General features: G+C 69.6%; 49 protein-coding genes, 1 tRNA gene, 1 other RNA gene and 3 pseudogenes (2 of these 54 cut by a window edge). 35 read left to right on the plus strand and 19 right to left on the minus strand.

The window, feature by feature from the left end; genetic code table 11:
• Nucleotides 1-955, plus strand: the 3' portion of a protein-coding gene (locus MOTC310_RS07945; RefSeq protein WP_331301394.1) for an IS1595 family transposase. 53 nt of this gene lie to the left of the window's left edge; 955 of the gene's 1,008 nt are visible here — the last part of the coding sequence; its start codon lies off the left edge, out of view; the stop codon is at nt 953-955.
• On the opposite strand, the gene MOTC310_RS07950 is transcribed toward MOTC310_RS07945, so the two are convergent.
• Nucleotides 952-1,458, minus strand: coding sequence for a hypothetical protein (locus MOTC310_RS07950; RefSeq protein ID WP_331301395.1), 507 nt, complete (start codon nt 1,456-1,458; stop codon nt 952-954). The two genes, MOTC310_RS07945 and MOTC310_RS07950, sit on opposite strands and share 4 nt — an antisense overlap.
• On the opposite strand from MOTC310_RS07950, the gene MOTC310_RS07955 reads away from it, so the two are divergent.
• Nucleotides 1,452-2,048 (plus strand): hypothetical protein, encoded by a 597-nt coding sequence (locus MOTC310_RS07955; protein WP_331301396.1) that lies wholly within the window; start codon nt 1,452-1,454, stop codon nt 2,046-2,048. The genes MOTC310_RS07950 and MOTC310_RS07955 overlap by 7 nt on opposite strands.
• 35 nt (nt 2,049-2,083) lie before the next feature.
• Here MOTC310_RS07955 and MOTC310_RS07960 read toward each other — a convergent pair whose 3' ends face one another.
• On the minus strand, nt 2,084-3,091 hold the full coding sequence (locus tag MOTC310_RS07960) for an IS1595 family transposase (protein WP_331301397.1): 1,008 nt from the start codon (nt 3,089-3,091) through the stop codon (nt 2,084-2,086).
• A gap of 98 nt (nt 3,092-3,189) precedes the next feature.
• Between MOTC310_RS07960 and MOTC310_RS07965 the strand changes: the two genes are divergently transcribed.
• Complete coding sequence (locus MOTC310_RS07965) at nt 3,190-3,426, plus strand: helix-turn-helix domain-containing protein (protein WP_331301398.1); 237 nt, start codon at nt 3,190-3,192, stop codon at nt 3,424-3,426.
• Between the two features lie 49 nt (nt 3,427-3,475).
• Here MOTC310_RS07965 and MOTC310_RS07970 read toward each other — a convergent pair.
• From MOTC310_RS07970 to MOTC310_RS07995, 6 genes and pseudogenes are all read right to left on the minus strand, one after another.
• Nucleotides 3,476-3,548, minus strand: a tRNA-Gly gene (locus MOTC310_RS07970).
• A 33-nt stretch (nt 3,549-3,581) separates the two neighbouring features.
• Nucleotides 3,582-4,052, minus strand: a complete 471-nt coding sequence (locus MOTC310_RS07975) for a hypothetical protein (protein WP_331301399.1) — start codon at nt 4,050-4,052, stop codon at nt 3,582-3,584.
• 307 nt (nt 4,053-4,359) lie between these two features.
• Nucleotides 4,360-5,598: a Fic family protein gene (locus MOTC310_RS07980; protein ID WP_331301400.1), complete on the minus strand. Its 1,239-nt coding sequence runs from the start codon at nt 5,596-5,598 to the stop codon at nt 4,360-4,362.
• A gap of 206 nt (nt 5,599-5,804) precedes the next feature.
• Nucleotides 5,805-5,924 (minus strand): annotated as a pseudogene (locus MOTC310_RS07985) (arsenate reductase); the annotation flags it as partial.
• Between the two features lie 111 nt (nt 5,925-6,035).
• Nucleotides 6,036-7,715, minus strand: a complete 1,680-nt coding sequence (locus tag MOTC310_RS07990) for a hypothetical protein (protein ID WP_331301401.1) — start codon at nt 7,713-7,715, stop codon at nt 6,036-6,038.
• 878 nt (nt 7,716-8,593) lie between these two features.
• The gene (locus MOTC310_RS07995; RefSeq protein WP_331301402.1) at nt 8,594-10,669 is read right to left on the minus strand and encodes an AAA family ATPase; all 2,076 of its coding nucleotides are present in this window, start codon (nt 10,667-10,669) and stop codon (nt 8,594-8,596) included.
• Between the two features lie 204 nt (nt 10,670-10,873).
• Here MOTC310_RS07995 and MOTC310_RS08000 point away from each other — a divergent pair, with 204 nt between their 5' ends.
• From MOTC310_RS08000 to MOTC310_RS08060, 13 genes are all read left to right on the plus strand, one after another.
• Nucleotides 10,874-12,124, plus strand: a complete 1,251-nt coding sequence (locus MOTC310_RS08000) for a hypothetical protein (protein WP_331301403.1) — start codon at nt 10,874-10,876, stop codon at nt 12,122-12,124.
• 462 nt (nt 12,125-12,586) lie between these two features.
• Nucleotides 12,587-13,387, plus strand: coding sequence for a hypothetical protein (locus MOTC310_RS08005; protein WP_331301404.1), 801 nt, complete (start codon nt 12,587-12,589; stop codon nt 13,385-13,387).
• 216 nt (nt 13,388-13,603) lie between these two features.
• The gene (locus MOTC310_RS08010; protein ID WP_331301405.1) at nt 13,604-13,789 is read left to right on the plus strand and encodes a type II toxin-antitoxin system Phd/YefM family antitoxin; all 186 of its coding nucleotides are present in this window, start codon (nt 13,604-13,606) and stop codon (nt 13,787-13,789) included.
• Nucleotides 13,790-14,280: 491 nt separating this feature from the next.
• Nucleotides 14,281-14,556 (plus strand): hypothetical protein, encoded by a 276-nt coding sequence (locus MOTC310_RS08015; RefSeq protein ID WP_331301406.1) that lies wholly within the window; start codon nt 14,281-14,283, stop codon nt 14,554-14,556.
• Nucleotides 14,557-14,711: 155 nt separating this feature from the next.
• Nucleotides 14,712-16,769 (plus strand): AAA family ATPase, encoded by a 2,058-nt coding sequence (locus tag MOTC310_RS08020; RefSeq protein ID WP_331301407.1) that lies wholly within the window; start codon nt 14,712-14,714, stop codon nt 16,767-16,769.
• Nucleotides 16,762-16,992 carry a hypothetical protein gene (locus tag MOTC310_RS08025; protein WP_331301408.1) on the plus strand — a complete coding sequence of 77 codons (231 nt, stop codon included), beginning with the start codon at nt 16,762-16,764 and terminating at the stop codon, nt 16,990-16,992. The genes MOTC310_RS08020 and MOTC310_RS08025 overlap by 8 nt, the downstream gene beginning before the upstream one ends.
• Before the next feature lie 560 nt (nt 16,993-17,552).
• Nucleotides 17,553-18,089, plus strand: coding sequence for a hypothetical protein (locus MOTC310_RS08030; RefSeq protein ID WP_331301409.1), 537 nt, complete (start codon nt 17,553-17,555; stop codon nt 18,087-18,089).
• A gap of 106 nt (nt 18,090-18,195) precedes the next feature.
• A complete protein-coding gene (locus MOTC310_RS08035; RefSeq protein WP_331301410.1) occupies nt 18,196-18,525 on the plus strand; it encodes a hypothetical protein in 330 nt (109 codons plus the stop codon).
• Between the two features lie 131 nt (nt 18,526-18,656).
• Complete coding sequence (locus MOTC310_RS08040) at nt 18,657-18,968, plus strand: hypothetical protein (protein ID WP_331301411.1); 312 nt, start codon at nt 18,657-18,659, stop codon at nt 18,966-18,968.
• A gap of 206 nt (nt 18,969-19,174) precedes the next feature.
• Complete coding sequence (locus tag MOTC310_RS08045; RefSeq protein WP_331301412.1) at nt 19,175-20,122, plus strand: recombinase family protein; 948 nt, start codon at nt 19,175-19,177, stop codon at nt 20,120-20,122.
• Between the two features lie 311 nt (nt 20,123-20,433).
• Nucleotides 20,434-22,497 carry a recombinase family protein gene (locus MOTC310_RS08050; RefSeq protein ID WP_331301413.1) on the plus strand — a complete coding sequence of 688 codons (2,064 nt, stop codon included), beginning with the start codon at nt 20,434-20,436 and terminating at the stop codon, nt 22,495-22,497.
• Nucleotides 22,498-22,806: 309 nt separating this feature from the next.
• Nucleotides 22,807-23,622: a hypothetical protein gene (locus tag MOTC310_RS08055; RefSeq protein ID WP_331301414.1), complete on the plus strand. Its 816-nt coding sequence runs from the start codon at nt 22,807-22,809 to the stop codon at nt 23,620-23,622.
• Nucleotides 23,623-24,815: 1,193 nt separating this feature from the next.
• On the plus strand, nt 24,816-26,084 hold the full coding sequence (locus tag MOTC310_RS08060) for a hypothetical protein (RefSeq protein WP_331301415.1): 1,269 nt from the start codon (nt 24,816-24,818) through the stop codon (nt 26,082-26,084).
• 52 nt (nt 26,085-26,136) lie between these two features.
• Here the strand turns inward: MOTC310_RS08060 and MOTC310_RS08065 are convergent, their stop codons facing one another.
• Together MOTC310_RS08065 and MOTC310_RS08070 are read right to left on the minus strand one after the other, a co-directional pair.
• The gene (locus MOTC310_RS08065; RefSeq protein ID WP_331301416.1) at nt 26,137-27,861 is read right to left on the minus strand and encodes a recombinase family protein; all 1,725 of its coding nucleotides are present in this window, start codon (nt 27,859-27,861) and stop codon (nt 26,137-26,139) included.
• Between the two features lie 196 nt (nt 27,862-28,057).
• A pseudogene (locus MOTC310_RS08070) lies at nt 28,058-28,738 on the minus strand (magnesium chelatase domain-containing protein); the annotation flags it as partial.
• 143 nt (nt 28,739-28,881) lie between these two features.
• Here MOTC310_RS08070 and MOTC310_RS08075 point away from each other — a divergent pair.
• From MOTC310_RS08075 to MOTC310_RS08090, 4 genes and pseudogenes are all read left to right on the plus strand, one after another.
• A complete protein-coding gene (locus MOTC310_RS08075) occupies nt 28,882-29,142 on the plus strand; it encodes a PepSY domain-containing protein (RefSeq protein ID WP_331301417.1) in 261 nt (86 codons plus the stop codon).
• Nucleotides 29,143-29,197: 55 nt separating this feature from the next.
• Nucleotides 29,198-29,296, plus strand: an RNA gene (gene ffs, locus MOTC310_RS08080) — signal recognition particle sRNA small type.
• Nucleotides 29,297-29,333: 37 nt separating this feature from the next.
• Nucleotides 29,334-31,233 (plus strand): annotated as a pseudogene (locus tag MOTC310_RS08085) (DNA polymerase III subunit gamma/tau).
• 69 nt (nt 31,234-31,302) lie between these two features.
• Nucleotides 31,303-31,626 (plus strand): YbaB/EbfC family nucleoid-associated protein, encoded by a 324-nt coding sequence (locus MOTC310_RS08090; RefSeq protein WP_331294793.1) that lies wholly within the window; start codon nt 31,303-31,305, stop codon nt 31,624-31,626.
• Between the two features lie 213 nt (nt 31,627-31,839).
• On the opposite strand, the gene MOTC310_RS08095 is transcribed toward MOTC310_RS08090, so the two are convergent.
• Nucleotides 31,840-33,459: a phosphoenolpyruvate carboxykinase gene (locus tag MOTC310_RS08095; protein WP_331301418.1), complete on the minus strand. Its 1,620-nt coding sequence runs from the start codon at nt 33,457-33,459 to the stop codon at nt 31,840-31,842.
• Nucleotides 33,460-33,875: 416 nt separating this feature from the next.
• On the opposite strand from MOTC310_RS08095, the gene recR reads away from it, so the two are divergent.
• The 4 genes from recR (at nt 33,876) to truA (ending at nt 37,020) form a co-directional block, all read left to right on the plus strand.
• Nucleotides 33,876-34,481, plus strand: coding sequence for a recombination mediator RecR (recR, locus tag MOTC310_RS08100; RefSeq protein ID WP_331294790.1), 606 nt, complete (start codon nt 33,876-33,878; stop codon nt 34,479-34,481).
• 104 nt (nt 34,482-34,585) lie between these two features.
• Nucleotides 34,586-35,101, plus strand: a complete 516-nt coding sequence (gene def / locus MOTC310_RS08105; protein WP_331294789.1) for a peptide deformylase — start codon at nt 34,586-34,588, stop codon at nt 35,099-35,101.
• A gap of 7 nt (nt 35,102-35,108) precedes the next feature.
• On the plus strand, nt 35,109-36,038 hold the full coding sequence (fmt, locus tag MOTC310_RS08110) for a methionyl-tRNA formyltransferase (RefSeq protein ID WP_331301419.1): 930 nt from the start codon (nt 35,109-35,111) through the stop codon (nt 36,036-36,038).
• Between the two features lie 220 nt (nt 36,039-36,258).
• On the plus strand, nt 36,259-37,020 hold the full coding sequence (truA, locus tag MOTC310_RS08115; RefSeq protein WP_331294785.1) for a tRNA pseudouridine(38-40) synthase TruA: 762 nt from the start codon (nt 36,259-36,261) through the stop codon (nt 37,018-37,020).
• Here the strand turns inward: truA and dapE are convergent.
• The 3 genes from dapE to MOTC310_RS08130 form a co-directional block, all read right to left on the minus strand.
• Entirely contained in the window at nt 37,002-38,180 is a 1,179-nt protein-coding gene (dapE, locus tag MOTC310_RS08120) for a succinyl-diaminopimelate desuccinylase (protein ID WP_331301420.1), read from the minus strand. The two genes, truA and dapE, sit on opposite strands and share 19 nt — an antisense overlap.
• An 80-nt stretch (nt 38,181-38,260) precedes the next feature.
• Nucleotides 38,261-40,606, minus strand: coding sequence for an amylo-alpha-1,6-glucosidase (locus MOTC310_RS08125; protein ID WP_331301421.1), 2,346 nt, complete (start codon nt 40,604-40,606; stop codon nt 38,261-38,263).
• 148 nt (nt 40,607-40,754) lie between these two features.
• Nucleotides 40,755-41,885, minus strand: a complete 1,131-nt coding sequence (locus MOTC310_RS08130) for a glycosyltransferase family 4 protein (protein WP_331301422.1) — start codon at nt 41,883-41,885, stop codon at nt 40,755-40,757.
• 385 nt (nt 41,886-42,270) lie between these two features.
• Here MOTC310_RS08130 and rpmI point away from each other — a divergent pair, with 385 nt between their 5' ends.
• The 5 genes from rpmI to MOTC310_RS08155 all read left to right on the plus strand — a co-directional run bounded on the left by rpmI (nt 42,271) and on the right by MOTC310_RS08155 (nt 47,524).
• Nucleotides 42,271-42,474 (plus strand): 50S ribosomal protein L35, encoded by a 204-nt coding sequence (rpmI, locus tag MOTC310_RS08135; RefSeq protein WP_007561407.1) that lies wholly within the window; start codon nt 42,271-42,273, stop codon nt 42,472-42,474.
• Nucleotides 42,475-42,525: 51 nt separating this feature from the next.
• Complete coding sequence (gene rplT, locus MOTC310_RS08140) at nt 42,526-42,903, plus strand: 50S ribosomal protein L20 (protein ID WP_012320099.1); 378 nt, start codon at nt 42,526-42,528, stop codon at nt 42,901-42,903.
• Between the two features lie 156 nt (nt 42,904-43,059).
• Nucleotides 43,060-44,142 carry a phenylalanine--tRNA ligase subunit alpha gene (gene pheS / locus MOTC310_RS08145; protein WP_331294779.1) on the plus strand — a complete coding sequence of 361 codons (1,083 nt, stop codon included), beginning with the start codon at nt 43,060-43,062 and terminating at the stop codon, nt 44,140-44,142.
• Nucleotides 44,143-44,212: 70 nt separating this feature from the next.
• Nucleotides 44,213-46,633 carry a phenylalanine--tRNA ligase subunit beta gene (gene pheT / locus MOTC310_RS08150; protein WP_331301423.1) on the plus strand — a complete coding sequence of 807 codons (2,421 nt, stop codon included), beginning with the start codon at nt 44,213-44,215 and terminating at the stop codon, nt 46,631-46,633.
• Between the two features lie 9 nt (nt 46,634-46,642).
• Nucleotides 46,643-47,524 carry a DUF1186 domain-containing protein gene (locus MOTC310_RS08155; protein WP_331301424.1) on the plus strand — a complete coding sequence of 294 codons (882 nt, stop codon included), beginning with the start codon at nt 46,643-46,645 and terminating at the stop codon, nt 47,522-47,524.
• Here MOTC310_RS08155 and MOTC310_RS08160 read toward each other — a convergent pair.
• The 3 genes from MOTC310_RS08160 to MOTC310_RS08170 form a co-directional block, all read right to left on the minus strand.
• Nucleotides 47,513-48,298, minus strand: coding sequence for a HesA/MoeB/ThiF family protein (locus MOTC310_RS08160; protein WP_331301425.1), 786 nt, complete (start codon nt 48,296-48,298; stop codon nt 47,513-47,515). The two genes, MOTC310_RS08155 and MOTC310_RS08160, sit on opposite strands and share 12 nt — an antisense overlap.
• A gap of 103 nt (nt 48,299-48,401) precedes the next feature.
• Nucleotides 48,402-48,923, minus strand: coding sequence for a translation initiation factor IF-3 (gene infC / locus MOTC310_RS08165; protein WP_331294775.1), 522 nt, complete (start codon nt 48,921-48,923; stop codon nt 48,402-48,404).
• A 209-nt stretch (nt 48,924-49,132) separates the two neighbouring features.
• On the minus strand, nt 49,133-50,419 hold the full coding sequence (locus MOTC310_RS08170; RefSeq protein ID WP_331301426.1) for a glycosyltransferase family 4 protein: 1,287 nt from the start codon (nt 50,417-50,419) through the stop codon (nt 49,133-49,135).
• Between the two features lie 107 nt (nt 50,420-50,526).
• On the opposite strand from MOTC310_RS08170, the gene MOTC310_RS08175 reads away from it, so the two are divergent.
• Nucleotides 50,527-51,294 (plus strand): alpha/beta hydrolase, encoded by a 768-nt coding sequence (locus tag MOTC310_RS08175; protein ID WP_331301427.1) that lies wholly within the window; start codon nt 50,527-50,529, stop codon nt 51,292-51,294.
• Between the two features lie 21 nt (nt 51,295-51,315).
• On the opposite strand, the gene MOTC310_RS08180 is transcribed toward MOTC310_RS08175, so the two are convergent.
• Together MOTC310_RS08180 and MOTC310_RS08185 are read right to left on the minus strand one after the other, a co-directional pair.
• Nucleotides 51,316-51,600, minus strand: a complete 285-nt coding sequence (locus MOTC310_RS08180) for a BQ00720 family protein (RefSeq protein ID WP_020092805.1) — start codon at nt 51,598-51,600, stop codon at nt 51,316-51,318.
• Nucleotides 51,601-51,701: 101 nt separating this feature from the next.
• A complete protein-coding gene (locus tag MOTC310_RS08185) occupies nt 51,702-52,130 on the minus strand; it encodes an Hsp20 family protein (RefSeq protein ID WP_012320108.1) in 429 nt (142 codons plus the stop codon).
• A gap of 408 nt (nt 52,131-52,538) precedes the next feature.
• Here MOTC310_RS08185 and MOTC310_RS08190 point away from each other — a divergent pair, with 408 nt between their 5' ends.
• The 5 genes from MOTC310_RS08190 to tolA all read left to right on the plus strand — a co-directional run.
• A complete protein-coding gene (locus tag MOTC310_RS08190) occupies nt 52,539-53,030 on the plus strand; it encodes a hypothetical protein (RefSeq protein ID WP_331301428.1) in 492 nt (163 codons plus the stop codon).
• Nucleotides 53,031-53,104: 74 nt separating this feature from the next.
• Nucleotides 53,105-53,578, plus strand: a complete 474-nt coding sequence (locus MOTC310_RS08195) for a Tat pathway signal protein (protein WP_331290895.1) — start codon at nt 53,105-53,107, stop codon at nt 53,576-53,578.
• A 133-nt stretch (nt 53,579-53,711) separates the two neighbouring features.
• On the plus strand, nt 53,712-54,401 hold the full coding sequence (locus MOTC310_RS08200; protein WP_331290896.1) for a MotA/TolQ/ExbB proton channel family protein: 690 nt from the start codon (nt 53,712-53,714) through the stop codon (nt 54,399-54,401).
• Nucleotides 54,402-54,456: 55 nt separating this feature from the next.
• Nucleotides 54,457-54,945, plus strand: a complete 489-nt coding sequence (locus MOTC310_RS08205) for an ExbD/TolR family protein (protein WP_331290897.1) — start codon at nt 54,457-54,459, stop codon at nt 54,943-54,945.
• 4 nt (nt 54,946-54,949) lie between these two features.
• Nucleotides 54,950-55,790: the 5' portion of a cell envelope integrity protein TolA gene (gene tolA, locus MOTC310_RS08210; protein WP_331290898.1), read on the plus strand. 155 nt of this gene lie beyond the right edge of the window; 841 of the gene's 996 nt are visible here — the first part of the coding sequence; it begins with the start codon at nt 54,950-54,952; the stop codon falls past the right edge of the window.

The following is a 55,790-nucleotide window of genomic DNA, read 5'->3' on the forward strand; positions in this document are numbered from 1 at the left end:
CGCCGCCGCGCGCCGTCTTTCTGTCGCGCAAGTCGCCCGACTGGATGACGACGAGGCGTATCGCCTGTTCTGCGGCATCCGCTGGTGCGCGACCGAGGGCGAGCCCGTGTGCCCGCACTGCGGGTGCGTCGCCGTCTACAGGCACGCGAAGCGCCGGATCTTCACCTGTAAGTCGTGTGTGCGCCAATTCAGCGTCACGTCGGGGACCATGTTCCACGGGCGCAAGATGCCGATCCGTGATCTCCTTGTCGCCATCGCGATCTTTACGAACGGCGCGAAGGGGCACTCGGCACTACATCTAGCCCGCGACCTAAGCTGCCAATACAAGACGGCATTCGTTCTCGCGCACAAGCTTCGCGAAGCTTTAGGGTCCGAGACGAAGACCCGTGAGGCCATGGGCACCATCGAGATCGACGGTGCCTACTTTGGTGGTTACGTGAAGCCGGCCAACTGGCGTGAGAACCGAGTAGACCGTCGCCTGGCCAAGAACCAGAACGGCAAGCGGCGGGTCGTCATCGTCATGCGCGAGCGGGGCGGCCGGACTCTGCCGTTCGTGGTCCGGCACGAGGTGCAGTCGGTGGAGACACTTGAGAAGCGCATCCGGCCAGGCAGCACGGTGCATGCAGACGAGGCCCGGTCGTGGGACGCGCTGTACTACGCCGGCATCGACGTGAAGCGGATCAACCATCAGGAGGCGTATAGCGACGGTGAGGCGTGCACGAATGGCGCCGAGTCGTTCTTCTCGCGCATCCGTCGCGCCGAGATCGGCATGCACCACCACATCGCCGGACCGTACCTCAACGACTACGCGCACGAGATGGCGTGGCGTGAGGACGCCAGGCGGATCGACAATGGCACCCAGTTCCTGCTGGTGGGCTTGGCAGCCCTTATCCATCCGCCCTCTACACGCTGGAAGGGATATTGGCAGCGCGCCAAGAGGATCGCGCCGAGTTAATTCTCGGCCATGCCAGACGGGGGCATCTGTGTCGGGTCGACAACTTCGCCTCGACCCAGACGTCGTGACCAAAGCAAATTGCCCGATGCGTCGGTCGATGAGCGTACCCGACCTTCCTCGCGATGTGCCCTGAGTGACTTCGATACCCGGCGCGTCACTTCGGAGATGAGCCGGCGGTCGCGCACGTCGTCGCCCCGCAGCGCGAGGATGCCCTGGGCTAGCTCGCGCGACGTCATGGGACCGTCTGCGTCCCGAAGTTCTCGCATTAAGCTGCGGGAGAGCTCGCCCTGGCCGAACAATACCTGCCGCTTCTGGCGGGGCATCGCGTCGTCAAGGTTTCCGGTATGGCCGAGGACGGCCAGCGTCCGGTCCAGCGCACCGAGGTCATTCCGGATCTCGGCCAGCCGGTCGCGAATGCGTTCCGCCTCGCTGAAGAGTTCGGCCCGCTTCCGGATCAAGCCCGAAATCGTGGTGGTCGCCGGCTCAGGCTTCTGGTTTGTCATCCTATCAGGATGCCGGAAGCGGGCCGGATGAGGAACGGACGTTTATATGCGTTTGCTACCTAATACCGCAAAACCGGACACTCTCATCCTCCGACCATACCGTATCCGGACTGATCCGGAAGCGTGCGGAGCTCTTCGGCGAAGCGGAGCGCATCCGGGACCGCCTGGCCGAAATCCGGAACGACATCGGGGCGCTGGACCGGACGCTAACCGTCCTAGGCCATACCGGAAATCTCGACGAGGCGATGCCCCGCCAGAAGCGGCAGGTCCTGTTCGGACAAGGCGAACTCACGCGGAACCTTCTGCGTGAGTTGCGGGACGCCGATGGCCCCCTGACGTCTCGTGAGCTGGCCCAGAGCATCCTGGCGCTGCGCGGCGACGACGTCCGCGACCGCCGGCTCATCTCGGAGGTGACCCGTCGGGTGTCCAAGGCGCTAAGGTCGCACCGTGAGGAAGGAAGAGTCCGGTCTGCCACGGACGCGTCCGGGAACCTGCTCTGGTCGAGACGTCTCGGACGAGGAGAAGTGGTTGCGCCGATGCTGCCGAACCACGGTGAGGGCTTGGCCACGACCGACCCCGACGCCATTTGAACGGAGGCTCGTTTTACGGCTCCAAATCCGCCTACTCAGGCGGCCTCTTTCCGCTTGGCGCGCTGCCAGTAGCCCTTCCATCGCTTCGATGGCGGGTGGATCAGCGCTGCCAGACCGATCAGCAGGAACTGCTGGCCGTTGTCGATCCGCCTGGCATCCTCGCGCCAAGCCATCTCGTGGGCGTAGTCCGCGAGGTACGGGCCGGCGATGTGGTGATGCATGCCGATCTCGGCACGGCGGATGCGCGAGAAGAACGACTCGGCTTGGTTCGTGCACGCGTCGCCGTCACTGTAGGCTTCCTGGTGGTTGATGCGCATCAGGCCGAGGCCGGCATAGGTGAGCGCATCCCAGGACCGCGCCTCGTCGGCATGGACGGTGCTGCCCGGCTTGATCCGATCCTGCAGGGTCGGGATCGAGTCCACCTCGTGCCTGACGACGAAGGGCAGCGTGCGGCCACCGCGCTCGCGCATGATGACGACGACCCGGCGCTTGCCGTTCTGGTTCTTCGTGAAGCGCCGGTCGACCCGATCCACCTTCCAGTTGGCCGGCTTCACGTATCCTCCAAAATACGCACCGTCGATTTCGACCTCTCCCATGGCATGGCGTGTCTCCGTCTCGGCGCCCAGGGCCTCCCGGAGCTTGTGGGCGAGCACGAATGCCGTCTTGTACTGGCAGCATAGGTCACGGGCGAGATGCAGGGCCGAATGGCCCTTGGCACCGTTGGTGAAGATCGCGATGGCCACAAGCAAATCACGGATCGGCATCTTCCTACCGTGGAACATCGTACCGGAGGTGACGCTGAACTGCTTCAGGCATGCCTTGCACGTGAAGATCCTGCGCTTGGCATGCTTGTAGACGGCGATGCACCCGCAGTGCGGACACACAGGGTCGCCTTCGGTTGCGCACCAACGGATGCCACAGAAGAGGCGATAGGCTTCTTCGTCATCCAGCCTGGCGACTTGGGCCACGGACAGGCGACGAGCGGCGGCGGACAGCAGGAAGTGCTGCCCCTCCCCCTTGCCCCCCTTGCCAGTCGCATGCATGATCCCAACGCCCACCGTTGGCGTCAGATGTGGAGTCGGACATCTGGAATGTCAACGCTAGGCGTTGGCGTTGATCCTGAAAGTTGTCCTCAATAGCCATGGTCATATCCCCTGAGCAGTGCCGCGCCGCTAGGGCATGGCTGGATTGGAAGCAGGAAGAGCTCGCCGCGAAGGCCGGCGTCTCGTTGTCCACAGTTCGAGACTTCGAGAAGGGGCGCCGTACGCCAATCGCCAACAATGCCAGAGCTTTAGCTGAAGCCTTGGGCGAGGCCGGGCTCGATCTCACGTTCGACGAGGACGACAAACCGCTCGGGGTGACCCGCCGTCGTTCTTGACAACCCGCTGCCCCTCTGAATCTGTGGGGGCAGCGGGTTCGAGCTCGGGAGCGGGCGACGGGAATCGAACCCGTGAATAGGCGTGGGCAGCGCACTACGTTTTACCACTAAACTACGCCCGCATAATGAATGGCGTCGCCGCGAGGCGGCGCCATTCATGTTTCCTGGGTGCTGTCTTGCCCCAGGATCTTGTCTCTCCCTTGGGGAGTGATTGTCCAAATCCTCTTGGCGTGCGTGGCCCAACCCTTGGTCCGACACACCCACTTCGCCTTCTCCGCAGATGCCTTGCGGAGCCCCTGATCCATCACGGCTTTGTCCAGCGCGTTCGAGGACATGGGCCCTTCGAGCAGGGCGGTGAGAATGACGTCGGTCGCTGAAAGACCCGACTGCCGCGGCTCGGGGTTGGCGTCCATCGACTCGGCCGGGGGACTGTCTGCGACCAGAGCCTGCAAGTGGGAGATCCTGACCAGCAGCGAGGCCTTCCTGGCATCGGCATCGTCGACTAGCCGCACGACTGCCTGGGCGGCATCGACCTGCACCTTCTGAATAGCGGCCCGCAGGCCGGAGGCTATTTCCTCGACCTCGTCGTTCGCCCGTTTCAGCTCGTCGCCCAGGCTTCCGGTCATTTCCGAAATCTCCTTCCGGAAACGGCCGTAGCAGACCCTAAACAGCGTGTCGATCGCGAAAATTCCGGAAAACTCAGATCTTCCGGTTCGCAGGGGGTTTCGGGCCCGGCGCGATCCGGTTTTGGCCAGCGGATTCCTATATGCGTTTGCTACCTAATACCGCACTCGCGCGCGAGTTGCCGCGCCGGATCGGTCAGGTCGCCGGGACGAACGCCGAGGCTGACCGACCGCGTGCGGACCGGCGTCGCGGTTGATCGGCTTGGAACGAACGGGACGCGTCTTCGCGGCTTGCCGGCTACGGGCAACCTCAGCGCGTGAAGCCGAAGGACCCTGCCTCTTCGGCCGGCTCCGCTTCATCGTCCTGCGCGGGAAGTGCGGGAGGATGCCCGAAGGGCCTGTTCACGATGGTGAGCACCTCCGCCGCGGCGAAGATGCGGTTGCGGGCGTAGCCCGTGCGCTCGGAGAGGATGCCCGCTTCGACGAGTTGCTCGACCGCTTGGTTCGCCTGCGCGACGGTGACGTCGAGCAGGCCGGCCAGGCGCTTCACCGTGAGGACCGGGTGGTCGGTGATCAGGTCGAGCGCGCGCGTCGAGGCCGCGCCCTTCCGGAACCTGCGGCGGCCGGTCCAATCCTCGCGCAACGTGGCGAGGGCCGCGCGCGTGACCAGCAACTCGTCCACCGTGGCGACCACCGCATCGGAGACGAAGCCGACGATGGCCTCCCATTCGAGCCGCTGCTGCGCGCCCTTCAGGGCCGCGTAATAGTGGTCCTTGTGCGCGTCGATGTAGGGCGAGAGGTACAGGGGCACTTGCCCCTCCGCTGCCATCATCAGCGGCAGCAGCAGGCGCCCGACGCGACCGTTGCCGTCCCTGAACGGGTGCACCGCCTCGAAGTGCGCGTGCGCCACAGCCATGCGGACCACGAGGTTCTGCGTCATGGACTGCATGCCCTCGTTCCGCAGGTAGTCGATGGTTTCGAGAAGGCAGGGGAGGACCTGGGCGGGGGGCGGGGGATTCCAGGTGGAGTAGGCGATGTGGCCCTTGCCGCCGATCCAGACCACGCTGTCGCGAAGCTCGCCGGGCACGTCCTTGTAGTCCGTGTCCGACCTCATCACCTCCGCGTGCAGGCGCCGGACCAGGTCGAGGTCGAAGACCCCGTAGCCACGCTCCATCGCATCCGGCAGCACCCGGTCCAGGAGTTGCGCGTAGTCGCGGACCTGCCGCACCTCGGACCGCCCGTCCTCGTCGGCGTCCTCGACGGCGAGGAGCTCGTCGAGCGTGCTGTTGGTCCCCTCGATGGAGGACGAGCTCACCGCCTCCTGGCGCTTGAGGATGCGGCTGATCAGGTAGGGGTCTGCCATCTCCCGGGCGATGGCCTGCACCTTCCCGAGGGCGGCGCTGGCCGCGACCAGGCGGTCCAGCGTCCCGTCGAGCGACACGTGGTTCTCGGGCGGGGGAAGCGGCACCACGCCGTAGTGGCTGTCGTGCGGGGCCGGGAGGCGAACCAGGCGCTGCCGTACGGCGTGGGTCAGGCGATCCCGGTTCACAAAAGCCATCCTATGGCGACGCCATGGCCTCCATATTATGGGTTTTTGAAAATAACCACAACAACGGTCGCCTGTCAGCGCCATGATGTGGGTTTTGCCGGTCGGAGCCGCCGGAGGGGCGACCGCGCTTCCGGACGACCCGGCGACCGGCTCGGACGGCAAGGTCACGCCTGCCGGGACGCCGGCTCCAAGGACGGCTTCCGAAGCGTCTTCGGGTACTCGACGACGTGCGGCTCGATGCCGGCGTTGCGGATCATCGCCAGGGCGTGTCGGGAGGTGCCGCACTCCGGGTTGTGGTGGATCACGATGTCGAACGGCTCAGGCAGCGGTCACGCCCCCACCCCGAGCAGGTCGCGTATCCGGCCAGGGAGACGCCCGGGCCGGCCGGTCGCAGCGCAACTTCGGGGTAGCGAGAAACTTTGGTTGACGGGTGTCCGTCAGCCAAGGCCCCGCGTCGCGCCCAGGCCATCGCCGCGGGGGCGGTAGCACCTCCCCCGCTTCGACGGTCCGCAGCGGGCGGCCGCATAGAGGCTCGACGCCCCCACCGGATGCGGCCGACGGGCCCGAACGCCCGATTTGCGTAGTTCCCGGTGCAACTCCTTCCAGCCCGTGACGTGCTCCGCCCGCACGGCGAGGCGCCTGACGCGCTCCGCGTGGCTCGGGCGGCTTGCGGCCCCGGTCCCTTCCTTCCGCGGACCCGCGCGCCTCTCGGGCGCGGGCGGCAGGGCGTGAAGCCTGCCCGGGACGTAGCCTCCGTCATATGCCGGAAGTAGCTGTGTCTCCTCGTCAGCCTCCCGCGCCAGGCCGCGGCGCGCCATCTCGGCGGCCGCCGCGCAGGCATCGGGGAGGTCGTGACAAACGTTGCCGATGGTGGTCGAGTACCCCGCCCACACCTCGATGACCCTGATCCCACACAGCGCCGCACGGCGCATCAGCGCGATCAGGAACCGCTGCCGCGCCCAGCGCGACAGCAGGTGGTTCAGGGCCTTGCCGCCGCTACCGCCGCGCAGGCCCTTGAGCCGCTCCACCACGATCAGCCCACAGCGGCGCTTGCGCGCCAAGCCGATGACGGCATCCGCCGCCTTGGCCATCGCCTCGGCGGTTTCGCCGGCACCGGCGTCGCGGTCGAGGTTGGGCTGGACCAGCAGGTGGTCTACGACCTTGCCCGGCAGGTCATGGCACGGCTTGCCGTCGCGCATGGCGACGTCGAGGACCGTGGCGCCGATGGCGTTCGGGTTGCGGTCGATGCCGAGCGCCCGGTCCAGGACGAAGGCGGTCGGCGCCATCCGCTCGGGATGGTCCGCGACGGCGAGCGGGTCGAACGTGACGTGGACGCTGTCGTCGTCGACCTGCACGGTCACGTTCAGCACGCCCAGGCTGGCGAGCCACGCCACGCGGGCGAGAAGCCGGCCCTGCTTTCCGCGCTGGCGGACGAGCGGGATAAGCCGCGTCTCGCCGGATATGGTCAGGCGCAGTGCCGTGACCACGACCGTCGGCGCGAGGCTGTCGACGACGCTTGCGCCCTTCGGCGCGGCGGAGCGAAGCCAGCGCCCGATGCCTTCGTAAGCCTGGCCCTTCTTCGACTCGCGCTGGCGCTTCTTGGGCAGCGGGTCGACGGGCAGCGCCCTGGCGGCGACCTCGTTGCCCCCGGCATCTGTGAGGACTAGCCGCGCGGTGCGGTTGCCGCGGTACAGGCGGTCGCCGTAGCTAAGGTACGGCAGGAGCCGGTTGCGGGCCATCTCGTCGTGGCCGATCAAGCCCTTGGTCCGCCGCCGCATCTCTTTCTTGGAGCCGAACACGGCGCCGCCGTCCGGCGTCTGCCGGCGGGCGGCAATGCCGCGGCGGACGGCGCAGTTCACCGACCAGGAATCACCCTTGACCGGCGGTACAAGCGCGAGGACGGCATGGCGTACGTCCTTCTCGGGCACGGCGTCGTAGGCGACGACCGGCTGCCCGGTGGACAGCTTGGTGACGGTACGGGTCGCGGCGCGGACGTAGGCGAGGCGGGTCTGGCTGGACTGCTCGCGGCGGTGCGGGTCGAGCCAAGCGACCATCTCCTCCGGCATGCGGTGCCGGACGGATACCGTCTGCTGGATCTTGTCCCGTTTGCCGCCCACGAACGCTCCGTGTGTTCCGCAAACGTTCTAGTTCGGCGTCATGCCCCAGGCAATGGACGGGCGACGCGAAAAACGTGTCTATCAACCAAAGCTTCTCGATACCCCAACTTCGCTCCCAGGCATCGAGATATGGACCAAGGGCGAGGGTGCTGCGTTCCGGCCAGAGGTTCAGCGCCGCAAGGTCCGCGGCCGCCCCGGGTCCCGCCTCGAATTCCGGGACGAGGCGGGCCACGAGCGGGCCGACGGCCTCCCTGTGCAGCCCGAGGAGAGGTTCCAGGGTGGCGATGTGGTCGACGAGCCAGAGAGCCGGGTCTGAGGCGAAGGCCGTCGCGGACTCGACGGATTCGTGATCCCGGACGGTGGAGCGGGCATAGCTTTCAAGCGACGGCGCATAGCTTACCCAATGCGGGTACGGCGCCACGACCGCCCACCGGCGCGCCATCGCGAGCATCCCGGCCAGCCCGAAGGCCTCGACGAGGGCTTCCTCAAGCCAGTGACTGGGTGGCAGCGTGTTCGCCCGCCCTCCCCAGTTGTTGGCGACCACGTGCCCGAGCTCATGGCCGAACTGGTATGCGAGCCTCGCCCAGTAGGGACCGTCGACGCACAGGATCACGGGGGCCGCGTGTCCCGCAAGAACGAGGGACGGGCATTGCGGGTTCGGGCGCTCGGGAATGCCGATGACCGCGATGGCCCGGGGCGCGTCCGGCTCCCGCGCCTCGACGCCGGCGAGGCAGCAGTCCCGCACCGACCTGAGCACGGCCAGCACGTCCTGGGACAGGGCCTCGCCCCAGGCGCCGGAAACCGAGATCCCGACCCTGTCGTACGGATGCGTCACCGGGCCGACGGGCGTGTGCACGGGCGAACTCACCATCGCGGGGTCAGGCGGCGGCGGCGGACGCCGCGGTCGCCATCCTCTTCACGATCAGCGAGAACAGCCGCTGGAAGCGGGCCTTGGTCGCGGCGTCGACCAACTCGGCGGGCCGCGAGGCCATCTCCGTCATGAACAGGCGGGCCGGCCGCCCCTTGTCGAAGTCGAGGCCCTTCTCCCGGAACGCGAGCTCGAAGCGCTTCACGATCCTGGGCACATTGTCGTTCAGCTTCAGCGTGACCTTGGCAAGCTCCTTCGCGTAAGCGCGGCGTGCGAGGTCCTCGTAGACCTTGGGATCGAGCAGGTCCTCGATATCCGCCTCCGGCGGTTCCGGGTCGAACGCCTCGGTCACGGAGAAGGTCGACTTCTGGGGCAGCAGCTTCCCGCGGACGAGTTCCTGCTGCGCGTCGCGGCCGGCCTTGTCGCCGTCGAGCAGGGCGAACACGTTCAGGCGCTGCCCGGTCAGCAGGGCCGCCATGTAGGCCATCTTGCCGGCGCCCCCGACCGGCGTCAGGGCCAGGTCGTTCGGCAGCGTCCCCTTCGTGCCGGCCTGCCTCATCCATCCGTTGACCGCCGACAGGATCCAGAAGTCCGTCACACCCTCCACGAGCAGGTTGTTGGGCCCGACGAACAGCGACTGGGCGAGCGTCCAGCCCAGGGCTGCCTGCAGGGGGAACAGCGTGCGCTCGTCGCCGGTCGGGCTGTCGCTGACGGTCGTCCCCTCGTCCTGGGAGATGTTCACCGTCCGGGCCGAGGCCACGTCGTCGGGCGGAATCATGAAAGGCGAGTGGGTGCTATAGACGACCTGGTTCGCGAAATCGTTCTTGAGGTGCCGCAGCAGGTCGCCCTGCGACATGGCGTGGAGGAACAGCCCTGGCTCGTCGAGCAGCAGGATCGCGCCGTCGGCGTCGCCGCCCTGGGTGTCGGCTGTGAACGTCACGTAGAACGCGAAGAACCACCGCAGGCCGCGGCTGCGCTCGTCGAGGTTCACCTCCACGTCGTACGACGTGTTCGGGTCTGACACGAGCGTGTCGAGGTGGTTGCCGTCGAGGTTGAACCGGACCTTGAGCGACCGGTCCTTCCACCGCTCTCGCAGCTTGTTCGAGATCACGGCGCCCGCCCGGTTCAGGAGCTGCGAGCGCTCCTCGTGTCCGCCGGCCCCGAGCTTGTACAGCCGCTCGGGGTCGAAACCGGCGACCTTCGCCATCTTGAGGAAGTTGAGCTCGCTCTCGTTGTGGTCGTCGCGCAACTTCCCCGGATGGCTGGGGTCGTGATCCTCGTCGTAGAGGAGCTCCTCGATGTCCTGGTGCCCGGACAACTCCGGGAACTCGGCCACGTAGATGAACTTCGGAATGCGCCCTACGATGTACTGCCGCGCCTTGGCAGCGGCGGCCTCGTAGCCCGAGACGGCCGCGCCGGCCGCCTCGGTGGCCGCGAGCAGATCGTCGACGGCGTCGGGGGGCGCCTTGCCAGCCGCGCCAAGGGCCACCCGCACGTCGTCGGAATTCACGAGGAGCCTCGTGCACCAAGCCGCGTCCGGCGTCGGCGACGGGCTGGCGAGCTCCAGCTTCGCGATGGCCGCCTCGAACCCCGTGCGGGCCTCGTCGTCCTCGATGCCCTTCGGCAGCGCCCTCAGCAGAGGCATAAGCTTGCGCATGCGCTTGGCGTGCTCATCCACGTCGAAGGTCGGCCTGAACACGTCAAAGCCGATGAAGTAGCGCCCCTCGTAGCTCCTGGAGACGTCCGCACGGGCGACACGCGCGAACACCGGCGAGAGCGCCGCGAGTTCGCGCCGCTCAGCCTCCTCCAGGACCCAGCTCGTCTGGAGGAACTCGAAGGTCGGATTCCACTCGCCCGCGTGTCGGTCACGCGGGAAATCCTTGATCATCTTCAGCTTCTTGACGCCGCCGGGCGGCTTGAGCGTCGCGAGCGCGAGCAGCAGGTTCGACTTGCCGCTCTCGTTGCGCCCGACCAGCGCCGTGACGCTGCGGTCCCGCCCCTTCTCGTCCTTCGAGAACGCCAGGGTGACCTCTCCGCTATCCCGAATGGAGCGGAAGTCGCGGACGCGAAACGAAAGGAGCTTCAAGACCTGTCCCCCCGAACCAGTACGGCCAGGCTTACCAAGTCGAAACGTACTGCCTTTGTTCCCGATTTCAGGGCGACATGCACGGCGAATTCGGTCTGTCAGGGCGTCGAAGACACGGCGTCACCGAGCCCCGGGGTGTTCAGATCGGCCGCTGTGCCTTGCCAGGCTTGCGCGCACCATGACCCCGAACAGGGGACTGGCCAGATGCACAAGTACGCCGAAACCGAGATCTGGGTGCCCTACAGCGCCCGCATCCGGCTTCCCGGCCGCCGCGGGACCGTCAAGGCTGTCCGCTTCGCCGCCGAGACGTTCGCCATCCGACGCGTCCCTGCGCCCGACGCGCCGGTCGCCCTGGAGGCGAGCTTCGGCCCGGGTGCCGACGGCTCCCTCCGCTGGCGCGACTTCGAGGGATCCTATTGGCGTCCGGTCGTCACCGACGGGCCGACCGCCGCGCAGCCCCGCGGGTCGAGCGGATGGAACGTCAGGCCGGACGAGCGGCGCGCCATCGTCGATTGGGCGGACTACCCTTTCCCGGGCTGGCGCCCGATCAACGGGCGCTCGCCGCACGACCCCGTCATCGGCGTGGTTGTCGACCACGACCGCGAAGCGCGGGTGCGGGTGGCGCATGACATCGCCGCCGGTCTCGTCATGGTCGGAGGCGTCCTGCACAAGCGGGCGCCCCTGCCTGCATGGCGGATCAACGACCTGAAGGATGCAAAGCCCGGCACGCCCAGGCTCAGCCTCGTCCTCCCGGACCTGCTGCCCGCGTCCGGGGCGTTGGTCCCTTCGGATGCCTGGTTCGCACGCCTTGAAACGGTTTGCACCGTAGGCCTCGGCCTCCATCCGGTGGCCGACTTCGACGGGGCCGCCCGCCTCGCGTCCTTCATCCAGGTCGGCTCGCCCGGAAGGCCGAACCTGACAGCCCCGTCGACCGGGGTCGAGGTCAGGGAACCCCTGCGTGGATGCACCGCCACCTCCCTCGGCATGCTGCGCCTTCACCAGGCGGTCTGGGAAAGCTTGCGTCCCCATGACCCCTGGGACCTTGGCGAGGACGTCGCCGTCGCGGCCGACGCCGCCGCGGATGCCGCCATCGCGCTGGAGGCCGGGATCGCACGGGCGTCGGTCAATCCCCACTGGGCCGTGACGGGGCTGGACCCCGACAGGCCCACCGCGGAGGCCAGCCGGCGCTTCCAGGCCCTGGACGACGCTTGCGGACCGCCGCCGGCAATGGGCGACGCGACGCTCGGGCCGCAGATCCGCATCCTCCGGAATGCGCTCCAACGCCTTTGCGGACTCGCGGAAGAAAACCTGGAGCCGGACGATGTCGATACCAGGTTGCTCTATGCCGCCGATGCCTTGGCCATGACGAGCGAGACCGGCTGGAAGCGCCAGTTCGACGCCTACCATCGGACGTTTCCCGATGCCGGCCTGGGGGGAACCGCGCCAACGATGTGAGGCAGGGGCGGCCGGCGGTTTCTCTTGCCAGACGTCGGCATCGGGCACCGGGAAAGGCTGGATGATAGGCCGGGCGAAGCACGAAATGATAAGATCGATGAAGCGCCATCGGATAAGTTCGGTAGCGCGCTCTCGTCGGGGGACACCTCTCGCGGCCCCGGGACCGCGAGGGCGCCGATTTCGGCCTCGACCGTCCGGCTCTGCATAGGCCGGCGATACCGGTCACGGCGGGACCGCTCGTCGTCGGTACATTCGGCGAGATAGACGTCCATCGCCCCGCCGCGCTCGGTCACGCCTTCCGTGAGCGCGGCCGGGCTCTCGTTCCCGCCTGCAAGCGGCATCCGCAGCGTTTCCGCGTCGAGGTCGAGCCGACGCGCCACCCGTCATCCGGTTTCGCGCCACCGCTGCCCGGCCTGAAAGTATGTATTTTACGCCTTCATGTTTCCGTGCTAAAAGGTCCTCATGGCAGGCTTCGACAGTACCGACGGCCGTCTGCGCGGGCTCATGTTCGAGGACGGGAACCGCATCAGGTTCGTTCAGCCCGTCGACGACGCGGGCCGGACCTGGTGGCTTGAACGGTTCTACGACACCCATGGATTGACACCGGAGGACATGGGGGATGCCATCACGCGCAGCGTGGTCACCAAGAAGTCCATCCGGTACGACTTCATCGACGGGGTCGGGAAGGCGTTCTCGCTCCGGGTCGAGGGGCGCTTCGCGGACGCCGGCGAGATCTGGTTCGTCGAGCGGACGCTGAACCTGTCCGGCTCCGTGTTCAACGCCGACGAGATGTTCATCCCGGAAGGCGACGCCGGCGAGGGCCGGGGCCGCAAGTTGATGGCCGATCTCGTCGGGACATGTAAGCTTGTCGGCGTCTCCAGCATCAAGCTGGATGCGCGCCGCATCGGTCGCTACGCGTGGCTCCGGATTGGCTTCAGGCCCGACCTCGGCTCCTGGAAGGACCTGCGGCGGACCCTGCTCGCAGGGATCTACTCCTTCGAAGATAGTTTGGGCGCGGGGGTGGTCGGGGAGCTCGCGAGGCGCATCGCGAACGGACGCGAAGACACGGCGAACTTCCTGGCCGCGCTGGAAAACCCCGTTCCCAGCCCGTCGCTGTTCGACGCCGACGGCAGGCCCCGGAAGGTCCCGCTTGGGAAGGCCCTGTTCCTGGATTTCGGCGGGGATTGGTCGGGCGAGTACATCGTCGGCGACCCCGACACGGACCGCATCACGAAGCTTTACCTGGGAGGCGAAAGTGGCTGAGGCGGGGTCAGGGAAGGCGATGTATCCCAGGCATGGGTGGGGCGCCCTGGCCTCGGACCCGTGGCGCCAGGTCGGTGCCTCCGGTCCGGAGTACCGCGAGATTATGCGCCGGATCTGGCTGAGGCAGGGCGGGTCGCGCGAGATCCTGGACCAGTTGATCCCGCCCGAACCGACGGTCGCACAGGGCCGTCGACGGTGAAGGCCGACGACGACCGCATGCGGCGGTTCACCTCGCGCGACCTCCAGCGTCGCCTTGGCGAGGTGCAGGAAGCCGCGCTCCGGGAAGCGGTCCTCATCACCTTCCACGGTCGCGACCGCCTCGTGGTCATGGCGGCCGACGCCTATGCGGAACTCACGGCGCGCACCGCCCGGGCACCCAGGGACACGACACCGAAGGACTAACGCCGGGCACCGGCCCGAGGCGCGTGACGTACCACGGTCACAGGCAGCCCTCGCGTCGTCCCGTGCCGCTTCCGCTTGGGCATGCCCGGCATGGCTAGCCCCCTCGGCCGACAACCTCCCGGAAAGCGTAACGGGTACGCGTAGCGCTACGGGTTACGCGTACCCCGCCGAGTCGCACGGGCACCCTCCCGGAAGCCTGGCCGGGGCCATCCCCGGGATCCACCGGGAATCCGTCACCAATGGCCCAGGGATTTTACCGAGCTGGTTGATCGGACGCCCGGCGTTGTTATGTTCGCCAAGAGTTCTCGCGGTGACCCCAAGAACTCCCGCCCCGCGCGGCCCCGAAACCTCGCTCGTCAAGCGGCCATGACCTTCGCCCGTCATCTCATACGGCATTCAGGCAACCGCGACTTCACGCGTTCCCTGACCCGCACCACCGAGGCCTGACCGGCGGCTCGAACGAGCCCGGCTGCCTCGGACCGGAGGCCGCCATGATCCCCGACCCCACACACGCGACACCGTCCGACAACCTGCTCGGACTCCTGTTCTCGCGCATTTTCCACCTCAGGACCGAGCTCGGCGAGCACGCCTACGAGCGCAGCCTGCGCGCCCTGCTCGTCGCGCTCGGCGCCTCCGCGCTGACCGAGGCGGAACGGCTCGCCCGCGCCTACGAGGACCGCACCGGCCGCAGGCCGACGGACCTCCACGCCACGCCCTGGACCCGCCGCACGACGGGCGAGCCTCTCGACCAAAGCATCGAGCCCTAGCCGCACGTCCTGCCAGGAGAGCCCCATGCACCTGCGCCTCATACCGCGCCCGGCCGACCGGAAACCGGTCGCCCGCATCCCTACCCCGTCCCGAAATCCCAGCGAGGCCTGACCGGCGCCCGAGTGCGCGCGGCTGCCTCGATACGGAGGCAGCCGTGAAGAACCCCTCGAAGACCACCCGCAAGTCGACCGCCAAGATGAGCGCCGACACCCCGCAGCAGACCCTCAGGTCCATCGCCCCCGCATCCGCGCCGGAGCCCGGGTCGCTCGAAGACTTCCTCGGGCAAGGGACCGACCCCCGCGAGGAAATGGCTACCGCCAGCGTGAGGTTGATCCTCGCCGTCGCGATGGTCCAGGACGCGGTGCCCCGGCGCCACCTCGACCGCATCGCCTCTCATAGCGGCACCGCGATGGTGGTCGCCGTCCCCGGCCCCGAATACGTCGACCCCGTCTCCCAGGCCCTCAACCGCGTGGCGCGTTGGGGCGTCACCTATCGGCGCACCGGCGCGAGCAAGCTCACCGACAAGGCGACCAACTTGTCGGACGAGGCCTCCCAGGTCCTCTCCGCCGGGCAGAACGCCCTCGGAGTCTCCCAAGCCCCGGACCAGTACCTGCCGGCCTCCCTCGTCGCCGTCGCGGACATCCGGGTCGAACTCCGCCCGCCCAGTCCCCGGGCCCTGCGCAGCGCCATCTTCCTCACGACCGGCCGGCGCCCGCACCGCGTGCCGCACGACGTCGCGCGCGGCCTCTCGTTCGACGAGATCGCCGCCTGCATCCGGCGCGGCAGCCGACCCGGGGACTGCGTGCGCCGCCTCGCCGCCGCCTCCCGGTCAAGGCTGCGCGGAGACACCCTGCTCGCTGACGTGCCGCCGCTCTCCGAGACCCACGGCTACGGCGAGGCGGCCGCGTGGGGCCTGCGCCTGGCGGACGCGATCTCGGAGTGGCGTCGGAACGAGAGGGAATGGCAAAGCATCCCTGAGCGATCTTTTGTAATTTCAGGTCCGCCGGGATGCGGAAAGTCTACCTACGCCAGGAGTCTTGCAGCCACGCTCAAGATGCCCATCGTGGCGACCTCGGTGTCCGCATGGTTCTCGTCCGGCGGATACTTGGACCAAGTGATCAAGGCCATCGACGCCACCATCGCCCAGGCCGTTGCCATGAGCCCCTGCGTGCTGTTCATCGACGAGATCGACGCAATTCCTAATAGGAATACTATCTCAGGCAGGAACGCGCACGCCGAATACTGGATCACCTTGGTGTCGCACGTGCTCACCCGCCTGGACTCAGCGGTTTCCGGCGACACTTCATCGCTCATCGTCGTCGGCGCGACGAACTTTGCCGAGCGGCTCGACGATGCCTTGACGCGGCCTGGGCGCCTCAACCGCGTCCTGCACATCCCGCCGCTGGACGCGGCGTCCATCTCCGGCATCCTCAAGCAGCATCTCGGGGACGATGCGCCCGATGCCGACCTGATGCCGCTCGCCATGGTCGGGCTCGGGGCCACCGGCGCCGAGGTCGCCTCCTGGGCCAAGGGTGCCCGCGAGAGGGCCTGGGCGGAGCGCCGGCCGGTGGAACTCGCCGACATCGTCGCGCAGGTCGCCCCGCCGGAGACCCGTTCCCCGGCCATGCTCAAGGCCATCGCAACCCACGAGGCGGCGCACAGCGTTGCGGTGACCCGGCTCGGGGCGGGGACCGTCGAGAGCGTGTCCATCGTCGGGCGCGGACGCTTCTCGGGGCGGACGAACTCGCGGCTGAAGTCGGCGGAGTCCCTCACGGCGGGCGAGATGGACGCTTTTATTGTCTCCATCCTCGCCGGTAGGGCCGCCGACGTCCGCTGGGGCCATGCCACTTCCGGTGCGGCCGGCGCGCCCGGCAGCGACCTCGCCATCGCGACCGGCCTTGTCGCGAGCAAGCACGGCAGCTTCGGGCTCGGCGAGACACTGACGTACAGGGGCGCGCCTTCGGACGTGTCGGCGCTGATCGACCGTGACCCCGCCTTCAAGGACGTGGTCGAGGCCGACCTCCAGAACCTGTTCGAGGTCGCGTCCGTCTTCGTTGCCGAGAATGCTTCACGCATCGAGGCCGTGGCCCTGCGCCTGCTCCGGTCCCGCATCCTGTCCGGGGCAGAGGTGCGCGCCATCCTCGGGGAGCCGGAGCCCACGGCCATGCCGGAGGACGCCCGCCTCGTCGCGGTGGGAGGCGCCCATGGATGAGCGCCGCCTCGACGCCGGTGTGGCCGAGGTCGTGACCGGCCTCCTCCACCTGCGCAGGACCCTGGACCCGGCGACCTACCTCGATCTCCTCGGCGCGATCATGGTCGAGATCGAGGAGGGCATGGAGGTCGCCCTGGAGCGGCGGCACCAGCGCAAGGCGGAGGGGAATGTCGTCCCCTTCCCGCCGGCTGGCCCTGCGCTCCCCCGTGAGGGCCGGGACTGAGAAGCGCCCATGAACCGGCCGTCTCGTACTTCACTCAAATTCTACGCAATTGGATGTATTTCTTTGTGTTTACGGTGGCGTTAACCATCCTATACAGCACCGCGAAGCACAGCAAAAACAACGATGGATCCCGCGCTCTAGCTCGGATACACAATAGGCATGCCCTGCATAACGCAACACCAGGCCGCCTTCGAGCAGGCCCATCGTCGGATAGCCCCGATAGCCTGAGGTCGTTGCGGACCTGCGGCCGGGCGACCCGGCCGACGATAGCCTCCATCGATGCGGCCCCTTCGGCCACGCAGCCGGTCACCGACCGGACGAGGAGGACACCATGCCGGCGCACATACCATCCCCCTGACGCCGGCCCGCCCCTGGCGAGCCTGCCCGAAGCCATCCGTCCCCGGCGCACCCGAGTCGCGGACGGCTCCCCCCTCACGCCGTGGAACCGACCCCCATGCCTGTCCTGCGCCCCATACGCACCCCGGCCGCCATACCGGCCCCCGAAGCCCTCCTCTCCGCTCGCCTGCCGGCGACGGGTCCGCCCACCGATGGAGCCCACCGTGACGAACGAACCCCGACCTGACCCCTTCGCCGCCCGTCCCCTCAAGACCCCGACCGCCACCGTACTCGAAGCGCTCGTCGCCGCCTCCGCCAAGCGGGCCCTGCGCGACTATCGTGCCGCCCCGCCCGCCGATGCCAGCTCATGGGTGAGGCGCACGGAGGGCCGCACCGAGTGTGCGGGCATCCTCCACCCGGCCGCGGCCAAGCCGGTCGTCATGCTCACCTGCCGCGTCGGGGAAGAGCCCTGGCGCCTCGGCTTCCGCCTGGGCGAGGTCCGGCTCGACGTGTCGACGGGCACATACGACCTCGACGAGGCCCGTGCGGTGCGCGCGACCATCGAGGCCGAGGTCGCCGAAGGCCGTATCGAGCCCTGCTCGGCGGCCAGGCCCGAGACTGCCGCCGCGGTCCTCACCCTCCTGGACATCCTCGGCCCGCCCTTCGAGCGGCAGCGGCGTGACCCGCAACCCCCGGGGTGCACCTTCGACTTCGACGTCGCGGACCCGGGCATGGACGACCCGCACGTCCGGGACGGCTGAAGCCGTCACCTTCACCCAACGCTCCACGAGACCCGAACACCGGTCGCGGCACCGCCGCGCCCAGGTCTCCGAACGCGCCCTCATCCCACCGGAAAGGACCCACGCCATGACCGACATCGCCCACGACACGTTCCAAGCCGGCTACGGCCTCGCACCGACGACCCACCGCGACGATGGCGGCGTCACCGACATCGCGCCGCGGGGGTGGCCGTTCCGGGTGCTCAAGCGCCCCGGCGAGCGCGATTACGCGGTGCGCTTCCGCGTCGGGCACCTCGCCTACGAGGGCACGACCGGGTGCCCCGAGGCCGACCTCGCGCTCATGGTCGCCAAGGTGATCCACGCCGAGATGCTCCGGATGCTGGCCGGGGTCGGATCGCCCACCCCGCACGATCACGCCACGACGTCCCGACCCGCGCCGCTGCGACCGGCGGCCTGACCCGCCCGGCCGATGATGAGCCCCGCGATGCCCGACACGCCGAACATACCGGGCCGGATACGCCGGCCCCGCACCCAAGCCCCGCCGCGGCCGAACGCGACGGGGCCTCCCTCCAGAGAAGGACCCCTACGATGACGACACGAAACATCGACACACGCGACGCCGACCTCGGCCGTGACGCGGCCGCCCAGCAGCCGGACCGGCGCGTGCTCGCCGTCGCCCGGGCGCTCGGCCGCTACCAAGCGCTCCTCGACATGGCCGTCGAGCGCGCCGCCAGCCCCGACCGGGAAGACGATGCCGACCTGCGCGCGTGGCCGACCGGACCGGCCAAGCCCCGCGTGATCGACCTCTACGGCCTGCGCCCCCCGGTCGGCTTCCTGCCGGGCTTCATGGCCTACGCGTCGGCCCCGATGGCCGACCTCGGCTCCTCCTTCCGCCGCTAGCCCCCCGGCGGCGACCACCGACCCACGGAGTACCCCGATGCGAATACCCCCCGACTCCCGTCGAATACCGGCGCGCGCAGAGCCCGCCGAGGAACCGGCCCTCCCGGTCCGGTCCCGACCCCTCCTCGTCCCCTGGCCCCGCGAAGGGCCCGTCCGCGAAGCCTTCCCGAGAGTCGGGATGCCGCGGCGTCACCGGAGTTCCGCCCATGACGACCTTCCCGCTGAACCAGTTCCCCGCCCAGGCCCGCGGCGACCTCGGCGTCCTCATCGTCGAGGACATCGACCGGTCCGCCGTTGATACGGTCCGGCCCTCGACGCCAAAGAAGCCCGCGGTCATCTACGCCCGGGGTGCCGATGCCGTGAGTGTCGAGAGGCAGGTCACGGCCTGCCAGGATTACGTCGCCTCCAAGGGCATGACCCTCCTGGCGGCCCTCATCGACCAGCCTGCCACGGGCTCGGCCGTCGCCGGTCGACCCGCCCTGGCCCGGCTCATGGAAGCCGCGGCACGCAGGGAGTTCGGCACCCTCGTCGTTGCTGACCTCGACCGGCTCTGCCGGGACCTCACGCACCTTGAAGACCTTTTCGCCCGCCTGTCCGCCCTAGGCGTCGAGGTCCATCAGCCCGGTCGAGGTAGGCTCGGCATCACCGACTTCGTCGTCCGCGGCTTCATGGCGGAGGAGGAACGCCGGATGATGCGCGAGCGGACCCGGCACGGCCTGCGCGACAGCGCCCGGGAAGGCCGTATTCCCGGCCGGACCTGTTACGGCTACAGGACGGTCGCCGGGCGGCCCGGCAGGCCTTCCGTCATCCGCAGACAAGCGGACGTCGTGCGGGAAGCCTTCCGCATGCGGGCCGAGGGCATGGGATGCGCGAACATCGCCGCCGCGCTGAACCGGGCGAACCCGACGCTTCGGCAGTGGAAGGGCGGCGGCATCGCCCGGATGCTCCGGAACCCGCTCTACGACGGCATCCTGGTCCACGGCCGGACCGCCGTGGTCAGCCACCCGGGCACCGGGATGAGGGTCCCGGCGCCAACCCGACCGGAGACATGGGTGGTCACCCAGGTCGAGCGCCTGCGCATCGTCGACCACGAGACCTGGCTGACCGTGCAGGCGAGCTTCCACGACGCCGGCGGTCCAGTGGGTCGTCGATGACCGCCCCCTCCAACGACGCGACGCCCGCAATCGTCGCCGCCCCCACCGGGGGCGTGCGCCCCCGGCACAGGCAAGGTTCAGCCATGCGAACCCTCCTTACCCACGCTCTGCGAATATCCGGCGGGTCCTACCCGAGGACGACCGGCCAGGCCGCCGCGGCCTGAGCCTTCCTCGGCCCGGTCGGTGATCAGCCGCGCAACAGCCGCGACGCCGACCCGGTCACCAGCCCCGCCCCCTTCGTGGCCCGCCTGGGCCCGCCTGCGAAGCCGTCCCCTGCAACGGGATGCCGCGGCGCCAGTGGAGTACCGCCCATGACCAGCCATCAGAACGTAGCCGCAGCGGAACGCGACGCCGCCACCCTGCCCGAAACCTGGATGACCCATTTCCGGGGCCGCGGCACGCTGCGCGCAGTCCCGAACGACATCGCGGTGATCTACGCCCGCTACTCGACCGACAAGCAGACGGAGACGAGCGTCGAGCGGCAAGCCGAGATCTGCGCGGAGTACATCCAGCGCACCGGCCGAACGATGCTCAAGATCTATGCGGACCGGGCTCAATCCGGCAATTCCTACGACGGCCGCGTCGATCTCGATGCCATGCTCGAAGGCGCCCGGAAGGGTGAATTCGGTGTCCTCGTCATCGAGAACGTCGACCGCCTCGCCCGTAACCTCGCGATCCTGAGCGTCGTGTTCAAGGAGTTGGAGTCCCTCGGCATCGAGATCCACCAACCCGGCCGCGGAAAGCTCGGCCTGACCGACATCGCCTTCCAGGGGCTGATGGGCGACGAGGGCCGGCGGGTGCTGGTGGAGCGGACCTCGTACGCCAAGCTGCAGATGGCCCGGAAGGGGCTCGTCCCGCACATGTGCTACGGCTACGCGAAGGTGCCGGGCCAACCCGGGCACCGGACCATCGTCAAGGACCAGTCCGAGACCATCAAGCTCATCTACCAGATGCGGCTCGACGGCTTGGACCCCATGCAAATCGCGCACTCACTGAACAGTCGACCCGTGGTCGACAGGACATGGACGAACACGGGTATCGCCGACCTGCTTGCCAATCCGCTCTACTACGGCGTCCTCGCCTTCAATCGGAAGACGCTGCAGAAGAACAAGGACGGCGGCTACTCGGTCAGGATGCGGCCGCGCGAGGAATGGATCCTCACGCCCGTGCCGCACCTGCGCATCGTCGAGCAGGATGTGTGGGAGGCCGCCCAGGCCATTAGGGATGCCGCGAGGCGACCAGGCGACATCAAGCGGTCGCCCGGTCGTCCGCGAGGCGGGAAGTACCTCCTGTCCGGCAAGGTCAAGTGCCCGGACTGCGGCGGCAACATGGTGATCGGCCCGATGAAGCGCTTCTTCACCTTCCGGTGCGGCAACCGCTTCTCGAAGGGCACCTGCCAGAACCCTGACTACGTCAGGGTCGACGAACTCGAAGGCGTCGTCATCCGGCAGTTGGCCGAGAAGGTCCTCGACCCCCGTTGCACCGAGGCCTACGTCGCGGCCTACAACGAGACGCGCGAAGCCGCGCGTCGGGACCACACCAAGCAGCGGTCAGACCTTGAAAGCGAACTCGTGCGTCTGTTCGCCGAACTCGACGAAGTCTGGGACAAGCGTAAGACCCCGGGGTTCAACGCTACGTACCTCGACTGGAAGCAAGGGGAGCTGAACAAGCAGGTGGATCGGGTGCAACGCCAACTGCAATCACTGCCTTCGCAACCGCGTCCCATCGGCCTCGACCACGAACGGATGACCATGCTGCGCGAGGCGGTCGCTGGCATGGAGACGGTCCTCCCGTTCCGCGCCACCGACGAGGCCGGTCAAAGGGTGGCAGCCGCGTTCCGGGGGCTAATCGAGCGCGTGGTGGTTCGCCGTACGGGCTTCGCCGAGTTCACCAGCGAAATCCACCTGACCATCATGCCCCTGCTCGAAGGAATCGACCATGTGCCGCGGGAAGTGTCGGACAAGATGATCCTGCGGGCGGAGTACCGCCGCAAGGGCACGCGCTACGACCTCACAGACAGGGTCGGGATCGACCTCGCGAGGATGGAACGCGGCGAGTTCGCCTTGCGAGACCACGAGTGGCAAGCCGTGCGAGCCCTCGTCCCCGAAAACGTGCTCAAGGGCGACAAGAGGTTGGGGCCCTGGAGCTTGAAGCTCCTGATCGAAGCCAAGATCTTCCTATGGTCCACCGGTGCGCCCTCGCGCAGCCTTCCGAACCGTTACGGACCCTTTTACCTTGTCCGCTACCGCCTCGAAAAGCTGAAGACGCTCGGCTACTGGCGCGACATCGCGCTCACCCTGATCACGCTTGAACCCGACCGCTACGCGGTGCTGTTCGCCGAGGCGACACGCGAACCGAGCGCGGCGCGATCCTGACCTGGAAAAGCCGCGGCCGCTCCCCGACACAAGCCCACGCCCGCCCGGGTCCTTACCGGGACGAGGGCGTGGCGGCGGCCAGCCCCGAGGCATCGCATCCCGCCCGACCGGCTCCGGGCTCACCCACCCTGACGCCGAGGGGAAGTGGTCGGCGACATGGGAGATGCGGCTCGTCCGGGCCCATCCCGTGGCCGCCCTCCGACCTGTCGCGCCGGCCCGTCGGGCGCAGATCGAGCCCAATGACTCTGGACGCCGCCGTTTGCGAGGGTATGACGACCGTCGTGCACGGCGGGCGTCGGCGGAGGAAGCATGGCCTATGGACCGCCGGGAGAGATCCCCCAGGGGCCGGAGGGATGGCCCAGGCTCTACGAGGATGGAAACCGGCTGACCTTCGCACGGCCGCTCACGGTCGAGGACGCAGAGTGGTGGCACGCCAGGTTCGTCGCCCCGGACGACCTCGACCTCCATCCACTTGCCATGGCCCAAGCCTTGTTCGCGGGAATGCCCGGCGAGCCCGGCTTCGAATACCGGTCCGTCGAGCCTTCGAGAGACAGCTTCGAACTTGCAGCGGAAGCCGACGGAAGGGCGGGTTCGGTCTGGCATGCCGGTGTCGCGCTCGAACTCCGGATGGACCGCATCCTGTGGGATGACGTGGGAACCAAGCAGCGTGGCCTGGGCCTCGGCAAGAAGATGGCGGCAAGCCTGCTGGCGACCGCCGACAGGCTCAAGGTGACCAGGTTGGACATCACCACCGAGAATGTGGGCAGTTATCTATGGGCCGAGGCCGGTTTCATCCCGACCGAGATCGCCTGGCGGACGCTCCTCGGGGAAATCCGGAAACGACTGGGGATGGTGCAAGGCGAGATCTCGCAGCGCTCCCGAGGCATCCTTCAGAGAATACTATATCCCGGGTCCGGCGCGCTGCAGCCCGGCGATATCCGGCTGGTCGCACAGTTGGACGACGTCGTCTCCCCGCGAGCGGCGCGCGATCCTGCCAACCCCACAGCCGTTCGCCTTGGCAAGGAATTGCTGGTAGGCTTGAACTGGGTCGGCGGCTTGGACATCTCTGAGGGTAGGCCCGGACCGTCGGAAAGGCAGAGGCTTGAGGAATGGCTAGGGATCTAGGACCCGAAGTCTCCGCTTTCACGTTGGCAACCGTCGAGCCGCGCCAGCATCGTCCGGCCCCGGCACCGAGGCTGGACAGGTCCGCGCGTTTCGACGCCGACGGGCGCCCGACCCGCCCCGTCGATGACCTGCTGACGGCAAGGTACATGGTCCAACGCGGGTTTCCCGATGAGGATGTCCGCCACCTGCTGGGTTACCTCCCGGAGGGCATGCACGCGGAAAGCGATGGTCCGGGGCGCTGAAAAAGCCGGCTGGCGGGCCGGGAACAGGCTGATCCCGCCTACCCCCTGATGCATAGGACATGGTGTGCCGAAGCACCGGACACACCAACGGACCGTCACGACATATCCGTGTTCGGCGTACCTGCAACATCGAAGTCGCCACGCCAGGCCGATGACCTGCTTGCCATTCAGCGACAAGACCGGTGGCATCTGTTGTCTGGCTCAGGGGCAAGCCTGAGCTCATCAACGCAAGTCGTCCTCTGCGGGGTGTGATCCTCGTTGTCGTATGGTGAGACGACAACCCCAATTACACCCTTGGTTTGACGACTTCGCATATCCGGCTTGGACCGGCTCAACCGCTTCCACCCATTCGCGATTTCCTAACGCGTAAGAGGTAGCTGGAGCCCCGGCCAGCCGGATAAGCATCTGGTACTTCCTCAGTCTAGGGACTTTTAGTCCGCCCCAAGCTTTGTCGATTTCATCCCCCGCCAGCAGCATCGGGGGATGAGATTCCGCCTAACGATTTGGTCCCGCGCCGGGGAGGTCCGCTCCACCACCACGGACCGAGACCCGGCCGTCGTCTGGGATGCCTGGACCCGACGCGATGAGCGGAACGGCTTCGGGCTCGTCTCCCAGGAGTCCGAGGGGCAACCCTCGTTCCCCGACAAGCGGGCGTTCACCCAAAACCCCGTGCTTATTACGGAGGCGGCGCATCAGACGAATGGCGGGTTCGTCACCGCGCCCATGGGCGGGCAGTTCGCGCACTTGCACGCCATCCGCCGGTGGTCGAACAAGCCCCTGCCGGTCGTCGAGCCAAGCGCGCCGGACCTCGGGTCGTCGGACCTCCCGGTCCTGCCGCAAGACGTGACGGACGCTATTCGCGATGTCGAGGTGACGAGCCTGACAGGTGACCGTCGCCTCAGGACCGCCCTCGTCCGCCTCGACGTCCGCCTCGGCGCGGACCTCGCCGGCATGACGGAAGCCGACATCCTTCTCTTCCTCGGCGGGAGCCGTAAGCTGCTCGACACCTTCCGGGCCCAGGCTAAGGCTTTCACCGAGCGCCAAGCGAAGCGGTCCGCCATGGATGCCGAGGCGGCAGCAGCCGAGGCGAGAGCCGCCGAGCAGGCCGCACGGGACAAGGCGAGAGTTGCCCGGAAGGCTGCCACGGTCGAAGCCGAGGCCGTCCACCGGGCCGCCAGGGCCGAGGCATTCGCGTCGACCCCGCTCCTCGAAACCATCACGTCCTCGCTCGGGCACCTCGACCCGAGATCCCGGGGGATCCTCACGCGAAAGTTGGGGCTCAGGGGTCGGCCCGAGACCGTTCCCGAGATGCTCGCGGACTTCGACGTCAACCGCTCCAGGCTCTTCCAGATCGTCGAATCATCGGTCGCCTTGCTCGACAAACGCGACGGGTGGCCGAGCCGGCTCGGGAAAAGGCTGAGCCGGCTCCTCCCCGTCACCGGGGAGGAGATAGCGTCCACGCCTTGGCTCAGCGGCCTGGACCCGGAGCGCCTCACGGCCATCGCCTGGTTCGGGGCCAAGGCCCGGGTCCACCTCGTCGAGACCTCGATGGGCCCGGTCGTGGGACCGCTGAGGACGGGTGACTGGCTCACCGTGTGCCGGGATGCGAGGAAGCTCGTGCTGGCGTCGGACCTGGCAACGAGGCCGGAGCAGTTCCGGGAGAGGCTGCGTGCGGGCCTGCCGGAAGGAGCCGAGGGCTACGAGCGCTTCCTGCTGCGCGAGATCGGCTGGCCATCCGAGCCCGGCGTCGACTGGCTCCTGCACCTGAAAGGCAGGATCTCGACCTCCGCCATGGTCCGTGACGTCGCCGGGCACGTTGCAGGGCCGCTGGCGACGGGCGAGTTGATCGAGGCCGTCCGGACCTACGCCCCGGACGCGTCGGCCAAAACGATACGAGGCATCCTCGGTGGCGAGGCGAGGCACCTTCCGGACGGAACGTGGGAGCGCCGCCGCCGCTGGGATGCGGACGACCCCGCGGTGGGTAAGGTCGAGCGCGCCTGCATCCGCTTCCTCGAAGGCCAACCGCAGGATGCAGCCACGCTGCGGCCGGCCGCCCTGGCGGAGGCCATCGCCGACGACCCGGAGCTCGCCGGCATCGAGGTCGATGCGGACATCGTCGCGCTGGCGGTGCGGTCCTCGACCCGCTTCGAGCCCAGGTCGAGCGGGTGGATCGTCCTGGCCGACCGCGACCCGACGGCGGACATCCCATCCCCTCGCTGACGCTGAGCTCGACGGGTCGCAACGCGCCACCCGTCCGGGGACCGCCGGCCCGTCATACCGCCGGCATCGGGCCCGGCACGTCGTCGAGGAGGTCGACCTTCGGCTCCGGGTTCTCCAAGCCACCCCACCGAGCCCGCTGTCGCCGGGCGAACTCGGCGACCGACCCGCTACGCCGGTTGACCTCGTCCATCTCTAGCGCGGCCATCTGGAATTCGATGATCTCGTCCGGGTTCTCGGTGTGGACCAGGACGGTTATGTCGCGCGGCTTCAGGCCCGCGTACGGAACCACCCCCTTGTAGGTCGCCGTGATCCGGTCCAACCCGAAGGTGACCTGCTTGAAAGCCGCCCGCACCTCCTGGGCAAGCCGGACGCGCAGGTCGGCCCGCTCCGCGTCGGTGGCTCCCTCCAGCTTGGCCTTCAACTCCGCCAGGGTGCGCCGCCTCTGCTCCGGGGACGGCTGGGTCGCGCCGAGGGCACCCAGCCGCCTGACCCGGGCAAGCTCGGCCTCCGCTTCGTCGGACTCCTTCTGCAACTCGACGGCGCGGTCCGCATAAGCGGTCACACCCCTCTCGACCGCCGCCATGATGGCGGCGAGGCGCTTGCCGACCTCCGCGACCTTGGCCTCGTAGTCGGCGACCGTCGGCGTCGCCTCGACCGGCTCGCCCCCGGCGGCCAGGAGCTTGCGGAAGTCAATGCGGGCGGAGCAACCGAGCAGCTTCTCCTCAGCGAGGTCCAGGCGCCAACGTCGGGTGTTCGTGCAATCGCCCCGGGACGCCTCGGCGCAGACCAGCCACGCGGAGCTCTGCCCGCCCTTGTTCTCGCGCTTCATCCGGCCCCCGCACGTGCAGCGGGCGAGGTTGCGCAGGAGGTTCGCCTCGCCCGCAGCCTCTCGCGGCCCGCCGGACTTGTCCCGCGACGACGCCGCGGCCGAGGCCAGCACGAAGTCGGCCTCGGTGACGGCGGCGGGGTAGTAATCCTTGATCGGAGGACCCGCCGGCACCCGGCGCCCCTCGTCGTCTCGCTTGTAGGGCTGCATCTCACCGAGCACCGCGCGGTTGCGCAGGACCTTCTGGACGTAGGACGCGTGCCAGGCCTTGCCGTCCTCGAAGGGCTTGAAGTCGGCCTGTTCGAGCCGCTGGGCGACCTTCAGCTTCCCGTAGCCCGCGATGGTGTCCGAGAAGATTTGCCGGACGACCTTCAACCCGTCCTTCCTGAACTGGATCCGCCGCTTGCCGTCCTTCTCTACAACCTGAAGCCAGCCCGGCACCCGCGAGGTCAGCACCGCACCGGAGGCGTCCTTCCGCTTCTTCTCCCAGGCATCCCCGACGCGCTTAGCCTTCGTCTTGCTCTCGTCGTTCGCCCGCATCATCACCATGATGGCGCCGAACAAGGAGCCCGGCTCCTTGTTGATGGTCTCCCGCGAATAGATCCGCCGGTCGACCAGCGTGACGATGGTGATGCCCGCCGTGAGCACCTTGGTGAACTCGCTCACCACGTCGAGGATCTCGTCGCGCCCGAAGCGGTCCAAACTCTCGAAGATCAGGTAGGAGCCCTGCTCCACCTGCCCCTTGCGAACGAGGTCGAGGAACTTGCCGAGGGCGCCCTTGATCCGGTTGAGGCCCCGGAAGGCGCTGACGCCGAGATCCTGGATGCTCTCGTCGATGACCATGCCGTGCTCGGCGGCCCACTTGTCGGCGGCCTCGCTCTGGCGCCGCAGGCTGTCGCCGCGCAACTGCTCGGGACGCGAGAACCGGATGTAGCTGTAACACTTGGGCATCGGGCGTCCGGAAGCGCGGAGGCCCGGCGGTCGACGCGGCGCTCCTGGTTCAGCGGGGAGGATGCGGCGCGGTCGCTATCATCACGTGAATGCCCGATGCTTGCGAAGACCGGCACATGGGGAGGCTCCGGGATTGGCCAAGGAGCGGCCGACGGTTGTCCCCAGTTCTTTCAGCCACACGCCTCCAACGGGGCAGTCCACCACCGGGCACGTCCCGCTTAATAGGCCCCATCACCAGGAGGTTGTGGCCGCCGGCCGCCGCGATCTCGAGGGCGCGCTTGGCGCCCTCCTGCCCCCTGATGTCGGCGAGGTCGGGCAACGGTCCGACCTGCGCGGCGACGGCGGGCTCGGGCCGCGCCATGACCTGACTGCCCTTGAAGTGGTTGGCGAGCTGGATCAGCGAGCGCGGCGCGAGCACGTCGAGATCGCCCCCGGCCCAGGCCGCCTCCGGCCCGGTGGCGGCCGGGCAGATGAGCCCGAGCCCGCGGCCCCCCGCCGCCATGGCGGCGGGCAGCACGCCGCTCACCGCGGTGATGCTGCCGTCGAGGGCGAGTTCGCCCAGCACGCAGTAGCCGGCGAGGGCATCGGCCGGGATCGCGCCGATCGCCGCCATCACCCCCAGCGCGATCGGAAGGTCGAAGTGCGAGCCTTCCTTCGGAAGATCCGCCGGGGCGAGATTCACCGTGATGCGCTTGGCCGGGAGCGCCAGCCCGGAGGCGATCAGCGCGCCGCGGACCCGCTCACGGGATTCCGCCACCGCCTTGTCGGGCAGACCGACGACGGTGAACACCACCGAGCCCGGTATGATCTGGACCTGCACGTCCACCGCCCGCGCCTCGATGCCCTCGAAGGCCACGGTGGCGACGCGGGTGACCATCGGTGCAGTGTCCTCGCCGTCGCGTTCCGGTACCGACAAGGTGTGCGGCAGATCCGGGGGCGGCTCAAGAGGATCGCCGCCGTGGAACTCCGCTGCCGCGTGCCTGTTCACAGCCGGAAACAATTGCCGGAGCGGAGACAGCCATGCGCCTGACCACAGCCCTTCTCGCCCTGACCTTGGTGGCCGGCACCGGCCTCGTCGCCCGCGCCGACGAGAAGCTTCCGCCCGACCAGCAGGCCAAGGTCGAGGCCGTGCTCAAGCAGGAGGGCTTCACCAAGTGGAAGGAGATCGAGCTCGACGACGGCATGATCGAGGTCGACGACGCGGTCGACGCGAGCGGCAAGCAGTTCGACCTGAAGCTCGATCCGAAGACCCTGGCGATCGTCAAGCGCAAGGCCGAGTAGGCGGCCGCGGAGAGGCAGCGCTTGCGTTCGGAGCGAGGCCCGGCCATATAGCCGGCGGGGGGTTGGCGAGGGACGTTTCACTCGCCAACCGGGTCAGGTCCGGAAGGAAGCAGCCCTAACGAGACCGAGCGGGTCTTCGTCCAGCCTCCCACCTCATTCCACGGCGCGCGGCAGCCAGACCCAGACACGGCATGGACGCTTCGACCGGCACGCCTGACGACGAGCCGGGCCTGCCCGGGTTTCCAGCGCCCCCCGCCGCGGCGACGCCTTATCGGGTGCTCGCGCGCAAGTATCGCCCCACCAATTTCGGCGACCTGATCGGCCAGGACGCGATGGTGCGGACCCTCGCCAACGGGTTCGCGGCCAACCGCATCCCGCAGGCCTGGATGCTCACCGGTGTCCGCGGCGTCGGCAAGACCACCACGGCGCGCATCCTCGCGCGCGGCCTCAATTACGCCCGCGCCGGCCAGCCCGATACCGGCCCGACCGTGTCGATGCCGGAACTCGGCCTCCACTGCGCGGCGATCATGGAATCCCGGCACATGGACGTGCTGGAGATGGACGCGGCCTCCCATACCGGCATCGACGACGTCCGGGCGATCATCGACGGCATCCGCTACGGGCCGGTCTCGGCGCGCTACAAGGTCTACATCGTCGACGAGGTCCACATGCTCTCCGAGAAGGCGTTCAACGCCTTCCTGAAGACGCTGGAGGAGCCGCCGCCGCACGCGAAGTTCGTCTTCGCCACCACCGAGATCCGCAAGGTGCCGGTGACGATCCTGTCCCGCTGCCAGCGATTCGACCTGCGCCGGGTCGAGGCGCCGATTCTGCACGCGCATCTCGCGAAGGTCTGCGCGGCCGAGGGCGTCCCCGTCGAGGACGAGGCTCTCGGCGCCATCGTGCGGGCCGCGGAAGGATCCGTCCGCGACGCCCTGTCTCTGCTCGATCAGGCGATCGCCCACGGCGCCGGCACCATAACCGCGCAGGGCGTGCGCGACATGCTGGGCCTGGCCGATCGCGCCCGGATCCTCGACCTGTTCGAGGCGGTGATGCGCGGGTCGGTCCCTGCCGCCTTCGCGGAACTGCGGGCGCAGTACGATTCCGGCGCGGACCCGTCGGTGGTGCTCTCGGACCTCGCGGCCTTCACGCATCTCGTCACCCGGCTCAAGGTGGTGCCGGAGGCGGCCGCCGACCCGACGCTCAGCGAGACGGAGCGCGTCCGGGGGGCCGCCTTCGCCGACAAGCTCTCGATCCGCGCCCTGTCGCGGGCGTGGCAGATCCTGCTGAAGGCCATTCCCGAAGTCCAGGCCGCGCCCCGGCCCCTCGCGGCGGCCGAGATGGCGATCGTGCGCCTCGCCTACGCGGCCGATCTGCCCACGCCCGACGAGGCCCTGCGCCAGCTCAGGGCCGACGCGGCCGCCGCGCCCGCGGACGAGACTCCGGCCGTGTCGGCCCGGCCGCCCTTGCCGCCGATCCCCGACCTACGNCGGTTCCGCGGCCCTGGCCGCCGCACCCCGCACGGCCGCCGCGGAGCCTGCTCCGGTCGGCGCGCCCATGACCGTGCCCATGACCGCGCCCGTCGCCGTGAACGCGCCCGCGAGCGCTCCCATCAGTGCGCCGGCGCCGCGACCGGCGCCCGTGGCACCGCCGACGCCGCGCCTCGGACGGTTCGAGGACCTGATCGCGCTGGCCGATGCCAATCGCGACATCCTGCTGCGGACCGCGCTGGAGCGCGACGTCCATCTGGTGCGCTTCGAGGAGGGCCGGATCGAGTTCCGCCTCGCGCCGGGCGGCCGTCCGAGCCTCGCCAACGACATCGCCGCCGCCATCGATCGATGGACCGGGCGGCGCTGGTCCGTGGCCCTGTCGAAGGAAGAGGGCGCGCCGACCCTGGACGCCGCCGCCCGGGCCGCGACCGAGACACGCCGGGAGAACGCCGCCGCGGATCCCTTCGTGCGCGAGGTGCTGACGCGCTTCCCCGGTGCCGAGATCGTCGACGTGCGCGAGACGGCACCCGAGGCTCTGCCGTCCGCCGAGCAGGAGAGTCTCGGCGAAGGCGACGCCGCGCCGGTCGGCGAGGACGACGCCTGAGGCGCGGCCCGCGGTGGCGCCGGGGCTGCTCCATACCCAGATCAGACGAGGAAACGGAAAGAGAGCCGCATGCGCGACCTGATGGGCATCATGAAGCAGGCTCAGGCCATGCAGGAGAAGATGGCCAACCTGCAGTCCGAGATGGACGAGATCGAGGTGACCGGCGCCTCCGGCGGGGGCTCTGTCCGGGTCACGATGACCGCCAAGGGCCAGATGAAGGGCATCAGCATCGACCCGTCCCTGATGGTGGCGGACGAGCGCGAGATCCTCGAGGACCTGATCGTGGCGGCCTGCAACGACGCCCGCGGCAAGGCCGAGGCGACCATGCAGGAGCGCATGGCCGAGCTGACCAAGGGGCTGCCCCTGCCGCCGGGCATGAAGCTGCCGTTCTAGGTCGGCCCGCCGCCGTTCGTCCCGCCCACGATCCTCGGCCTGAGGCGCAGGGGAGCCGCCTCAGAGGAGGGCTCCTGGGTTGGCGCGACCGGCCGGAAGCCTCCAGCGAGGACCGCTTCTCGCTCCGGCCTCTCGGGACGAGGATGCGGGTCTGGCGAAGCGATACCGATGACGGAGCGTGACGGGCGGCCCCTGGGGCCGCCCGTCTCGTTCTCAGGCCGCGATCGCCTGCGCGGTCGGCCCGGCGGCGCGCACGTCGGCGTCGACATGGGCCTCGAATCGCTTGAAGTTGTCGTCGAACATCTTCACCAGCCGCGCCGCCGTCTCGACGAAGGCCCCCTTGTTGGCCCAGGTCTTCACCGGGGTCAGGATGTGCGGCTCGACGCCCGGAACCGAGACCGGGACCGCGAAGCCGAAATACGGGTCGCGGCGGAACTCGGCCTGCGCCAGCGAGCCGTCGAGCGCCGCCCCCAGCAGGCGGCGCGTCACGCGGATCGGCATGCGCCGGCCGGTGCCGACGCCGCCGCCGGTCCAGCCGGTGTTGACCAGCCAGCAATCGACGCTGTGCTTGGCGATCAGGTCGCGCAGCAGGTTGCCGTAGGTGCTCGGGTGACGCGGCATGAACGGCGCGCCGAAGCAGGTCGAGAAGGTCGCCTCCGGCCCGGTGAGGCCGCGCTCGGTGCCGGCGACCTTGGCGGTGTAGCCGGAGAGGAAGTGGTACATCGCCTCGGCACCGGTGAGCTTGGCGATCGGCGGCATCACCCCGAAGGCGTCGCAGGTCAGCATCACGATGTTCTTCGGATGCCCGGCCCGGCCGCTGGCGCTGGCGTTGGCGATGAAGTCCAGCGGGTAGGCGCAGCGGGTGTTCTCGGTGAGCGAGGCATCGTCGAAGTCCGGCGCGCGGGTGACCGGATCGATCACCACGTTCTCCATCACCGTGCCGAAGCGCTCGGTGGTGGCGTAGATCTCCGGCTCGGCGTTGCGCGAGAGGCGGATGGTCTTGGCGTAGCAGCCGCCCTCGAAGTTGAAGATGCCGGAATTCGACCAGCCGTGCTCGTCGTCGCCGAGAAGCTGGCGCGAGGAATCGTTCGACAGCGTCGTCTTGCCGGTGCCCGAGAGGCCGAAGAAGATCGCCGACCCGCCCTCGGCGTCGAGCGCGGCGTTGGCCGAGCAGTGCATCGGCATCACGCCCTGACCGGGCAGGATGTAGTTCAGGTAGGTGAAGACCGACTTCTTCATCTCGCCCGCGTAGGCGGAGCCGCCGATCAGAACGAGCTTCTTGGTGAAGTCGATGGCGATCACGGTCTTGGACCGGCAGCCGTGCCGGGCGGGATCCGCCTGGAAGCTCGGCAGGTCGATGATCGTCATGTCCGGCACGTAGGACGCGATCTCGGAGCGGTCCGGCCGGATCAGCAGGTTGCGGATGAACAGCGAGTGCCACGCGAACTCGGTGAACACCCGCGCCTTGACCCGGTAGGCCGGATCGGCGCCGCCGTAGAGGTCCTGAGCGAACAGCTCCCTGCCCTCGGCGTGCTTGAGGAAGTCCTGGCGCAGCGTCTCGAACTGCTCGGGCGTGATCGCGCCGTTGTTGTCCCACCAGACCTCGTTCTCGGTGCCGGCGTCGCGGACCACGAACTTGTCCTTGGGCGAGCGGCCGGTATGGCTGCCGGTGGTGGCCACGAGGGCGCCGCCGCGGGCGAGCTGCGCCTCCTTGCGGGACAGAGCCTCCTCGTAGAGGCGCGGGGCCTCGAAGTTCCAGTGGACGGCCTTGAGGTCGCGGAAGCCGGCCGCCTCGGCGCCGTGGGCCGCGTTGTGATCACCGATGTTGGTCAAGATCGTATCTCCCGGGCCCCTGTTCGACCGTCGACGCGACTGAGCCGGGCGGCAAAGCCGTCCGGGTTTGCCCGGGAGACGTCCGTGCGGTCGTACAGGACCGCCGCACGCAGGATCTCCGTTTCCCGGCTGCTCCCCGTCCCACGAACGAGTAGGCGGCGAAGCTTCGCTGTCATAATGGGCACCGCCAGGAGCCCGCAACGTGTACAAACAGGTTAGACCACAGTCGTGGACTCAGGAACCCGGGTCTGTAAGCAGTTCCCTTCGTCGCGCGGCCTGATCCGACCGGCGAAGCGGCTTCGGAATACCCATATACCACATACGCGGGCCTTCACCCGCGCACGGACCCTTGCGCGCGGCCCGGCGGCGTCTATGCCCGTCCGGATCCGCAGCCCCCTCCCCGCCCCAGAGGCACGATGCCCCAAGCCGTCGCCGGCCCCGAGATCGAGCGCCTGATCCAGCTCCTCGCCCGCATGCCGGGCCTCGGACCGCGCTCAGCGCGGCGCGCCGCCCTCCAGCTCATCAAGAAGCGCGACACGCTGCTCGGCCCGCTCGCGGACGCGATGCGGGTGGCGGCGGACCGCATCATCGTGTGCACGAGCTGCGGCAACGTCGACACCTCCGACCCGTGCACGATCTGCCGCGATGCCGAGCGGGATCCGACGACGCTCGTGGTCGTGGAGGACGTGTCCGACCTCTGGGCCCTGGAGCGATCCGGGGCCGTGAAGGCGCGCTACCACGTGCTCGGCGGCGTCCTCTCGGCGCTGGACGGCGTGCGGCCGGAGCACCTGAACCTCGCGAGCCTCGTGGAGCGCGTGGCCCGGCCCGAAGTGACCGAGGTCATCCTGGCGCTCAACGCCACCGTCGACGGCCAGACCACCGCCCACTACGTCACCGAGTCGATCCGGCACTGCGACGCGAAGGTCACGCGCCTCGCCCACGGCGTGCCGGTCGGCGGAGAGCTGGACTATCTCGACGAGGGCACACTGTCGGCGGCGATCCGCAGCCGCACGGCGTTCTGAGGGGCCGTAATCCGGCGCGCGCCGGTATTTGACCGGTCCTCGGCCGCACCCTATTCGACGGGGAGCCCGGGCCCGTCCCGGCGCCTTCCCTGCCGGTTTCCGCCATGACCATCCGCCCGCTCGTCATCCTCCCCGATCCCGTCCTGCGCCTGGGCTCCGAGCCGGTCGGCCCGATCACCGACGAGATCCGCACCCTCGTCGCCGACATGTTCGAGACGATGTACGACGCCCCCGGCGTCGGGCTCGCGGCGATCCAGATCGGCGTCGCCAAGCGCGTCGTGACGATCGACACGTCGAAGGAGGAAGGCGTCCGCGACGCGCGGGTCTTCATCAATCCCGAGATCGTGTGGTCCTCGGAGGCGAAGCGGGTCTACGACGAGGGCTGCCTGTCGATCCCGGACTACTACGCCGAGGTCGAGCGCCCGGACCGGGTGCGGGTGAAGTTCCGCGACCTCGACGGCACGGAGCGGGAGATCGAGGCCGACGGCCTGCTTTCGACTTGCATCCAGCACGAGATCGACCACCTCAACGGCGTGCTGTTCATCGACCACCTGTCGAAGCTGAAGCGCGACCGGGTGATCAAGAAGTTCACCAAGGCGGCCAAGCGCGACGCGGCCTGAGCCGGCCATGCGCGTCGTCTTCATGGGCACGCCGGACTTCGCGGTGCCGACGCTGGCGCGACTCGCGCAGGACGGGCACGAGATCGCGGCGGTCTACACCCGCGCGCCCGCCAGGGCCGGCCGCGGCATGGGTCTGCGCCCCTCCCCGGTCCACGCGCTCGCCGACACGCTCGGCGTGCCGGTCCTGACGCCGTCGACGCTGCGCACGCCCGAAGCGGCCGGCACCTTCGCGGCGCACCGGGCCGACGTCGCCGTGGTGGTCGCCTACGGGATGCTGCTGCCGCAGGCGATCCTCGACGCGCCGAAGCACGGCTGCCTCAACTTGCACGGCTCCCTGCTGCCGCGCTGGCGCGGCGCGGCGCCGATCCAGCGCGCCGTGATGGCGGGCGATGCCGAGAGCGGCGTCGGCGTCATGCGGATGGAGGCAGGACTCGACACCGGGCCGGTCGCCCTCGAGGCGCGTCTGCCGATCACCCCGGGCATGACGGCGGGGGCCCTGCACGACGCGCTCATGCCCCTCGGCGCCGACCTGATGGCGCGGGCCCTTGCGGCGCTCGACGCGGGCACGCTGACCTTCACGCCGCAGCCGGAGGACGGCGTCGTCTACGCCCACAAGATCACCAACGACGAGGCGCGGATCGACTGGTCCCGGCCGGCCGAGGAGGTCGCCAACCGGATCAACGGGCTGTCGCCCTTCCCGGGAGCGTTCTTCGAGATCGATCTCGGCAAGGGGCCGGAGCGCGTGAAGGTGCTGCGCGCCGCCACCGCGGAGGGTTCCGGCGCGCCGGGCACGCTGCGCGACGCCGAGGGCATTGTCGCGTGCGGCACCGGCGCCGTTCGGCTTCTGGAGCTGCGCCGCGCGGGAAAAGGCGGTAGCGCCAGCGGGGCGGAATTCGTCCGGGGCGCCCGTCTCACGCACGGCGCCCGCCTCGGCTGATGCGCGCAGCCCCTCCAAGGCATTCGGCACCCGGCCCAACCCGTCATCGCGAGCGCAGCGAAGCGACCCAGGGCCGCGCGCCCTGGCAGGGCTCGGCGCGACGCGGGACCGCCTCGCCACGCTCGCAGGGACGATCGCGCGCACATCATTCCGAAGCTCTGTGTCATACCGCGCGATCGAACCTCAGAGCGCCCTCGAGAAACCTTGAGGGAGCCGGCTGATGCCCCGCTACAAGCTCGTCATCGAGTACGACGGCGGCCCGTTCTGCGGCTGGCAGCGGCAGGCCGAGGATCCCACCGTCCAGGGCGCCGTCGAGGCCGCGGTGACGCGCTTCTCCGGCGAGGACGCTCGGCTTACTTGCGCGGGCCGGACCGATGCGGGCGTGCACGCCATCCATCAGGTCGCCCATCTCGACCTCGCCAAGGCGTGGCGGACCGACACGGTGCGCGACGCCCTGAACGCCCATCTGCGGCCGCAGCCGGTCGCGATCCTGTCCGCCGAGATCGTGCCGGAGAGCTTCGACGCCCGCCACTCGGCGATCCGCCGGCACTACCGCTACCGCATCCTCAACCGGCGCAGCCCCGCGGCGCTCACGCGGGCCCATGTCTGGCAGGTGCCATGGCCCCTCGACGCGGACCTGATGCACGAAGCCGCCCAGCGCCTCGTCGGCCGCCACGACTTCTCCGCCTTCCGGGCCGCCGAGTGCCAGGCGAACAGCCCGATCCGCACCCTGGAGCAGCTCGACGTCGCCCGCGCGCCGATGGCGCTCCACGACGAGATCGTCGTGGCGACTTCGGCGCGCTCCTTCCTGCACCATCAGGTGCGGGCGATGGTCGGCACGCTGATGCTCGCCGGCTGCCGCCGCCTCTCGGCGGACGACGTGGCCGAGATCCTGGCCTCGGGCGACAAGCGCCGCTGCGGCCCGCTGGCCCCGGCCGCGGGGCTCACCTTCGTGGGCGTCGACTACGATCCGGGGAAGTAGGCCTCGAGCACCCGCCCGTAGATCGCGGTCAGCCGCTCCAGATCGGCGACCGCCACGCACTCGTCGACCTGGTGCATGGTCTCGCCCACGAGGCCGAACTCGATCACCGGGCAGGCATCCTTGATGAAGCGGGCATCGGACGTGCCGCCCGTCGTGGAGAGCGTCGGCGTCAGGCCGGTCTCGGCCCGGATCGCCTCCGCGACGAGCGTCACGAAGGCGTCCGGTTGCGTCAGGAAGGCCGGCGCGTTCGAGGGCTGAAGGTCCAGGCTGAAACGGACCGCGTTGCCGGCCGCCTGTTCCAGGCGCCGGCGAAGCTCGGCGCCCAGGCTCTCGGCCGTCCAGTCGTCGTTGAAGCGGATGTTGAAGGTCGCCCGCGCGGTCGCCGGGATCACGTTGGTGGCCGGGTTGCCGACGTCGATCGTGGTGAACTCGAGGTTCGAGGCGTCGAAATGCGCCGTCCCGCGATCCAGCGGCTCGGCGACGAGCGCCGAGGCGAGGCGCAGGAGGCCGGGGATCGGGTTCTCGGCCTTGTGCGGGTAGGCGACGTGGCCCTGCCGCCCCAGCACGGTGAGCTTGCCGGTCAGCGACCCGCGCCGGCCGATCTTGATCATCTCGCCGAGGCGACCCGGATTGGTCGGCTCCCCGAGGACGCAGTGGTCGAACCGCTCGCCGCGCGCCCGCGCCCAGTCGAGGAGCTTCACGGTGCCGTTGACCGCGGGCCCCTCCTCGTCGCCGGTGATCAGGAACGCGATGGAGCCGCCGAAAGCGGCGCCGCGCCGGTCGAGGAAGGCGAGGGTCGCGGCGAGCATGCAGGCGACGCCGCCCTTCATGTCGGCGGCGCCCCGGCCGTACAGCATCCCGTCGGCCACGGTGCCCGCGAAGGGATCGTGGCGCCACGCGCCCTCGCCCTCCGGGACCACGTCGGTGTGGCCGGCGAAGACGAGGCACGGACTGTCCCGGCCGATGCGCGCGTAGAGGTTCGGCGTGTCGGGATAGCCGGCCTCCGAGAAGACCGGCCGCTCGACCGTGAATCCGGCGGGCCGGAGCGCGTCCGCGACGACGTCTAGGGCGCCCCGATCCTCCGGCGTCACGGACGGGCAGCGGATCAGGTCCTGCGCGAGGCGCAGGGCCGCGTCGGGGGCGTGATGGTCAGCCGGCATGAACCCGTCCTCGGCGGCGCCACGTGCCGCGCGGCCCGCTTAACCCGAAGCGGGCCGCCCAGGAACTCCCGATCCGGGCCCTACTTGGTGACCACCACCTGCACGTCGCCGTGGCGGCGCTGCACCGACACGGTGACGTCGTCGTCGTAGCGCTGGAACCGGATGTCCAGGCGCGAGCCGCCGAGCTGGACGTTGTAGAGGGTCACACCGTCGAGGAAGCCCGGCAGGATCGGGTTCTTCAGCCGGACACGGTTGCGCTCGTGGTCGAGTTCGAGGCCGAGGCAGGCCGCGAGGAACGCGAACGGCGCCGCCGCGGCCCAGGCCTGCGGGCTGCAGGCCACCGGGTACGAGACCGGCCCGCGCTGCTTGCGGCGCATGAAGCCGCAGAACAGCTCCGGGAGCCGCTTCTGGTCCTGGTAGAGCGAGGTGTCGAACATCCCCTGGAAGATGCGCGCGGCCTCGTGCTTGCGGTCGTAGCGCGCCAGACCCATCGCGATCAGCGCGTTGTCGTGCGGCCAGATCGAGCCGTTGTGGTAGGACATCGGGTTGTAGCGCGCCTCGCCCTTGGCGATCGTGCGCACGCCCCAGCCGTTGAAGCCGTCCTTGCACAGCAGCGTCTCGGCGACCCGCGCCGCCCGCTCCGGCTTGGCGATGCCGGTGAACAGGGCGTGCCCGGCATTAGAGGAGCGGACCGCGCACTGCTTCTTCGCGCCGTCGAGCGCCAGCGCGTAGGTTCCGATCTCCTCGTTCCAGAACGCCGCGTCGAACCGCTCGCGCAGGCTCGCCGCCTCCTGGGTGAGGCGCTCGGCCATGGGATCGTGGCCGAGGAGCGCCGCGAGCTTCGCCATGCCGTTCTTGGCCGCGTAGACGTAGCCCTGCACCTCGCAGAGGGCGATCGGGCCCTTGGCCAGGTGACCGTCGGCGTGGAAGATCGAGTCGTGGCTGTCCTTCCAGCCCTGGTTCTCGAGACCCTTGTCGGTGTCGCGGGCGTACTCGACGAAGCCGTCACCGTCGCGATCGCCGTAGCGGTCCATCCACTCGAGGGCGAGTTCGAGGGCCGGCCAGATCGCCCGCACCGTCTCGAGGTCGCCCGTGACCGCGTAGTACTCCCAGGCCAGCATCACGAAGAGCGGCGTGCCGTCGATGGTGCCGTAATAGTGCCGGAACGGCACCTCGCCGAGCATCGCCATCTCGCCGCGCCGGGTCTCGTGGAGGACCTTGCCGGGCTGCGCGTCGGCGGCCGGGTCGACCGCCTTGGCCTGGGTCGAGGCGAGGTAGCGGAGCACGCCGCGGGCGAATTTCGGGTCGATCCAGAGGGCCATCATCGCCGTGATGATGCCGTCGCGCCCGAACACCGTGGAGTACCAGGGGATGCCCGCGAAGGGGTAGATGCCCTCGGGGGTGCGGCTCGCCAGCATGTAGAGGTCGGCCGTGGCCCGGCACAGGCCCTCGTTGAACTGATCGTTCGACGAGATGATCGTGGTGATCCCCGCGGTGAGCGTCCGCAGGTCGCGTCGCGAATCGCGGTAGGCGCGGGCGAAGATCATGCCCTCGCCGAGATCCTTCGGCTCGCGGCGGGCACCGCCGGCATTGGCCGCGAGCGTCAGCTTGGCGGCCGCGTCCTCGCCGACCATCGTGTCGGTCGGCGGCTTGGTGAAGGCCCGGTGCGCCTCGAAGGTCACCCGGATGAACAGGGAGGTCCGGCCGTCCGGCGGCAGCGACACGTCGAACACCGCCTTGCCGGGCTCGATCGAATCGGGTTTCGGGCCGAAATGCAGGGACGTCGTCCGGACGATCTCGTCGAGGCCGACGTAGCGGAACTGCACTTCGCGGTCGCTCGCCACCAGGACGCCGCGCTTGCCGCGCTCCTTTCGGTCAGTCCCGCGAACCTCGAACAGGTCGCGGAAATCCGCGTCGAAGGTGACGGCGATGCGCAGGCGCCGGTGCTTGGAATCGTAGGAGCGGAGCCCGATCCGGTCGTAGCAGGCGCCGCGGAACAGGAATTTGGTGCGCTCGATCGCGATCGTCTCGCGGGGAATCGAGGTCTCGTCGTGGGCGTCGATGCGGATGTCGGGCGTCGTCATGTCGACGCTGAGCGCGCCGTTATCGTCCTGCATCACGGAGGAGAGCATCAGCGGGCGCTGGCCCTCCACCGTCACCTCCAGGCGCGACAGGTAGCGCGTGTCCTGGAAGTACAGCCCCTCCGGACCGGGCTGGACGCCGATATCGCCGTAGGAATCCAGGACGCCGAAGGCCTCGCCGAATTTCAGCGAGCGCAGCGGCCGCTCCACCAGGGAGGTCTGGGCCTCGATGTGGTAGGTCGGAAGGACGTCGTCGGCGTCCTGAAAACCGTGCGCCACGCTTCCGGCGCTCGCCGCGGTCCGGGCCTTCGCATCGTGGGCCGCTGCCGTGTTGTCCGCCGCCATGCAGGGCATCTCCGGGTGCAAGTGAGAGGTGCGAATCGAGAGGGCTGCCGCATCCCTTCGATGCAGCAGCCCTTGTTCACCCTACGGATGAGTCGCCTTTAAGACGCTAGGCCGAGCCGGACCCGCCTCGCAAGCCCGGTGCCGGATTTCAGGCCGGCATGGCGGCGACCGGGATCGCCGGACGCGCGGAGCCGTTCACCTCGCCGTACTGCGGCTTGAAGCCGGACTTCGGCAGCTTGATCACGTCGGCGCCGCGGGCGAGCAGGTCCTCGTAGGCGGCGACGTACTTCTTGACCATGCACTCGGCGGTGAAGGCGCTCTCGAAATGGCGGCGCACGCCGGCGCGGCTCATGGCCTTGACCTTGGCGACCGCCGCCACGGCATCGTCCATGTTATCGCAGAGCACGCCGCCGACGCCATCCTTGATCACCTCCGGCACGGAGCCGTTGCGGAACGCGATCACCGGGGTGCCGGCCGACATCGCCTCGATCATCACGAGGCCGAAGGGCTCCGGCCAGTCGATCGGGAAGGCGAGTGCCAGGGCGTTGCCGAGGAAGTCCTTCTTCTGCTCCTCGTTGATCTCGCCAATATACTCGATCAGCGGGTGATGGATCATCGGCTCGATGACCTCGTCCCAGTAATCCTGGTCGGCCTTGTCGACCTTCGCGGCGATCTTGAGGGGCGTGCCGGAGCGGATCGCCATCTCGATCGCGCGGTCGGGCCGCTTCTCGGGCGAGATCCGGCCGAGGAAAGCGAGGTAGCCGCCCTTGGCGTCCGGGTAGTACGGGCAGTTCTCGGCCGGCAGGCCGTGATGGATCGTCGCCAGCCAGTTGGAGGTCGGCGGCATCGGCAGGCGCTGGTTGTCGGAGATCGAGACCAGCGGCATGCCCGTGAAGGTGCGGTAGACCGGCATGAAGTCCGGCACGTCGAGGCGACCGTGCATCGTGGTGAGGCACTTGTGGTTCAGATCCTCGAACATCGGATACTGAAGCAGGTCGATGTGGAAGTGCAGGATGTCGAACTCGTGCGCGCGGCGGTGCACCTGATGCAGCATCGCCAGGTGGCTGGCGGTGTGATCGCGGTAGCCGAGAAGGCGCAGGCCCTCCGGCGTGCACGCCGCGAGCTTGGCAGATGTTTCGGAGTCGCCGCTCGCGAACAGCGTGACTTCGTGGCCCTGGCGGACCAGTTCTTCTGTAATCCAGCTGACGACGCGCTCGGTGCCGCCGTAGAACTTCGGAGGGACGGCCTCCGACAACGGAGCGATCTGGGCAATGCGCACGAAGTGTCTCCTGGTTGGCCGAATTTGACGGGGGGTCTAACCCTGCCGGCCTGAGCGGGACATGAATGAAACGGACGGCCAAGGTTATGGTTCCTGGCGGCCACCGCTGTCGCGCACCGTTTTGTGCAGCGCGCAAGCTGTCCCCGAATTCCTCCGAATCAGCGGAGGTCGGAACCCGATCGGGGTCCCGCTTCGGGGCTCGGGCCGCACGCCGCAGGGACGTTGCCGCCGCGTCAGCTTTCTGTCATAAGCCGCTCCGCGTCGAACCGCCCGGCCGATAGGGCTGCCGTGGCGGCTCGTGCTGCTCCACCAGAAGCATCAGCGCGCGAACCTCCTCCGACCCCCGCGGGTCGGCTCGACGGAGTTTCGCGCAACGGAGAGCCAAATGCCCAAGTTGAAGACGAAATCGGGCGCGAAGAAGCGCTTCAAGATCACCGGCACCGGCAAGGTGATGTACGCCCAGGCCGGCAAGCGCCACGGGATGATCAAGCGGACGACCAAGCAGATCCGCAACCTGCGCGGCACCACGACCCTGTTCGAGGGCGATGCCGCCAACGTGAAGAAGTACTTCCTGCCGAACGCGCGGTAAGTCCTTCGACACCCGTTGCCACTGTCTTTCGTCGAATCCAGGAGATAACCGATGGCCCGCGTCAAGCGCGGCGTGACCAGTCACGCGAAGCACAAGAAAGTTCTGAAGGCCGCCAAGGGCTATTACGGCCGGCGCAAGAACACGATCCGCATCGCCAAGCAGGCGGTCGAGAAGGGCATGCAGTATGCCTACCGCGACCGCAAGAACAAGAAGCGCACGTTCCGCGCCCTCTGGATCCAGCGCCTCAACGCGGCGGTCCGCGAGCACGGCCTGACCTACTCGCGCTTCATCGACGGCCTGGCGAAGTCGGGCATCGTCGTCGACCGCAAGGCCCTGTCGGAGCTGGCGATCCACGAGCCGGCGAGCTTCGCCGCCGTCGTCGAGAAGGCGAAGGCCGCGCTGCCGCAGAACACCGCCAAGGCCGCCTGATCCAGGCCTGAGGCGAGACGGACGGAAGGCGCGGCTCCCCAGGGGGCCGCGCCTTCGTCGTTTACGAGGTCCCGCGCCCCGCGCTTGCGCCCGGGCGCCTAACGCGCGAGAGCACGGCCCGACGGCCGACTCCGCCAACCCTGCTCGAAGACAGCGATGACCGATCTCGACACCCTCGAACGCGATCTCCTGGCCCAGGTCGGCGCGGCGTCCGACGAGGCGGCCCTCGACGCGGTCCGCGTCGCCGCGCTCGGCAAGAAGGGCAGCGTCTCGGATCTGCTGAAGACCCTCGGCGCGATGACGCCGGAGGAGCGCAAGGAGCGCGGGCCCCTGATCAACGGCCTGCGCGACCGGGTCCAGGGCGCCGTCACCGCGCGCAAGACCGAACTCGCCGAGGCCGCCCTGGAGGCCCGCCTCGCCTCCGAGCGGGTCGACGTGACCCTGCCGGTCCGCGAGGCCCCCGAGGTGCGAGGCCGGATCCACCCGATCTCCCAGGTCATCGACGAGATCACCGCGATCTTCGCCGACATGGGCTTCGCGGTGGCCGAGGGTCCGGACATCGAGACGGACGAGCTGAACTTCACCGCCCTCAACTTCCCGCCCGGCCACCCGGCCCGCGAGATGCACGACACCTTCTTCCTGGCGCCGGACGCCGACGGCAAGCGCAAGGTGCTGCGCACCCACACCTCGCCCGTGCAGGTGCGGACCATGCGGGCGCAGACGCCGCCGATCCGCGTGATCATCCCGGGCCGGACCTACCGGCACGATTCCGACCAGACCCACACGCCGATGTTCCACCAGGTCGAGGGGCTGGTGATCGACACGAGCGCCAACATCGCCAACCTGAAATGGGTGCTGGAGGAGTTCTGCAAGGCGTTCTTCGAGGTGGAGGGCGTGAAGATGCGCTTCCGCCCGTCCTTCTTCCCCTTCACCGAGCCCTCCGCGGAGGTCGATATCCAGTGCTCGCGCAAGGGCGGCGAGATCCGCTTCGGCGAGGGCGACGACTGGCTGGAGATCCTGGGCTGCGGGATGGTCCACCCGAACGTGCTGCGCAATTGCGGGCTCGACCCGGACGCCGTGCAGGGCTTCGCCTTCGGCGTCGGCATCGACCGCATCGCCATGCTGAAATACGGCATGCCGGACCTTCGCCCGTTCTTCGAGGCCGACGTCCGCTGGCTCGACCATTATGGCTTCCGCCCGCTCGACGTGCCGAGCCTCGTGGGCGGCCTCACCGGCTGAGCCGCCCCGGCGTCACCGCGATCCTGTTCCTCCGACGGTCGAGCCGATACCGGGCTCTCGAAGGTCCATCATGAAATTCACCCTCTCCTGGCTCAAGGACCACCTCGACACCGAGGCCTCCCTCGACACCGTCGCCGAGACGCTCACGCGGATCGGCCTGGAGGTGGAGGGCGTCGAGGACAAGGCCGCCGCGCTCAAGCCCTACGTGATCGCCCGGATCCTGACGGCCGAGCAGCATCCGAACGCCGACCGTCTCCGGGTCTGCACGGTCGACACCGGCGCGGGCGCGCCCGTGCAGGTGGTCTGCGGCGCCCCGAACGCCCGGGCCGACCTCGTCTCGGTCTTCGCGCCGCCCGGCACCTACGTCCCGGGCAAGAACATCACCCTGTCGGTGGGCACGATCCGCGGCGTCGAGAGTCACGGCATGCTGTGCTCGGGCGCCGAGCTCGGCCTCGGCGACGACCATGACGGCATCCTGGAGCTCCCGACCGACGCGCCGGTCGGCCAGGCCTACGCGCTCTACGCCGGGCTCGACGATCCGGTCATCGAGATCAACCTGACGCCGAACCGGCCGGACTGCACCTCGGTCCACGGCATCGCCCGCGACCTCGCGGCCGCCGGCCTCGGCACGCTCAAGCGCGAGACGCTGCCGGACATCCGCGGCGAGGGTCCCTGCCCGGTCGCGGTCGAGCTGGCTCTCGAACCGGCCGACCGGCACCTCGCCCCGCTGTTCGCCCTGCGGCTGGTGCGCGGCGTCACGAACGGCCCGTCGCCGGCCTGGATGCAGGCCCGGCTGCGGGCGATCGGCCTGCGCCCGATCAACAGCCTCGTCGACATCACCAACTACGTCACCTTCGACCGCGGGCGGCCACTGCACGTCTTCGACGCCGCCAAGGTCGCCGGCACGCTGACCGTGCGGCGCGCGCGCGCGGGCGAGAGCCTGCGCGCCCTCGACGGCCGGACCCACACGCTGACCGACGACACGGTGGTGATCGCCGACGCGAACGGCGTCGAATCCATCGCCGGCATCATGGGCGGCGAGGCGTCGGGCTGCGACGCCGGCACCACGGACGTGCTGATCGAGTCGGCCCTCTGGGACCCGACCAACATCGCCCAGTCGGGCCGCCGCCTCGGCATCATCACCGACGCGCGCTACCGCTTCGAGCGGGGCGTCGACCCGGCCTTCACGCTTCCCGGCCTCGACCTCGCGACGCGGCTGGTGGTCGATCTCTGCGGCGGAACGCCGACCGAGGCGCACGTCGCCGGCGCGTCGCCCGAAAACGAGCGCAGCATCGACTTCCCCTGGACCGAGGTCCGCCGCCTCGCCGGCCTGGACGTGCCGCGCGCCGAGATGCAGCAGATCCTCGAGACGCTGGGCTTCCACATCTCCGGCACCGGGGACCGGGTGACGGTGCTGCCGCCGTCCTGGCGGCCCGATGTCGAGGGCAAGGCAGACCTCGTCGAGGAGGTCGTGCGCATCGCCGGGCTCGACCGGATCGAGGCCAAGCCCCTGCCGCCGCTCGCCGGGATCGGCCGCCCGCTGCTCACCGTGATGCAGAAGCGGACCCGTCTGGCCAAGCGCGCCCTGGCGAGCCGCGGCCTCCTGGAGGCGGTCACGTGGTCGTTCGTCCCGCACGAGGACGCGATCCTGTTCGGCGGCGGCGGGGCCGACCTCGTCCTGGCGAACCCGATCGCTTCGGAGCTGTCCGACATGCGGCCGAGCCTGGTGCCGGGCCTCCTGCGCGCGGCGCAGCGCAACGCCGACCGGGGCTACCCGGACGCGGCCCTGTTCGAGGTCGGCCAGTGCTTCGCCTCCGACGAGCCGGAGGGCCAGACCATCCGCGCGGCGGCGGTCCGCCGCGGCGGCGCGACCCTGGCCGGCGCCGGGCGGCACTGGGACGGTGTTGCCGCGACCGTGGACGCCTTCGCCGCGAAGGCGGACGCCCTCGCCCTGCTCGGCAGCCTCGGCGTGCCGACGGGCGGCCTCCAGGTCACAGCGGGCGGCCCGTCCTGGCTGCATCCCGGCCGCTCGGGCACGCTGCGCTTCGGCCCGAAGACCGAGATCGGCTGGTTCGGCGAGGTGCATCCGCGGACGCTGCAGGCCCTGGACCTGAAGGGCACCCTCGTGGCCTTCGAGATCGTCCTCGACGCCCTGCCCCTGCCCAAGCACAAGCCGACCAAGGCCAAGGCCGCCCTGGCGCTGTCGGAACTGCAGCCGCTGTCACGGGACTTCGCCTTCGTAGTCGGCCGCGACGTGCCGGCCGGCGACATCGTCAAGGCCGCCCAGAACGCCGAGCGCAAGCTCGTGACCGGCGTCGACGTCTTCGACCTCTACGAGGGACCGGGCGTGCCGGACGGTGCCAAGTCGGTTGCGATCGCGGTGCGTCTCCAGCCCGTCGAGCGGACCCTGACCGACGCGGAGATCGAGGCGGTGAGCGCCAGGATCGTCGCCGAGGTCAGCCGCCGCACGGGCGCGACCCTCCGGGCCTGAGGCACCGCCATGGACCGGATCGCCCTGCTCATCGACGACCTCGCGGCGGCCGAGTACCGGCCGAAGGCGGCGTTGCGAGAGGCGCTCAACCATCCGGCCGCCGTCGCGGACGCGACGCTGCCGCTGCTGGAGGCGGCCGCCGACGGGCGCGAGCTGGCGCCGGAGGAGACGAACCTCCTGTTCTGGGGCCTGCACGTCCTGGCCCATGCAAGGGACACGCGCGCCCTCGCGCCGCTCCTCAGGCTGCTCCGGCACGACGAGGAGACCCTCGACGCGGTGCTCGGCGACGCCGTCACGGCGACGCTGGCCAAAGTCGTGGCGAGCCTGTTCGACGGCGACCCGCAGCCGCTGTTCCGGCTGATCCTCGACAGCACGGTGGACGATTACGTCCGCATGGCGCTGATGTGCGCCTGCACGTTCCTGACGCTCGAGGGACGGATCGAGCGGGCCGGCATGCACGACCTGCTGGTCCGGTTCGACGACGCGCAGGCCGCCGTTGAGGAAGGCCCGGCCTGGGTCGGCTGGGAGGAGACAATCGCGCATCTCGGCTTCCGCGACCTCGCGCCCCGGGCGGCCGCGGCCCGCGCCGACGGACGTCTCACCGACGAGGTCAGCGACGCCGACTGGTTCAAGGACGCGCTGCGCAAGGCGGAGACCAAGCCGGACGACCGGGACCGGCTCGGCCCCTACCAGTACGGCTACCTCGACGATCCGGTCGAAGCCCTCGACTGGGCCGAGGAAGGGGCGGGCGAGCCGCAGCGCAACCCGTTCAAGGCTGTCGGCCGCAACGATCCCTGCCCCTGCGGCTCGGGCAAGAAGTTCAAGAAGTGCTGCCTCGGCAAGGCGGAGGCGGAGGGGCCGTGGATGCCGCCGGAGCCGCTAGGCCGCTGAGGCGCCGCTGCCGCTGAGCGGGTTCTCGGGATCCCAGCCGTAGCTCAGGGTCTCGAACCGCATGGCGCGGGAATCGACCATCAGGAGGCGCCCGACGAGGGGCTCGCCGAAGCCCGCCACGGCGCGGATGACCTCCATCGCCATCAGCGAGCCCATGACGCCGGCCAAGGCACCCAGGACGCCGGCCTCCGCGCAGGCGGGCACGCTGCCGGGCGGCGGCGGGTTCGGGAACAGGCAGCGATAGGTTGGGTTCGGGTTCCCGTCGGGCCCGGTCTCGTGGGCGCGGATCGTGGTCAGGGTACCGTCGAACCGGCCCAGCGCCGCCGTCACCAGCGGGCGCCGCGCCCGGAAGCAGGCGTCGGACACCGCGTAGCGCGTGGCGAAATTGTCGGAGCCGTCGGCCACGAGGTCGTAGCCGGCGATCAGGTCGACGGCGTTGGCCGCGTCGATCCGGAACGGGTGCCGCACCACCGACACGTGCGGGTTGAGGCGCGCCACCGCGTCGGCCGCGCTCTCGACCTTCGGCCGGCCGAGATCCGGTGTCCCGTGGATCACCTGCCGCTGGAGATTGGACAGGGAGACCGTGTCATCGTCGACGAGGCCGATCGTGCCGATCCCGGCGGCCGCGAGGTACTGAATCAGGGGCGCGCCGAGGCCCCCTGCCCCGATGACGAGGATCCGGGCGGCCTTGATCCGGGCCTGGCCCGGACCGCCGACCTCGGCGAGGACGAGGTGGCGGGCGTAGCGTTCGATCTCATCGGGAGCGAGGGCCATGGGCTGCCCATAATCCGCGGCGCCGCTATTCGGAAGCGCCGAAAAGACAACGCCGCCCCGGTGAGGAGGCGGCGTGGGTCTCGCGTCTCAGGGTCCGGGCCGCTCAGCGCGGCGCGAGGATCATGATCATCTGCCGGCCTTCGAGCATGGGCTCGCTCTCGACCTTGGCGATCTCGGCGGTCTCGTGCTTCACGCGCTCCAGGAGGCGCAGACCGATATCCTGGTGAGCCATCTCACGACCGCGGAAGCGCAGGGTCACCTTGACCTTGTCACCCTCCTCGAAGAAGCGGTGCACCGACTTCATCTTGGTGTCGTAGTCGTGCTTGTCGATGCCGGGACGGAGCTTGATCTCCTTCACCTCGACGGTCTTCTGCCGCTTGCGGGCCTCGTTCTGCTTCTTCTGCTCGTTGAAGCGGAAGCGCCCGTAATCGAGCAGCTTGCAGACGGGCGGCACGGAGTTCGGCGCGATCTCCACGAGATCGAGACCGGCCTCCTCGGCCAGATTGAGGGCGTCGAAGAAGGGAACGACGCCGCGGTTCTGCCCGGTGTCGTCGATCAGCTGCACTTCCCGCACACCGCGAATGTCGCGGTTGGCGCGCGGCCCGTCCTTCTGCGGGGCCGGCATGGCTCTCATCGGTCTACGAATGGCTTAGGTCTCCTGCTGCAACGGCGAAACGGCGGATTTTCAGGAGGATCTCCTGACCGCCAGCCGCTCCGGTCTCATCCGGACCTACAACGTTGGTGGAACCGCGGCCAGAGTCAACCGGCTACCGTCGCGGCGCCGAAAATAATCGGCCGCCGCGTCGCGATTCGAGGGCGGCCGAGGTGCGGCCCTCAGGCCGGCCGGCCGAGCAGCCCGGCATAGACCGCCAGCGTGTCGCCGACCATCCGCTCCAGGGAGAAGTGCGCTTCGACATGCGCGCGGCTCCGCCGGCCGAGGGCGTCGCGGGCGCTCGCGCCGAGGGAGAGCGCTTCGGTGAGGGCGGCGGCGAGCGCGGCCGGGTCGCCGGGCGGCACGCGCCAGCCGGTGCGCTGGCCCGCGGTGGTCTCGGGCGGCGCCAGCACCGTTTCTGGCACGGCGCCGAGATCCGAGACCACCACGGGGGCCCCGAGCGCCTGCGCCTCCACGGCCGAGCGCCCGAAGGCCTCGGGCTCCACCGACGGCACCGCCACCACCGAGGCGGCGCGGAAGGCCGCCGGCATGTCGGCGCAGTGCCCGACGCGGCGGACGATGCCGCCGAGACCGCGCGCGGCGATCAGCGCGTCGAGCTCGCGCTCGTAGGCGGCGCGGCCCTGCGGATCCCCCGCCAGGACCACGGCCAGGTCGGGGACGCCGCGATCGCGCATCTGCGCGGCGGCCTCGATCAGCACGCGATGGCCCTTCCAGGCGGTCAGCCGGGCGGCCAGCAGGATCACCCGCTCGTGCGGCGCCACGTTCCAGCTCCGGCGCAGCGCCTCGACCCGGGTGGCACCGACCGCCACCGGGTTGAACACGGCGAGGTCGGTGCCGCGGTGGATGACGCGCACGCGGTCGCCGGCCTGCTCGGCGTGCAGCCGGTGGATCAGGTCGGCGGTGTAGTGCGAGTTGGCGATGACCGCGTCGCCGCGGGCCATGACCGAGTTGTAGAGCACCTTCACGCCGGTTCGCCCGGAATAGCTGCCGTGATAGGTGGTGACGAAGGGCAGGCCGAGCCGGCGCGCCGCCCCGAGGGCGACCCAGGCGGGAGCGCGGGACCGGGCATGGATGATCTGCACGTTCTCGCGGCGGCAGAGCGCCATCAGCCGCAGCACATTCACCGCCATAACGGCCGGGTTCTTGGAGGCGGCCGGGAAACGGAGCCAGTGACCGCCCTTGGCCTGCAACTCCCCGACGAGTCGCCCGCCCTCCGTCGCCACCAGGGCGCGGGCACCGACCGCCGCGAGGCCGCCCGCGACGTCGACCGTCGTGCGCTCGGCGCCGCCCGCGTCGAGTTCGGGTATGATCTGCAGGATGCGGGCGCCCGCCAGCGCCCCGACCTCCGCCGGGAAGCCCGACAGGGCGTGGGTCCCCTCGCCCGGTCGTGGGCCTTCGGCGAGGACGCGCAGGCCCCCGACCGGTATCTGCCAAATGCTCGCTGCCATTGATCCAGCATCGCCGCCGGGCTTTACGGTCCGGTAAACGAGAGTTGAAGCCGAACCGTTCAGGGCCGGACTTCTTTCACGAAGAGACAGGGATATCGGAGAGAACGATGACGGAGACGGCCCCCGAGTTCCTCACCGTCGGCGCGGGCGACGCGGCCCGGCGCATCGCCGTGCGGGTGCGCGAGGGCGGCGGTCCGCCGGTCGTCTGGCTCGGCGGATTCCGCTCCGACATGACGGCCACCAAGGCGACGGCCCTGGACGCCTGGGCCGCGGAGACGGGCCGGAAGCTCATCCGGTTCGATTACGCCGCGCACGGAGCCTCGGGCGGCACGTTCACGGATTGCACCATCTCGTCGTGGCTCGAGGACGCGCAGGCCGTTCTGGTGGCCTACGCCACGGAGGCGCCGATCCTGGTCGGCTCGTCGATGGGCGGGTGGATCGCCTGTCTGGCCGCACGCGACCGAGCTGCCTGCGGGCAAACGACGGCAGGGCTGGTGCTCATCGCGCCGGCCCTGGACTTCACGGAGGAGCTGATCTGGAACCGTCTCAGCGAGGCGGCCCGCGCCATGCTGATCCGCGACGGGGTCCTCAGGAAGCCCAGCGACTACGCGCCGGAGCCGGACCCGATCACGCGGGCCCTCATCGACGACGGCCGCCGCCACTGCATGCTGGGCGGTCCGGTGGATCCGGCCTGCCCGGTGCATATCCTCCAGGGGATGCGGGACACCGACGTCCCCTACACCCACGCCCTGAAGATCCTCGACCGCCTGCCGGCGGAGGGGACGGTGCTGACGCTGATCGCCGACGGCGACCACCGCCTGTCGCGGCCGCAGGATATCGCGCGGCTGGTGACGGCGGTGGCCGAGGTCGCCTGACCGGTCTCCCGGTCGCTCCGGTCAGTGCAGGCTGACCGGCTGCAGATCGTGCGCGGCCGCGTTGGCCAGCACGACGTCCCGCGAATCGGCGAGCATGATCGGGGCGCCGCTCGCCGAGAGCAGGGCGAACAGGTCGAGACCGGGCGTCAGCTCGGGGGCCTGCGGGAAGAAGCGGCGGACTTCGTCCGAACGGATCGGCCGGACGTAGGCGATGTGCCCCTCGCCCAGGGCCGCGAGATCGGCGGGCTGGAAATCGGCCGGATCGAGGTCGGCGGGGGTCAGGGGAGACGGGTTCAGGTCGGTCATAAAGCCCTCCTAGGGTGGCAGAGCGTCCACCGCCGATCCTGAAGGCACCGGCGGCTCCACCCTGATGTGGGGATCCGCGCCGGCCAATCAATCGGTCGGCGTCAGCCGCGGGCGCCGATATCGATCTTGCGCACGATGCGGTCCGGCTCCGGCCGGACCAGATCGATCGACAGCAGACCGTTGGCGAGGTCGGCGCCCAGGACCTCCATGCCGTCGGCGAGCAGGAAGGCCCGCTGGAACTGCCGCGCCGCGATGCCGCGGTGGAGGAAGTGGCGCTCGCGCTCGTCGACCTGCCGGCCGCGCACGACGAGCTGGCTCTCCTCCAGCATCACGTCGAGCTGGTCGCGGGTGAAGCCGGCCACCGCCAGGGTGATGCGCAGGCGCTCGGGCTCGCTCTCGGTGCGGGGCAGACGCTCGATGTTGTAGGGCGGGTAACCGTCGTTGGCGGCCTTGGAGACCCGGTCGAGGGCCTGCTCGATCTCGTCGAAGCCGAGCAGGAACGGGTGCCCGAAGGGCGAGGATCGAGTCATCGCGGCCATCATCCAGAAAGCGAGGCCTCCGACCCAGGGATCTGCCGCAATCCCGGGATGCGCGAGCACCTCGTCGACAGGAGCCCGCCCAGGGCAGCGCTCCGCCGGACGCGACGACGCCGGCGACTCGGAGATATGGCCAAGGCCTTCCGGGCCATCAAGGGAGGCGGCCGGTTTCCCGAAACCGCCTCGCACCGGCAAAAACCGGGATGTTTCGGCAAAAATGGCCGGGACTCATAGGCAAAGCTCGGAGCGGCCACGCTTTCTTCTAACAGTTTGGAACTGCTCTGATTTTCTCCCCGGGCCTTGATCCGGACGACGGGCGTGGATACTGCCGCGACAGGCGACGATCGGACATACAGGACTGGTCGAAGCGATCTTTTTCCGCGACGTGAGGCACCGGAGCCGATGAGCGCGCCCACGACCCCGTCGAACCATGCGGCGATGCAGCGCGTCGCCGACGTGTGCGGCGACGCGGCCGACATCCTGGCCCTGTCGGTGGCCCGTTTCGTGGCCGCCGGCTACATGACCAGCGACGTCGCCTGCTGGAACGCGGCCTTCGACGGCGCCGAGGAGCTGCTCGGCCCGACGGAGGGCTCCCGGTTCGTGGCCTGCGTGGTCGCGATCATCCGGGCGCTGCGGGCGGAGCGCGACGGCGACTGGTCGTTTATGCCGGCGAGCTGCTGCCGCGTGACCGGCCACGAATGCGCGCTGGTGAAGCTGATCAACCGGGGTCGGCAGCGCCTCTGGGCGGATCTCGAGGCGGCCGCGGCCGAGATCACCGGCCAGGATGCGGCGCCCCGCCTCGTGGCGGCGGTCCGCGCCGCGGTCGGTCCGCTGGACGCGGCGGCCCAGCGCCTCGCCCCGGCCTCCTGCCCCGCCGGGACGGTGCTCCACTGATCCGGCTCCCCCAAACCCGGGCCGCGCGGCACGAGCCGCCGGCCGGCGCAGAACTCGAAGAGGATGTGGCTACGGTGCTTGCCCTGAGCGTTCCCCTGTACCGCCGACGGATCGGGCGTATCGCCCTCGACACGGCGGCCTGCTTCGCGCTCTCGGCGCTGCTGGTCGTGTCGGCGCTGGCGCAGGACGCGTCCGAGAAGGCCCCGCCGATCAAGCTGCAGCTCAACAAGGTCGAGACCGCGGGCGAGGCCTGCCGGATCACCATGGTGATCGACAACAAGGGATCCGGGCTCAAGTCCTACAAGGTGGATCTCTTCGCCTTCGACCCCGAGGGCGTCGCGCAGAAGCGCGTGGCCGTCGAGCTCGGTCCGCTGCCGCCGAAGAAGACCACCGTGAAGATCTTCGATTTCCCCGGCATCGCCTGCAACAAGGTCGGACGCGTCCTCTTGAACGACGTCCTGACCTGCGACGGCGGCGACGCCGCCCGCGAGGCCTGCCTCGAGCGGACCGAGACCGACAGCAAGGCCGGCCTCCCGTTCGACCGCTGATGCGGGCGGTGTGACGGTCGACAAGACCAAACCGCCCGGCGGCGAGGGCCGCCGGGCGGCCTGCGGCTTTCGCCGCCCCCCCGTGACGATGGCGGCGCAAGGCCGCGTGAGACCAGGACGCCAGGAGCCCGCGATGGACCCGACACAAGCGCCGATCGAGGCGGCCCACGACTTCTCGTTCCTCGGCCTGTTCCTGCAGGCCGACCCGATCGTGAAGGGCGTGATGATCCTGCTGGTGATCGCCTCGATCGCCTGCTGGACGGTGGTGTTCGAGAAGGTCATCCGGCTCGCCGCCGCGCGGCGCCAGGCCAAGGCCTTCGCGAACCTGGTCCGCTCCGGCGGCAGCCTGGACGGCGAGCATCGCGGCATCGCCGGCCACGTGGTGAAGGCGGCCATCGACGCGTGGCGCGATCAGGATTCTTCCGAGACCCGGGCCGAGCGCCGGGACCGCATCGAGCGGGCGATGAAGGGCGCCCTGACCATCGAGGTGAAGCGCCTGCGCACCGGCCTGTCGCTGCTGGCGACCTCCGGCTCGACGGCCCCGTTCGTCGGACTGTTCGGCACGGTGTGGGGCATCATGAACTCGTTCTCGTCCATCGCTCGCAGCCAGGACACCTCGCTCGCCGTGGTGGCGCCGGGCATCGCGGAAGCGCTGTTCGCGACCGCGATCGGTCTCGTCGTCGCGATCCCGGCGGTGATGGCCTACAACAAGCTCTCGAGCGACGTGAGCGGCATCCAGAGCACCTTCTCGTCCTATATCTCGGTCCTGGGCAACCGCCTGGCGCGCGACCGCGCCGGCGCCCACCGCGCGGCCGCCGAGTAGAGCGGGCCGACGCTCACCCCCAGAGAGCCGAACGTCAAGGTACCGGAGACGCCCCATGGCGATGGGATCCATTCGCGCGAACGACGACGACGACCTCGACGACGTGCCGATGTCCGACATCAACGTCACGCCGATGGTCGACGTGATGCTCGTGCTGCTGATCATCTTCATGGTCGCCGCGCCGCTGATGACCACCGGCGTTCCGGTCCAGCTGCCGAAGACCGCGGCCCCCAAGGTCGCGCAGTCGAAGAAGCCCGCCGAGGTGACGGTCGACAAGGACGGCAACCCGTCCATCGCCAAGGAGGTGTTCACGATGGAGAGCATCGTGCCGCGCCTCCGCGAGATGGCGGCCGCCGACAAGGATCAGGTGATCCTCGTGCGCGGCGACCGCGACGTGCCCTACGGCAAGGTCATGGAGGTCATGGGCCTCGTCGGACAGGCCGGCTTCACCAAGGTGTCGCTGATCGCGCAGTCGCCCGGCGGCGCCGCTCCGGCCTCGCCCGCCGCCCCCGCACCCGCCGCCCCCGCAGGGACCGCGCGCTGAGCCGATGAGCACCTACACGTCGACGGATCTGCCGGCCGGTCTCGGCGAGCGCCGCCCGTCCGGGCTGGTCGCCGCCTTCCTGGTCGCCCTGGGCCTGCATGCCTGCGTGCTCGCCGCGGTGATGTTCCTGCGGCTCTCTCCGCCCGCGCCGCCCGGCGAGCAGCAGATCACCGTCGACCTCGCGCCGCTCATGACCGACGCGGCCACCGAGGCCCCGGCGGAACAGCAGATGAGCCAGGAGGCGCCGCCGGAGACGAAGCCGGTGGACGCGCCGCCCGACGAGGCCGTCCAGCCCCCGCCGCCGACCGAGATGACCGAGGTGAAGCCGGAAGACACCCAGGCGGTCGAGACGCCGCCGGAGGCCCAGCCCGTGGAGGCGCAGAGCCAGGTGATCACCTCCGCGTCGGAGGCGGCCGAGCCGCTGGCGCCGCCGCCCACCGAGGTCGCCAAGACCGAGGAACCGCCGAAGCCGACGCCCGACCCGGCCAAGCTGAAGGCGGAGCGGGAAGCCAAGCTGCGGAAGATCCGGGAGGAGAAGCTCCGCGAGCAGAAGCGCGAGGAGGCGCGGCAGGAGCGCCTGGAGGAGATCCGCGAGGCGAAGGCGAAGGCCGCCCGCGAGGCCAAGGCGCGCGAGGCCAAGGCCCGGGCGGGCGCCGAGCGCAGCTCGGCGTCGGCCTCGCGCCAGAACGCCGCCGGCCGGGCCGCCGCGGGCAACGATCCGAGCGCGATGCGGCAGTGGCAGGGCGCGATCAGCGCGGCGATCCACAGCCGGATGAACGTGAACGCGGCGGTGGGCACCGGCGGCGGGACCGCCGTGGTGCGCTTCACCGTGATGCGCTCGGGTC

Origin of the sequence: Methylobacterium oryzae (genome assembly GCF_036441375.1) — a bacterium.
Taxonomy (GTDB): Bacteria; Pseudomonadota; Alphaproteobacteria; order Rhizobiales; family Beijerinckiaceae; genus Methylobacterium; species Methylobacterium oryzae_A.

Bases quoted from the DNA above. Each gene is read 5' to 3' on its own strand.
- MOTC310_RS07950 (WP_331301395.1), bottom strand. From the start codon at position 1,458: ATGACAAACCAGAAGCCTGAGCCGGCGACCACCACGATTTCGGGCTTG.
- MOTC310_RS07960 (WP_331301397.1), bottom strand. From the start codon at position 3,091: ATGCATGCGACTGGCAAGGGGGGCAAGGGGGAGGGGCAGCACTTCCTG.
- MOTC310_RS07965 (WP_331301398.1), top strand. From the start codon at position 3,190: ATGGTCATATCCCCTGAGCAGTGCCGCGCCGCTAGGGCATGGCTGGAT.
- MOTC310_RS07975 (WP_331301399.1), bottom strand. From the start codon at position 4,052: ATGACCGGAAGCCTGGGCGACGAGCTGAAACGGGCGAACGACGAGGTC.
- MOTC310_RS08000 (WP_331301403.1), top strand. From the start codon at position 10,874: ATGCACAAGTACGCCGAAACCGAGATCTGGGTGCCCTACAGCGCCCGC.
- MOTC310_RS08005 (WP_331301404.1), top strand. From the start codon at position 12,587: ATGGCAGGCTTCGACAGTACCGACGGCCGTCTGCGCGGGCTCATGTTC.
- MOTC310_RS08010 (WP_331301405.1), top strand. From the start codon at position 13,604: ATGCGGCGGTTCACCTCGCGCGACCTCCAGCGTCGCCTTGGCGAGGTG.
- MOTC310_RS08015 (WP_331301406.1), top strand. From the start codon at position 14,281: ATGATCCCCGACCCCACACACGCGACACCGTCCGACAACCTGCTCGGA.
- MOTC310_RS08025 (WP_331301408.1), top strand. From the start codon at position 16,762: ATGGATGAGCGCCGCCTCGACGCCGGTGTGGCCGAGGTCGTGACCGGC.
- MOTC310_RS08035 (WP_331301410.1), top strand. From the start codon at position 18,196: ATGACCGACATCGCCCACGACACGTTCCAAGCCGGCTACGGCCTCGCA.
- MOTC310_RS08040 (WP_331301411.1), top strand. From the start codon at position 18,657: ATGACGACACGAAACATCGACACACGCGACGCCGACCTCGGCCGTGAC.
- MOTC310_RS08045 (WP_331301412.1), top strand. From the start codon at position 19,175: ATGACGACCTTCCCGCTGAACCAGTTCCCCGCCCAGGCCCGCGGCGAC.
- MOTC310_RS08050 (WP_331301413.1), top strand. From the start codon at position 20,434: ATGACCAGCCATCAGAACGTAGCCGCAGCGGAACGCGACGCCGCCACC.
- MOTC310_RS08055 (WP_331301414.1), top strand. From the start codon at position 22,807: ATGGCCTATGGACCGCCGGGAGAGATCCCCCAGGGGCCGGAGGGATGG.
- MOTC310_RS08060 (WP_331301415.1), top strand. From the start codon at position 24,816: ATGACGGAAGCCGACATCCTTCTCTTCCTCGGCGGGAGCCGTAAGCTG.
- MOTC310_RS08065 (WP_331301416.1), bottom strand. From the start codon at position 27,861: ATGCCCAAGTGTTACAGCTACATCCGGTTCTCGCGTCCCGAGCAGTTG.
- MOTC310_RS08075 (WP_331301417.1), top strand. From the start codon at position 28,882: ATGCGCCTGACCACAGCCCTTCTCGCCCTGACCTTGGTGGCCGGCACC.
- MOTC310_RS08090 (WP_331294793.1), top strand. From the start codon at position 31,303: ATGCGCGACCTGATGGGCATCATGAAGCAGGCTCAGGCCATGCAGGAG.
- recR (WP_331294790.1), top strand. From the start codon at position 33,876: ATGCCCCAAGCCGTCGCCGGCCCCGAGATCGAGCGCCTGATCCAGCTC.
- def (WP_331294789.1), top strand. From the start codon at position 34,586: ATGACCATCCGCCCGCTCGTCATCCTCCCCGATCCCGTCCTGCGCCTG.
- fmt (WP_331301419.1), top strand. From the start codon at position 35,109: ATGCGCGTCGTCTTCATGGGCACGCCGGACTTCGCGGTGCCGACGCTG.
- truA (WP_331294785.1), top strand. From the start codon at position 36,259: ATGCCCCGCTACAAGCTCGTCATCGAGTACGACGGCGGCCCGTTCTGC.
- dapE (WP_331301420.1), bottom strand. From the start codon at position 38,180: ATGCCGGCTGACCATCACGCCCCCGACGCGGCCCTGCGCCTCGCGCAG.
- MOTC310_RS08125 (WP_331301421.1), bottom strand. From the start codon at position 40,606: ATGGCGGCGGACAACACGGCAGCGGCCCACGATGCGAAGGCCCGGACC.
- rpmI (WP_007561407.1), top strand. From the start codon at position 42,271: ATGCCCAAGTTGAAGACGAAATCGGGCGCGAAGAAGCGCTTCAAGATC.
- rplT (WP_012320099.1), top strand. From the start codon at position 42,526: ATGGCCCGCGTCAAGCGCGGCGTGACCAGTCACGCGAAGCACAAGAAA.
- pheS (WP_331294779.1), top strand. From the start codon at position 43,060: ATGACCGATCTCGACACCCTCGAACGCGATCTCCTGGCCCAGGTCGGC.
- pheT (WP_331301423.1), top strand. From the start codon at position 44,213: ATGAAATTCACCCTCTCCTGGCTCAAGGACCACCTCGACACCGAGGCC.
- MOTC310_RS08155 (WP_331301424.1), top strand. From the start codon at position 46,643: ATGGACCGGATCGCCCTGCTCATCGACGACCTCGCGGCGGCCGAGTAC.
- MOTC310_RS08160 (WP_331301425.1), bottom strand. From the start codon at position 48,298: ATGGCCCTCGCTCCCGATGAGATCGAACGCTACGCCCGCCACCTCGTC.
- infC (WP_331294775.1), bottom strand. From the start codon at position 48,923: ATGCCGGCCCCGCAGAAGGACGGGCCGCGCGCCAACCGCGACATTCGC.
- MOTC310_RS08170 (WP_331301426.1), bottom strand. From the start codon at position 50,419: ATGGCAGCGAGCATTTGGCAGATACCGGTCGGGGGCCTGCGCGTCCTC.
- MOTC310_RS08175 (WP_331301427.1), top strand. From the start codon at position 50,527: ATGACGGAGACGGCCCCCGAGTTCCTCACCGTCGGCGCGGGCGACGCG.
- MOTC310_RS08180 (WP_020092805.1), bottom strand. From the start codon at position 51,600: ATGACCGACCTGAACCCGTCTCCCCTGACCCCCGCCGACCTCGATCCG.
- MOTC310_RS08185 (WP_012320108.1), bottom strand. From the start codon at position 52,130: ATGACTCGATCCTCGCCCTTCGGGCACCCGTTCCTGCTCGGCTTCGAC.
- MOTC310_RS08190 (WP_331301428.1), top strand. From the start codon at position 52,539: ATGAGCGCGCCCACGACCCCGTCGAACCATGCGGCGATGCAGCGCGTC.
- MOTC310_RS08200 (WP_331290896.1), top strand. From the start codon at position 53,712: ATGGACCCGACACAAGCGCCGATCGAGGCGGCCCACGACTTCTCGTTC.
- MOTC310_RS08205 (WP_331290897.1), top strand. From the start codon at position 54,457: ATGGCGATGGGATCCATTCGCGCGAACGACGACGACGACCTCGACGAC.